This window comes from Paraburkholderia antibiotica (assembly GCF_012927125.1).
In the GTDB taxonomy this organism is placed as follows: domain Bacteria; phylum Pseudomonadota; class Gammaproteobacteria; order Burkholderiales; family Burkholderiaceae; genus Paraburkholderia; species Paraburkholderia antibiotica.
On the sequence record NZ_JABBFZ010000013.1, the window covers coordinates 1 to 57,130 of the forward strand.

The 57,130-nt window shown below is 64.2% G+C and carries 52 protein-coding genes, 1 tRNA gene and 1 pseudogene (1 of these 54 cut by a window edge); 31 read left to right on the forward strand and 23 right to left on the reverse strand.

From position 1 onward, the window contains the following. Positions 1-99: 99 nt before the first annotated feature. The 3 genes from HHL14_RS20235 to HHL14_RS20245 form a co-directional block, all read right to left on the reverse strand. Positions 100-1,230, reverse strand: coding sequence for a tyrosine-type recombinase/integrase (locus tag HHL14_RS20235; protein ID WP_169499401.1), 1,131 nt, complete (start codon positions 1,228-1,230; stop codon positions 100-102). A 133-nt stretch (positions 1,231-1,363) separates the two neighbouring features. Next, entirely contained in the window at positions 1,364-1,897 is a 534-nt protein-coding gene (locus HHL14_RS20240) for a single-stranded DNA-binding protein (RefSeq protein ID WP_169499402.1), read from the reverse strand. A gap of 151 nt (positions 1,898-2,048) precedes the next feature. Next, positions 2,049-3,236, reverse strand: coding sequence for an MFS transporter (locus HHL14_RS20245; RefSeq protein WP_169499403.1), 1,188 nt, complete (start codon positions 3,234-3,236; stop codon positions 2,049-2,051). 471 nt (positions 3,237-3,707) lie between these two features. On the opposite strand from HHL14_RS20245, the gene uvrA reads away from it, so the two are divergent. The 3 genes from uvrA to HHL14_RS20260 all read left to right on the forward strand — a co-directional run bounded on the left by uvrA (position 3,708) and on the right by HHL14_RS20260 (position 9,316). Next, a complete protein-coding gene (gene uvrA / locus HHL14_RS20250) occupies positions 3,708-6,581 on the forward strand; it encodes an excinuclease ABC subunit UvrA (protein WP_169499404.1) in 2,874 nt (957 codons plus the stop codon). A gap of 34 nt (positions 6,582-6,615) precedes the next feature. Next, entirely contained in the window at positions 6,616-7,707 is a 1,092-nt protein-coding gene (locus HHL14_RS20255) for an AI-2E family transporter (protein WP_169499405.1), read from the forward strand. 385 nt (positions 7,708-8,092) lie between these two features. Continuing rightward, positions 8,093-9,316, forward strand: a complete 1,224-nt coding sequence (locus HHL14_RS20260) for a PepSY-associated TM helix domain-containing protein (RefSeq protein WP_169499406.1) — start codon at positions 8,093-8,095, stop codon at positions 9,314-9,316. A 79-nt stretch (positions 9,317-9,395) separates the two neighbouring features. On the opposite strand, the gene purU is transcribed toward HHL14_RS20260, so the two are convergent. The 5 genes from purU to HHL14_RS20285 form a co-directional block, all read right to left on the reverse strand. Next, the gene (gene purU / locus HHL14_RS20265) at positions 9,396-10,265 is read right to left on the reverse strand and encodes a formyltetrahydrofolate deformylase (RefSeq protein WP_169499407.1); all 870 of its coding nucleotides are present in this window, start codon (positions 10,263-10,265) and stop codon (positions 9,396-9,398) included. 214 nt (positions 10,266-10,479) lie between these two features. Beyond that, positions 10,480-11,346: an NUDIX hydrolase gene (locus tag HHL14_RS20270; protein ID WP_169499408.1), complete on the reverse strand. Its 867-nt coding sequence runs from the start codon at positions 11,344-11,346 to the stop codon at positions 10,480-10,482. 108 nt (positions 11,347-11,454) lie between these two features. Continuing rightward, the gene (locus HHL14_RS20275; RefSeq protein WP_169499409.1) at positions 11,455-12,069 is read right to left on the reverse strand and encodes a LysE family translocator; all 615 of its coding nucleotides are present in this window, start codon (positions 12,067-12,069) and stop codon (positions 11,455-11,457) included. Positions 12,070-12,079: 10 nt separating this feature from the next. Next, positions 12,080-12,646: an adenine phosphoribosyltransferase gene (locus HHL14_RS20280; protein ID WP_169499410.1), complete on the reverse strand. Its 567-nt coding sequence runs from the start codon at positions 12,644-12,646 to the stop codon at positions 12,080-12,082. Between the two features lie 127 nt (positions 12,647-12,773). Continuing rightward, a complete protein-coding gene (locus HHL14_RS20285) occupies positions 12,774-14,780 on the reverse strand; it encodes a cation:proton antiporter domain-containing protein (RefSeq protein WP_169499580.1) in 2,007 nt (668 codons plus the stop codon). 217 nt (positions 14,781-14,997) lie between these two features. Between HHL14_RS20285 and kdsD the strand changes: the two genes are divergently transcribed. The 11 genes from kdsD to HHL14_RS20340 all read left to right on the forward strand — a co-directional run bounded on the left by kdsD (position 14,998) and on the right by HHL14_RS20340 (position 24,450). Next, entirely contained in the window at positions 14,998-15,981 is a 984-nt protein-coding gene (kdsD, locus tag HHL14_RS20290) for an arabinose 5-phosphate isomerase KdsD (RefSeq protein WP_169499411.1), read from the forward strand. Continuing rightward, a complete protein-coding gene (locus HHL14_RS20295; protein ID WP_169499412.1) occupies positions 15,981-16,541 on the forward strand; it encodes a KdsC family phosphatase in 561 nt (186 codons plus the stop codon). The genes kdsD and HHL14_RS20295 overlap by 1 nt, the downstream gene beginning before the upstream one ends. Further along, complete coding sequence (lptC, locus tag HHL14_RS20300; protein WP_169499413.1) at positions 16,538-17,125, forward strand: LPS export ABC transporter periplasmic protein LptC; 588 nt, start codon at positions 16,538-16,540, stop codon at positions 17,123-17,125. Before HHL14_RS20295 ends, lptC begins: the two co-directional genes overlap by 4 nt. Positions 17,126-17,164: 39 nt before the next feature. Further along, on the forward strand, positions 17,165-17,836 hold the full coding sequence (gene lptA / locus HHL14_RS20305; RefSeq protein WP_169499414.1) for a lipopolysaccharide transport periplasmic protein LptA: 672 nt from the start codon (positions 17,165-17,167) through the stop codon (positions 17,834-17,836). A 17-nt stretch (positions 17,837-17,853) separates the two neighbouring features. Further along, positions 17,854-18,630, forward strand: coding sequence for an LPS export ABC transporter ATP-binding protein (gene lptB / locus HHL14_RS20310; RefSeq protein WP_169499581.1), 777 nt, complete (start codon positions 17,854-17,856; stop codon positions 18,628-18,630). Between the two features lie 215 nt (positions 18,631-18,845). After that, on the forward strand, positions 18,846-20,363 hold the full coding sequence (locus tag HHL14_RS20315; RefSeq protein ID WP_169499415.1) for an RNA polymerase factor sigma-54: 1,518 nt from the start codon (positions 18,846-18,848) through the stop codon (positions 20,361-20,363). 171 nt (positions 20,364-20,534) lie between these two features. Then, positions 20,535-20,891: a ribosome hibernation-promoting factor, HPF/YfiA family gene (gene hpf, locus HHL14_RS20320; RefSeq protein WP_169499416.1), complete on the forward strand. Its 357-nt coding sequence runs from the start codon at positions 20,535-20,537 to the stop codon at positions 20,889-20,891. A gap of 332 nt (positions 20,892-21,223) precedes the next feature. Continuing rightward, a complete protein-coding gene (locus HHL14_RS20325) occupies positions 21,224-21,739 on the forward strand; it encodes a PTS sugar transporter subunit IIA (RefSeq protein ID WP_169499417.1) in 516 nt (171 codons plus the stop codon). A 76-nt stretch (positions 21,740-21,815) separates the two neighbouring features. Continuing rightward, positions 21,816-22,784, forward strand: a complete 969-nt coding sequence (gene hprK / locus HHL14_RS20330; RefSeq protein ID WP_008921706.1) for an HPr(Ser) kinase/phosphatase — start codon at positions 21,816-21,818, stop codon at positions 22,782-22,784. Positions 22,785-22,881: 97 nt separating this feature from the next. Next, positions 22,882-23,775: an RNase adapter RapZ gene (gene rapZ, locus HHL14_RS20335; protein ID WP_169499418.1), complete on the forward strand. Its 894-nt coding sequence runs from the start codon at positions 22,882-22,884 to the stop codon at positions 23,773-23,775. A 39-nt stretch (positions 23,776-23,814) separates the two neighbouring features. Beyond that, on the forward strand, positions 23,815-24,450 hold the full coding sequence (locus HHL14_RS20340) for an LON peptidase substrate-binding domain-containing protein (protein WP_169499419.1): 636 nt from the start codon (positions 23,815-23,817) through the stop codon (positions 24,448-24,450). Between the two features lie 70 nt (positions 24,451-24,520). Here the strand turns inward: HHL14_RS20340 and mutY are convergent, their stop codons facing one another. Then, entirely contained in the window at positions 24,521-25,666 is a 1,146-nt protein-coding gene (gene mutY / locus HHL14_RS20345) for an A/G-specific adenine glycosylase (protein WP_407945294.1), read from the reverse strand. A gap of 7 nt (positions 25,667-25,673) precedes the next feature. After that, entirely contained in the window at positions 25,674-26,504 is an 831-nt protein-coding gene (gene mutM / locus HHL14_RS20350) for a bifunctional DNA-formamidopyrimidine glycosylase/DNA-(apurinic or apyrimidinic site) lyase (protein WP_169499420.1), read from the reverse strand. 86 nt (positions 26,505-26,590) lie between these two features. Here mutM and HHL14_RS20355 point away from each other — a divergent pair, with 86 nt between their 5' ends. The 8 genes from HHL14_RS20355 to hisC all read left to right on the forward strand — a co-directional run bounded on the left by HHL14_RS20355 (position 26,591) and on the right by hisC (position 33,956). Further along, positions 26,591-28,432: a tetratricopeptide repeat protein gene (locus tag HHL14_RS20355; RefSeq protein ID WP_169499421.1), complete on the forward strand. Its 1,842-nt coding sequence runs from the start codon at positions 26,591-26,593 to the stop codon at positions 28,430-28,432. Then, positions 28,432-29,064, forward strand: coding sequence for a lipoprotein insertase outer membrane protein LolB (gene lolB, locus HHL14_RS20360; protein WP_169499422.1), 633 nt, complete (start codon positions 28,432-28,434; stop codon positions 29,062-29,064). Before HHL14_RS20355 ends, lolB begins: the two co-directional genes overlap by 1 nt. 152 nt (positions 29,065-29,216) lie before the next feature. Beyond that, entirely contained in the window at positions 29,217-30,098 is an 882-nt protein-coding gene (ispE, locus tag HHL14_RS20365) for a 4-(cytidine 5'-diphospho)-2-C-methyl-D-erythritol kinase (RefSeq protein WP_169499423.1), read from the forward strand. A gap of 52 nt (positions 30,099-30,150) precedes the next feature. Then, positions 30,151-30,227 (forward strand) — tRNA-Gln (locus HHL14_RS20370). Between the two features lie 75 nt (positions 30,228-30,302). Beyond that, entirely contained in the window at positions 30,303-31,259 is a 957-nt protein-coding gene (locus HHL14_RS20375) for a ribose-phosphate pyrophosphokinase (RefSeq protein ID WP_169499424.1), read from the forward strand. Between the two features lie 163 nt (positions 31,260-31,422). Beyond that, positions 31,423-32,037, forward strand: a complete 615-nt coding sequence (locus HHL14_RS20380) for a 50S ribosomal protein L25/general stress protein Ctc (RefSeq protein WP_169499425.1) — start codon at positions 31,423-31,425, stop codon at positions 32,035-32,037. Positions 32,038-32,186: 149 nt separating this feature from the next. Beyond that, positions 32,187-32,792 (forward strand): aminoacyl-tRNA hydrolase, encoded by a 606-nt coding sequence (gene pth / locus HHL14_RS20385; protein WP_169499426.1) that lies wholly within the window; start codon positions 32,187-32,189, stop codon positions 32,790-32,792. An 84-nt stretch (positions 32,793-32,876) separates the two neighbouring features. Then, a complete protein-coding gene (gene hisC / locus HHL14_RS20390; RefSeq protein WP_169499427.1) occupies positions 32,877-33,956 on the forward strand; it encodes a histidinol-phosphate transaminase in 1,080 nt (359 codons plus the stop codon). Positions 33,957-34,057: 101 nt separating this feature from the next. Here hisC and HHL14_RS20395 read toward each other — a convergent pair whose 3' ends face one another. From HHL14_RS20395 to rsmD, 3 genes are all read right to left on the reverse strand, one after another. Beyond that, complete coding sequence (locus tag HHL14_RS20395; RefSeq protein WP_169499428.1) at positions 34,058-34,315, reverse strand: YfhL family 4Fe-4S dicluster ferredoxin; 258 nt, start codon at positions 34,313-34,315, stop codon at positions 34,058-34,060. A gap of 70 nt (positions 34,316-34,385) precedes the next feature. Continuing rightward, positions 34,386-34,895, reverse strand: coding sequence for a pantetheine-phosphate adenylyltransferase (coaD, locus tag HHL14_RS20400; RefSeq protein WP_169499429.1), 510 nt, complete (start codon positions 34,893-34,895; stop codon positions 34,386-34,388). Between the two features lie 109 nt (positions 34,896-35,004). Next, a complete protein-coding gene (gene rsmD / locus HHL14_RS20405) occupies positions 35,005-35,619 on the reverse strand; it encodes a 16S rRNA (guanine(966)-N(2))-methyltransferase RsmD (protein ID WP_169499430.1) in 615 nt (204 codons plus the stop codon). Positions 35,620-35,859: 240 nt separating this feature from the next. Here rsmD and ftsY point away from each other — a divergent pair, with 240 nt between their 5' ends. Beyond that, positions 35,860-37,041, forward strand: coding sequence for a signal recognition particle-docking protein FtsY (ftsY, locus tag HHL14_RS20410; RefSeq protein WP_169499431.1), 1,182 nt, complete (start codon positions 35,860-35,862; stop codon positions 37,039-37,041). A 159-nt stretch (positions 37,042-37,200) separates the two neighbouring features. Here the strand turns inward: ftsY and maiA are convergent, their stop codons facing one another. Further along, positions 37,201-37,845 carry a maleylacetoacetate isomerase gene (gene maiA / locus HHL14_RS20415; protein WP_169499432.1) on the reverse strand — a complete coding sequence of 215 codons (645 nt, stop codon included), beginning with the start codon at positions 37,843-37,845 and terminating at the stop codon, positions 37,201-37,203. A 34-nt stretch (positions 37,846-37,879) separates the two neighbouring features. Next, the gene (locus tag HHL14_RS20420) at positions 37,880-38,578 is read right to left on the reverse strand and encodes a fumarylacetoacetate hydrolase family protein (RefSeq protein ID WP_169499433.1); all 699 of its coding nucleotides are present in this window, start codon (positions 38,576-38,578) and stop codon (positions 37,880-37,882) included. 255 nt (positions 38,579-38,833) lie between these two features. Here HHL14_RS20420 and ybiB point away from each other — a divergent pair, with 255 nt between their 5' ends. Further along, a complete protein-coding gene (gene ybiB, locus HHL14_RS20425; RefSeq protein WP_169499434.1) occupies positions 38,834-39,805 on the forward strand; it encodes a DNA-binding protein YbiB in 972 nt (323 codons plus the stop codon). 426 nt (positions 39,806-40,231) lie between these two features. Further along, positions 40,232-41,221: pseudogene (locus HHL14_RS20430) on the forward strand (2-isopropylmalate synthase); the annotation flags it as partial. Between the two features lie 339 nt (positions 41,222-41,560). Here the strand turns inward: HHL14_RS20430 and HHL14_RS20435 are convergent. Both HHL14_RS20435 and HHL14_RS20440 read right to left on the reverse strand, forming a co-directional pair. Beyond that, the gene (locus HHL14_RS20435) at positions 41,561-41,944 is read right to left on the reverse strand and encodes a nuclear transport factor 2 family protein (protein ID WP_169499435.1); all 384 of its coding nucleotides are present in this window, start codon (positions 41,942-41,944) and stop codon (positions 41,561-41,563) included. Positions 41,945-41,985: 41 nt separating this feature from the next. Continuing rightward, complete coding sequence (locus tag HHL14_RS20440; protein WP_169499436.1) at positions 41,986-42,549, reverse strand: acyloxyacyl hydrolase; 564 nt, start codon at positions 42,547-42,549, stop codon at positions 41,986-41,988. Between the two features lie 360 nt (positions 42,550-42,909). On the opposite strand from HHL14_RS20440, the gene rpoH reads away from it, so the two are divergent. The 5 genes from rpoH to cydX all read left to right on the forward strand — a co-directional run bounded on the left by rpoH (position 42,910) and on the right by cydX (position 47,441). Beyond that, a complete protein-coding gene (gene rpoH / locus HHL14_RS20445; RefSeq protein ID WP_169499437.1) occupies positions 42,910-43,845 on the forward strand; it encodes an RNA polymerase sigma factor RpoH in 936 nt (311 codons plus the stop codon). A 419-nt stretch (positions 43,846-44,264) separates the two neighbouring features. Next, complete coding sequence (gene cydP, locus HHL14_RS20450; RefSeq protein ID WP_169499438.1) at positions 44,265-44,525, forward strand: cytochrome oxidase putative small subunit CydP; 261 nt, start codon at positions 44,265-44,267, stop codon at positions 44,523-44,525. Then, positions 44,515-46,107, forward strand: coding sequence for a cytochrome ubiquinol oxidase subunit I (locus HHL14_RS20455; RefSeq protein WP_169499439.1), 1,593 nt, complete (start codon positions 44,515-44,517; stop codon positions 46,105-46,107). The genes cydP and HHL14_RS20455 overlap by 11 nt, the downstream gene beginning before the upstream one ends. 33 nt (positions 46,108-46,140) lie before the next feature. Next, positions 46,141-47,277: a cytochrome d ubiquinol oxidase subunit II gene (gene cydB, locus HHL14_RS20460; RefSeq protein WP_169499440.1), complete on the forward strand. Its 1,137-nt coding sequence runs from the start codon at positions 46,141-46,143 to the stop codon at positions 47,275-47,277. Between the two features lie 38 nt (positions 47,278-47,315). After that, the gene (gene cydX, locus HHL14_RS20465) at positions 47,316-47,441 is read left to right on the forward strand and encodes a cytochrome bd-I oxidase subunit CydX (RefSeq protein WP_169499441.1); all 126 of its coding nucleotides are present in this window, start codon (positions 47,316-47,318) and stop codon (positions 47,439-47,441) included. 193 nt (positions 47,442-47,634) lie between these two features. On the opposite strand, the gene nagE is transcribed toward cydX, so the two are convergent. The 5 genes from nagE to HHL14_RS20490 form a co-directional block, all read right to left on the reverse strand. Then, entirely contained in the window at positions 47,635-49,479 is a 1,845-nt protein-coding gene (nagE, locus tag HHL14_RS20470) for an N-acetylglucosamine-specific PTS transporter subunit IIBC (RefSeq protein ID WP_169499442.1), read from the reverse strand. 158 nt (positions 49,480-49,637) lie between these two features. Then, positions 49,638-52,229 carry a phosphoenolpyruvate--protein phosphotransferase gene (gene ptsP, locus HHL14_RS20475; RefSeq protein ID WP_169499443.1) on the reverse strand — a complete coding sequence of 864 codons (2,592 nt, stop codon included), beginning with the start codon at positions 52,227-52,229 and terminating at the stop codon, positions 49,638-49,640. Positions 52,230-52,240: 11 nt separating this feature from the next. Then, positions 52,241-53,257 (reverse strand): SIS domain-containing protein, encoded by a 1,017-nt coding sequence (locus HHL14_RS20480; protein WP_206002429.1) that lies wholly within the window; start codon positions 53,255-53,257, stop codon positions 52,241-52,243. Further along, positions 53,241-54,344: an N-acetylglucosamine-6-phosphate deacetylase gene (gene nagA / locus HHL14_RS20485; RefSeq protein ID WP_169499444.1), complete on the reverse strand. Its 1,104-nt coding sequence runs from the start codon at positions 54,342-54,344 to the stop codon at positions 53,241-53,243. Before nagA ends, HHL14_RS20480 begins: the two co-directional genes overlap by 17 nt. Positions 54,345-54,378: 34 nt before the next feature. Then, the gene (locus HHL14_RS20490; RefSeq protein WP_169499445.1) at positions 54,379-55,113 is read right to left on the reverse strand and encodes a GntR family transcriptional regulator; all 735 of its coding nucleotides are present in this window, start codon (positions 55,111-55,113) and stop codon (positions 54,379-54,381) included. A gap of 372 nt (positions 55,114-55,485) precedes the next feature. On the opposite strand from HHL14_RS20490, the gene HHL14_RS20495 reads away from it, so the two are divergent. Continuing rightward, positions 55,486-56,412, forward strand: coding sequence for a bifunctional helix-turn-helix transcriptional regulator/GNAT family N-acetyltransferase (locus tag HHL14_RS20495; RefSeq protein ID WP_169499446.1), 927 nt, complete (start codon positions 55,486-55,488; stop codon positions 56,410-56,412). A 92-nt stretch (positions 56,413-56,504) separates the two neighbouring features. On the opposite strand, the gene HHL14_RS20500 is transcribed toward HHL14_RS20495, so the two are convergent. Beyond that, on the reverse strand, positions 56,505-57,130 hold the 3' portion of the coding sequence (locus tag HHL14_RS20500; RefSeq protein WP_169499447.1) for a MetQ/NlpA family ABC transporter substrate-binding protein. It continues 187 nt past the right edge of the window; only the last 626 of its 813 coding nucleotides appear in the window; its start codon lies beyond the right edge, outside the window — the gene reads right to left on this strand; its stop codon occupies positions 56,505-56,507.

Sequence of the window (57,130 nt, forward strand, 5' to 3'; positions counted from 1 at the left end):
GTTTGCGCGTGCGTTTCGTTGACAGATCCAGACCAAGGCCAAGTTGTGCCATCACCCACCCCTTAAATTCTCCTGCTCCCAGGATAGTCCACCCTCACATCAATGCCAGGAATTTTGCAGACTTTCCCTAAGGCCCATCGTTTCAGCTTGCTCCGAAAAGCGCTCGTTCCACGTATGTCGCATCACATGGCTCGTCAGCGCTACCGACAAACCCGGGCACGCCTCACGCAATTGCGCGAAGATCTTGTCAATGCTCGACTGGGATAGTGCCTTCCCTTTGCCAGATACGATGACCTGCGGAACAGCACGCGCTGCCTTGATCTTATAGCGCACCTTGTTGATGTGGTTCCACAACACCCTCATGATGACGGGCGTCAGCTCAATCTCACGGTCATATGTCTTCGTGTTGGCTTGGATAGGGCGGGAATCTTCCACTGCATCGGCCCGCCGGATGATGCGCAGCTTCGGTTGGCTCGGATGCAGGTCTCCGATCTGCAAGCCAAGCAGTTCACCACTTCGCATTCCAGTGGCGAGCAGGAGGACAACAATGATCCAGTTACGCTGGCGACCGAAGCCTCGGGCCCATAAGTTTTCTGGTGAATCAGGATGCACCATGCTGACGAGCCGGTCTTGTTCCTCTTGGCTCAGACCTACGCGGGCGTCAAGTTTCGCTCGTCTAGACACAGGGGGTATGTGTTGCCGGAACGCGGTCAGCGCCGGGTCACTCTCCGCCTTGAGTTCCCGTTTTAATTCTTTTGGAAGGGTGGAACCGACGTAGTCGGATATGAAGGCGAGAAAGTCGGCGATGTATCGGAGGCGCGACGCTTGGGTCCCAGGGTCGACAGGCGTACGATCGGCGACATTGCTCTGCCGACGCAGGCCCATTTTTGCAATGTGAATGACGTTGGACTTGCTTTCATCTTGCCCATCCTCATCGAGGTCTCGGGCTCGATACTGGACCGCTGACGCTAGCCGGTTGAGTTCCGCAGCAGTAAGAAATCGCCCCTCTGCCAACCGGTCGAGCAAACTGACCTTCGCCATGTCCAGTTCCCGGTAAAGCAGAGCAAGACTGCAGCAGACGAAGTGAATCGTGTTTGCAGCTCGGCCTCGCTTTCGGAACGTGTCCAGATAGACGGTCACTTCATGAACCGGAAGTCCATAAGGAACCTGTAGAACTGAGCAATGCTCTCCGTTCCGAAAGCGGATTCGCTTCGCGATGTATTGCGGCATCTACCCACCTTTTTTTTCGAGTAGTGGTTCAGTTGTTCATTCAGTAAAGCACAAAAAAATATGTGGGTAAAGAAAAAGCCCGCGCTCCAAGGGAGGGCGGGCTGCTACCAACAAAAAACTGTGTTAGTCAGATTTAGAACGGAATATCGTCATCCATCTCATCGAAGCCGCCGCCAGCCGGCGCGCTCGGACGGCTCGCACCGCCGCCGCTGCTGCCGCCACGCGAACCGCCGCCCGACGACATCGCGCGGCCACCACCGCCGCCACCGCCGCGCTCCATCGGCTCGCCACGGCTATAGCCGCCTTCGTCGCCGCCACCCATCGACGCGCCGCCGCGGCCGCCGAGCATTTGCATCTGTTCAGCGACGATCTCGGTCGAGTAACGATCGGTGCCGTCCTGCGCTTGCCACTTGCGCGTGCGGATGCGGCCTTCGAGGTACACCGACGAGCCTTTCTTCAGATATTCCGACACGATTTCCGCGAGGCGGCCGAAGAACGCGACGCGATGCCACTCGGTGGCTTCCTTCATCTCGCCCGACGCCTTGTCCTTGTAGCGGTCCGTCGTCGCAAGGCGGATGTTCGCCACTGCGTCGCCGCTCGGAAGATAGCGAACTTCCGGATCGGCGCCGAGGTTGCCGACCAGAATGACCTTGTTCACGGATGCCATGAGTTTCTCCTGTTGATTCCTGTTGCAAGCGGCGCGGCACTACGCGATTCGCGTCTCGTGGCCGACCGGCCCGAGACCAGAAACGCGCCCTTGCCCGCCGCCGGTGAGTTCTGGATGATTCGATTGGGGACCTGCCCCGAAATACGCTGTGTCACGCCTTGCGCGGCGGCTGCTTCATCTTTGCGGCGATTATAAGCCAGCAGAACACCAGCCCAGAACACGCGAAAAAGACCGCGCTTTGGCCGTTCACCTTCAGCAGCCAGCCGCCGATCATCCCGCCCATCGCAAGACCGATCGACTGCGTGGTGTTGTACACGCCGGCCGCGGCGCCCTTGCGGGTGCCCGGCGCCAGCTTCGACACCAGCGAAGGCTGCGACGCCTCGAGAATATTGAAGCCGAGAAAGTAGACGAAGAGGATCGCGGCCACACTCAGAATCGTATGCGGAGCCACGCCCAATAACAATTGGCCAAGCAGGATAAGACCGATCGCGGACAGCAGCACGATTTTCATCTTGCCGCGCTTTTCCGCGGCGATGATCGCCGGCACCATCATCACGAACGATAGCCCCATCACCGGCAGATAAACCTTCCAGTGCGACGCGACCGGCAGGCCGCCGGCTTCGAGAATGCGTGGCACGACGAGGAACAGCGCGGTCTGCGTGGCATGCAGCACCAGCACGCCGAAGTTCAGGCGCAGCAGCTCGACGTTGTGCAGCACTTCGGCGAACGGCGCGCGCACGTGCACCGGCTTCGGCGCATCGGGCACGACCCACACCACCAGGCCGATCGCCAGAATCGCGAAGATGCCGACCAGCGTGAAGAGTCCGCTCATGCCGAGCCACTGGAACACGATCGGCGCGCCGACGATCGCCACCGCGAACGAAATGCCGATGCTGCCGCCGACCATCGCCATCGCCTTGGTGCGATGCTCTTCCGAGGTCAGATCGGCGATGAACGCGATCACCGCCGACGAGACGGCGCCCATCCCCTGAATCACCCGGCCGACGATAATCCACGTCATGTCGTGCGCGCCCGCCGCGACGAAGCTGCCGATCGCGAAGATCAGCAGACCCGTGGCGATGACCGGCTTGCGGCCGATCTTGTCGGAGATCCAGCCGTAGAAGATATAGAGCATCGACTGCGTGACGCCGTACGCGCCGAGCGCGATGCCGACGAGCAGCACGTTCTCGCCGCCGGGGATGGTCTTCGCGTAGACCGAGAACACCGGCATGATCATGAACAGACCGAGCATGCGCAGCGCGAAGATGGCGGCAAGCGACACGGTCGCGCGCAACTCGGGCGCACTCATGCGTGTGGAGACGGCGGATGGATTGGACATCGGAAGCGTTGTTTGAATGAGCCGGGCGGCGCGCCGCCCGATGAGCCCGTGGGGATTGCGGTGGCCGCCGGCACGAACGGTTGGGCTGCGCGGACGGCACACGGGCGACGGCTCGCAGCGACAACGCGAAAAAACCGCGCAACAGCCGCGCTCGATCCGCGTGGCACGCGCCGCGGATCCGGCTGCGCCGCCGCACTCCGCCGGCGCTCGCGCTTCGCGATATCCGCGAGGCATCTTGTAGTCGCGGAAAACGGCCCCAGTTAGACCCCTTTCCCGCTGCGCCTCAATGGTGCCCCCAGCGGTGCCCCTGGCGATGCTCCCAACAGTGCCAAACAGCCGCCTTTACAGCTCGCCCCGAACCTGCCCTCGCGCCTCGTTCCCGTTGTCAGGAAGCCGTAACGGCGGTCTGGAAAAGTCGTTATAGTAGCAGGTTTAGCCTCTTCCCCTTTCCGCAGTTCATGGAATAGATCCGTGGAACAAATCCGTATTCGTGGGGCTCGCACCCACAACCTGAAGAACGTCAATCTCGACCTCCCGCGTCACAAGCTCGTCGTCATTACGGGGCTTTCCGGCTCCGGCAAATCGTCGCTGGCGTTCGATACGCTCTATGCGGAAGGGCAGCGGCGCTACGTCGAAAGTCTGTCAGCCTACGCGCGCCAGTTCCTGCAGTTGATGGAAAAGCCGGATGTCGATCTCATCGAAGGATTGTCGCCGGCCATCTCGATCGAGCAGAAGGCGACCTCGCACAATCCGCGCTCGACGGTCGGCACCGTCACCGAAATCCACGACTATCTGCGTCTGCTGTACGCGCGGGTCGGCACGCCCTACTGCCCCGATCACGAGATTCCGCTCGAAGCGCAAAGCGTGTCGCAAATGGTCGACGCGGCGCTCGCGCTGCCGGAAGAAACCCGCCTGATGATCCTCGCGCCGGTCGTGAGCGACCGCAAGGGCGAGCACACCGACCTGTTCGAAGACATGCAGGCGCAGGGCTTCGTGCGCTTTCGCGTGCGCTCGGGCGGCGGCGCCGCCAACGAAGGCACGGCGAAAATCTACGAAGTCGACTCGCTGCCGAAGCTGAAGAAAACCGACAAGCACACGATCGACGTCGTGATCGACCGTCTGCGGGTGCGCCCGGACATGAAGCAGCGTCTGGCCGAGTCGTTCGAAACTGCGCTGCGTCTGGCCGACGGCCGCGCGATCGCGCTCGAAATGGATACGGACAAGGAGCATCTGTTCAGCTCGAAGTTCGCCTGCCCGATCTGCTCGTATTCGCTGCAGGAGCTCGAGCCGCGCCTGTTCTCGTTCAACAACCCGATGGGCGCGTGCCCCGAGTGCGACGGCCTCGGCCAGATCACCTTCTTCGATCCGAAGCGGGTGGTCGCGCATCCGTCGCTGTCGCTCGCGGCGGGCGCGGTGAAGGGCTGGGACCGGCGCAACCAGTTCTACTTCCAGATGCTGCAGAGCCTCGCGGCGTTCTACGACTTCGACATTGATACGGCCTTCGAGGATCTGCCGGAGAAAGTCCGCAAGATCCTGCTGTACGGTTCGGGCAAGCAGGAGATTCCGTTCTCGTACATCAACGAGCGCGGCCGCACTTCCGTGCGCGAGCACGTGTTCGAAGGGATCATCCCGAATCTGGAGCGGCGTTACCGCGAAACCGATTCGGCCGCGGTACGCGAAGAACTCGCGAAGTATCAGAACAACCAGCCGTGCCCGGCCTGCGCGGGCACGCGGCTGCGTCGCGAGGCGCGCTTCGTGCGCATCGGCACGGATGGCGACGCGCGCGGCATCTTCGAGATCAGCGGCTGGCCGCTGCGCGACGCGCTCGGCTATTTCCAGACGCTGCGCCTCGAAGGCTCGAAGCGTGAGATCGCCGACAAGGTCGTGAAAGAGATCGTCGCGCGTCTGATGTTCCTGAATAACGTCGGGCTCGATTACCTGTCGCTCGAGCGCAGCGCGGAAACGCTGTCGGGCGGCGAGGCGCAGCGCATCCGGCTCGCGTCGCAGATCGGCTCGGGCCTGACCGGCGTGATGTACGTGCTCGACGAACCGTCGATCGGTCTGCATCAGCGCGACAACGACCGGCTGATCTCCACGCTCAAGCATCTGCGCGACCTCGGCAACTCGGTGATCGTCGTCGAACACGACGAGGACATGATCCGCATGGCCGACTACGTGGTCGACATGGGGCCGGGCGCGGGCGAGCACGGCGGCATGGTGATCGCCGAGGGCACGCCGAAAGAAGTGCAGAAGAACGCGGCGTCGCTGACCGGGCAGTACATGTCGGGCGCGCGCACGATCGAATTCCCGGACGAGCGCAAGGAGCCCGACGAGCGGCGCCTGCGCATCGTCGAGGCGCACGGCAACAATCTGCACAACGTGACGCTCGATCTGCCGGTGGGGCTGCTCACCTGCGTGACCGGCGTGTCCGGCTCGGGCAAGTCGACGCTGATCAACGACACGCTCTACCACGCGGTCGCGCATCACCTGTACGGCTCGTCCACGGAGCCGGCGCCGTACGAGTCGATCGAGGGCCTCGAGCACTTCGACAAGGTGATCAACGTCGACCAGTCGCCGATCGGCCGCACGCCGCGTTCGAATCCGGCCACCTATACCGGTCTTTTCACGCCGATCCGCGAACTGTTCGCGGGCGTGCCGGCCGCCAAGGAACGCGGCTACGATCCGGGCCGCTTCTCGTTCAACGTGAAGGGCGGGCGCTGCGAATCCTGCCAGGGCGACGGCGTGCTGAAGGTCGAGATGCACTTCCTGCCCGACGTCTACGTGCCGTGCGACGTCTGCCACGGCAAGCGCTACAACCGCGAAACGCTCGACGTCCAGTACAAGGGCAGCAATATCAGCGAAGTGCTCGACATGACGGTCGAACACGCCTATGAGTTCTTCAAGGCCGTGCCGGTCGTCGCGCGCAAGCTGAAAACTTTGCTGGACGTGGGTCTCGGCTATATCCGCCTGGGGCAATCGGCCACTACACTGTCGGGCGGCGAGGCGCAGCGCGTGAAGCTGTCGCTGGAACTGAGCAAGCGCGACACCGGTCGCACGCTATACATCCTTGACGAACCGACCACCGGCCTGCATTTTCACGATATCGCGCTGCTGCTGGAGGTGATTCACCGGTTACGCGACCAGGGTAATACCGTCGTGATCATCGAACATAATCTCGATGTCATCAAAACCGCCGACTGGGTCATCGATCTCGGTCCGGAAGGCGGCGCGGGCGGCGGGCAGATCGTCGCCCAGGGTACGCCCGAGCAGGTCGCGAAGTCGAAGGCAAGTTTTACCGGCAAGTACCTGGCGCCGCTGCTCAAGCGCACCGCCAGCATAAAGTAACGCTGCACTACCGAGGTTGGAGACGGGATAAGCCATGGCCAAGCGTAATCAGGCGCGCGACGACGAAGGCGACCGGGTGCAGGATCTGCGCCCGCGCCCGGTCAGGCTGACGAGCGACATGAGTCTGCCGAAACTGTCGGCGGTCGAGATCGGCAGCTATGTGGTGATGCTGCTCGGCATGTGGGCGGTGATCGCACTGCATCTGCTCGGCGCGCTGCTCGCCGGGCTGCTGGTGTTCCAGCTCGTGCATACGATCGCGCCGCGCATCGAGCGCCACATGTCGAGCAAGCGGGCGCGCTGGCTCGCGGTGGTATTTCTGTCGACGGTGATCGTCGGTGCGTTGGCGGGGCTCACGCTCGGCATCATTACGCATTTCGAAAACGACATGCCGAGCGCGCAGAAGCTGCTCGATCAGGCGATGCAGCTGATCGACCAGACGCGCGGGCGGATCCCGCAGTTCGTCGCCAGCTATCTGCCCGTCGACACCGAGCAGATGAAGGCCCGCGCCGCCGAGCTGATGCAGACCCACGCGAACATGCTGCAGCAAAGCGGCACGACCGCGGCGCGCGCATTCACGCACGTGCTGCTGGGCATGATCATCGGCGCGATCATCGCGGTCGGCGCGCAGCACCATATCCAGCGGTTGCCGCTGTCCACCGCGTTCGTCACGCGCGTGTCGCGTTTCGCCGACGCGTTTCGCCGCATCGTGTTCGCGCAGGTGAAGATTTCGGCGCTCAACGCCGTCTTCACCGCGATCTTCCTGCTGGTGATCCTGCCGATCTTCCACGACACGTTGCCGCTGTCGAAAACGCTGGTGCTGGTGACGTTCATCGTCGGCTTGCTGCCGGTCATTGGCAATCTGATCTCGAACACGATCATCGTCGCGGTCGCGCTGTCGGTGAGCTTTCCGGCGGCGATCATGTCGCTCGTGTTCCTGATCCTGATCCACAAGCTCGAGTACTTCCTGAACGCGCGGATCGTCGGCGGACAGATCGAGGCGCGCGCGTGGGAGCTGCTGATCGCGATGCTCGTGATGGAAGCGGCGTTCGGCATCGCCGGCGTGATCGCGGCGCCGATTTTCTACGCGTACATCAAGCGCGAGCTGATTTATTTGCGGCTGGTTTGAACGTTCGGACCGGGCGAGCCGTCTGGAGCGGCCGTCGCCCGTGGGTCGTCGGTCGATGGCAAAGCGAAGCGGCACCCGGTGCCGCTTTTTTTTGCGCCTCATGCGCCTCATGCGCCTCATGCGCCTCATGCGCCTCATGCGCCTCATGCGCCTCATGCGCCTCATCCGGCTCGATGCGGCCTCATGCGGCGCCGCAGCCGGGTCGCCGTCGGGGTTTCCGCCGGCTCACAACCCTCGCGCCGCCGACACCCTTCCTGACAGAATACTTGCAGTCAAGCGCACAAGCCCCTAAGATGCGAACAATTCCCATTTACAGAAATGCGCGCATCGTGACGTTCCTCCCGCCCCTCTGCCCCAGTTCCCGCTATTCGTCGCCGGCCCCCGCATGAGACGCCAGTTCGTCCGTCTGCACCGCTGGTTCGGCATCGCGACCGCCCTGTTCCTGTTCGTGGCCGGCCTCACCGGCGCGATCATCGCGTGGGACCATGAGCTCGATTCCGCGCTGAACCCGTCGTTCTATCAGGCCCGCACGGCCGGCCCGACGCTGTCGAGCCTCGAACTGGCGAATCGCGTCGAAGCCGCCGATCCGCGCCTGCAGGTCACCTATCTGCCGCTCGCGGTCGAACCGGGCCATACGCTGCAGATGATGGTGCTGCCGCGCACCGACCCGGCGACCCGGCAGCCCTACCCGCTCGACTTCAACCAGGTCGCCGTCGATCCCGTCACCGGTGAGATCCAGGGACGCCGCGAATGGGGCGCCGTATCGCTCGCGCGCCTCAACCTGATTCCGTTCATCTACAAGCTGCATTACACGCTGCATCTGCCGTTCGCCGGCGGCTTCGACACCGGCACGTGGCTGATGGGGATCGTCGGTATCGTGTGGCTGTTCGACAGCATGATCGCGCTGTGGCTGTCGTTTCCGAGCCTGAAGGCGTGGCGCAAGTCGCTCGCGTTCCGCCTGAAGCGCGGCGGCTACGCGCTGACGTTCGACCTGCACCGCTCCGGCGGCGTGTGGATCTGGGGCCTGCTGATGATCGTCGCGCTGACGTCGATCTCGATGAACCTGCCGTCGCAAGTGGTTCGGCCGATCGTCTCGCGCATCTCGACGCTCACGCCCGATCCGATCAACAACCCGGAAATCCTGCGCAAGCCGCAACCGGGCGATCAAACGCTGAGCCGCGAGCGCATCGTCGAACTCGCCGGACAGGCCGCCAAAGACAAGCAGCTCACCGCGCCGCCGGGCGGCCTCTACTACGCGCAACTGCTGCACACGTACGGCATCGGCTACTTCACAGCCGGCAACGATCACGGCAGCGGTCTCGGCAACGCGTGGCTCTATTGGGACGCCGTGACCGGCAAGCCGCTCGCCGCGCAGATTCCCGGCAGAGGCACGGCCGGCGACATCTTCATGCAGTTGCAATTCCCGCTGCACTCGGGGCGTATTCTTGGGCTGGGCGGGCGGATTCTGATCAGCGCGGTGGGCGTCGCGGTCGCCACGCTGAGCGTGACCGGACTGCTGATCTGGCTGAAGAAACTGAACGGACGTCGGCGCTCCGCGCAAAACGCGAATCTCGCGCGCGATGCGGGTGGCGCGGCGGCGCGCCCGTAGGAAGGAACTACGAAGAGAAACTCGAAGAGAAGCAAAATTGCGCCGGCCTCGACCGGCGCAATTTCATTGGCACACCGTTTTAACGGAACACCACCGTCTTGCTGCCGTTCAGCACGACGCGATGCTCGACGTGCCATTTCACCGCGCGCGCCAGCGTCACGCACTCGACGTCGCGACCGATCGCGGTCAGTTGCTCCGGCGCCATGCTGTGGTCCACGCGCTCGACTTCCTGCTCGATGATCGGGCCTTCGTCGAGGTCTGTCGTCACGTAGTGGGCGGTCGCGCCGATCAGCTTCACGCCGCGATCGAACGCCTGGTAGTACGGCTTCGCACCCTTGAAGCTCGGCAGGAACGAGTGATGGATGTTGATCGCGCGGCCGGCCAGCGCTTCGCACAGGTTCGGCGACAGGATCTGCATGTAACGCGCGAGCACCACCAGATCGGCCTGATGTTCGTTGATCACTTCGAGCACGCGCGCTTCCTGCGCGGCCTTCGCGTCGGGCGTGCCGCCGGGCAGCGGGAAGTGATGGAACGGAATGTCGTAGCTCGCGGCGAGCTGGTAGAACTCCTTGTGGTTCGAGATGATCGCCGGGATGTCGATGTTCAGCTGACCGGTGCGATAGCGGAACAGCAGATCGTTCAGACAGTGACCGATCTTCGACACCATGATGACGACGCGCGGCTTCACGTTCGCGTCGTGCAACTCCCAGCTCATGCCGAACTGCTCGGCCAGCGTCACGAACGACGCGCGCAGCGCCTCGAGACCCGGATCGCCGCCCACCTGCTGAAAATGCACGCGCATAAAGAACTCGCCAGTGCGGCTGTCGCCGAACTGCGCGGAGTCGAGAATATTGCTGCCACGCTCGAACAGAAAGCCCGACACGGCGTGAACGATGCCGGGCCGGTCGGCGCACGACAGTTTGAGGATAAAGCTGTGATCGGTCGACATGACCTCGGTGACTCCCTTCTTCAATGCGTGGTTTGTTTCGGTGTGCTGTCTGGCGATGCCGGGTGCCGCGGGTGCTTCGGCGCTTCACGGGCCTTGGCGGGTTTGCGGCTCAGGTTCAGGCCTAAGCTCATGCTCACGTTCGGGCCCTGCTCCGCCCCGGCCGCTCACGCCGCCAGAACCGAACGCCCGCACGCGCCGCCCGCCACCCGCTACGTCAGCCCAGTGCCGGCGGCACGAACAACGCGTCGATGCCCGCACACGCCTCTTCGTCGATCCAGCGTCGGCGCAACAGGCAATCGAGCGTCGCGAGGCTCGCGTCGACCGTCATCGCGTCTTCCTCGATCCAGCGCGCGACTTCGTCGATGCGCGCGAGCCGGTGCTCGCCGACTTCGCCGTCCTGATTGCGCGGCGCGAAATCGGTGGGCAGCGCGAGATCGTAGATGAAGATCTGCTCGGCCTGCGTGCCCTCCGGCAACGATTGCAGCACATGCGCGGTACGGCCCGCCGTCGCGCGCGCGGCGATCTCCGCCGGAATGCCCGCCTCTTCCCAGCACTCCTTGACGATCGTCTCGGCGACGCCGAAGCCCCAGCCAATCCCGCCCGCGACGACGTTATCCAGCATGCCGGGATCGGTCGCCTTGGTGTCGCTGCGGCGCGCGATCCACAACTGCGGCGCCCCGCCAGAGGACGCCCCGCCATCCGCGTATTCTACGACGCCGTTCAGATGCACCGCGTAGGTCATCGTGCCGAAGAAGCGCGACGCCGCGCGTTCGATGTACGCGAGCGGCGGCGCGTCGAACGCGTTGCGGATCGCGTAGGTTTCATCACGCCAGCCGGGAATGCGGCCGTCGGCGGCGAGCGCGCCGATCACGGAAGCGAGCGCGGCGCTGCGCAGATCGACGCTATCGAAGCCCGGCACGAGCGTCACGTGCGCGGCGTCGATCTCGAATACGTCGGGCCAGCGCGCGAGCAGCGGCACATCGCTTTCGCGAATCCAGCCAACCCGCTCGGCGCCGATCAGAAACGGCCGATGCGCGTTCGCGTCGAAGCGGCGCGCGGCGGTGATGCAAGGCAAGCTCATCGAAAACTCCAGACTGTCCGCCGTCGCGGGCGGATCGGGGCAAAGCGGAAACGGACGCGTAGCGCCAGCGCGTTAGACGGATTAGACGCGTTAGTCGCGTCAGACGCTTCAGTCGCGCAACGCGACGCGAATGCCGATCGCGATAAAAGTCGCGCCGGCCAGGCGATCGAGCCACACGCCGACGCGCGGCCGCCGCCGCAGCCAGCCGCCGATCATCCCCGCGCACACGCCGAACAGCGAAAACACCACGACCGTCTGCAGCATGAACAGCACGCCGAGTTCGAGCATCTGCACCGTCACGCTCTGCACGCCATTCGGCTGCACGAACTGCGGCAGGAACACGACGAAAAACAGCGTGACCTTCGGGTTCATCAGGTTGCCGAGCACGCTCTGGCGGAACACCGAGAGAAGCGGCTGCGGCGCGCGCTGATGGGCGGTCGCGAGCCCCTGGCTGCGCAACGCCTTGATGCCGATCCACACCAGATACGCGGCGCCGGCGAGTTTGATCGCCTCGAACGCGAGCGGCGACGAGCGCAGCAACGCGGCGACGCCGAGCGCGGCGAGCGTCGTGTGAAAGGTGATGCCGGCGGCAAAGCCGAGCGCCGCGACGAGACCGGCCGCGCGGCCCTGCGAGATGCCGCGCGCGAGCACCTGCAGGTTGTCCGGGCCGGGCGCCACCGTGATCGCGATCGAGGTGACGAGAAACAGCAGGAAGTTGGGCATCGGAATGACCTCAATGCCCGTCGAAACTCGTCACCGTGTACAACTCGAGGCCGCCGTCGCGCAGCAGCTTCGAGCCGCCGAGTTCCGGCAGGTCGACGATCGCCGCGCCTTCCACAACGGTCGCGCCGAGTCGTTCGAGCAACATTTTGCCGGCCATCATCGTGCCGCCGGTCGCGATCAGGTCGTCGATGATCACGACGCGGTCGCCGGGTCCACACGCGTCCTCGTGAATCTCGACGGTCGCGGTGCCGTATTCGAGCTCGTACGACTGCGAAATCCGCTTGTACGGCAGCTTGCCCGCCTTGCGGATCGGAATGAAGCCGAGGCTCAGCTCGTGCGCGACGATCGGCCCGATGATGAAGCCGCGCGCATCGAGCCCGGCAATGTAGTCGAGCTTCGCGTCGATATAGCGCTGCACGAACAGATCGATCAGCACGCGCAGCGACTTCGGCTCGCGCAGGAGCGGGGTGATGTCGCGGAACTGCACGCCCGGCTGCGGCCAGTCGGGCACCGTGCGGATGTGACTTCTGATGTAATCGGCCGCATCGAGCGGCGCGCTCTCGAGCGCGTTGGACATGATGACTCCGGATGGACCTCGCAGGGTCCGGTGAAAAGCTTGAATCGGGGTGGCCCGGCAAAACCGGGCTCAGTTCCTGGCGCCCGCTGCCTGAGCTCATTTCACGAACTCAGGTGAGGCGCCCACATCAGGCCGCGGCGGCGCCCGCGCGGCGTTGTTTTTTCGACAGCCGTTCCTCGGCTTGCGCCAGTTGCTCGGGCAAACCGCGCAATACGACGATGTCGCTCGCGCGCAGTTTCGTCGACGGGTCCGGCTCGACACCGCGGATGCCATGGCGGCGGATCGCGGTCACGTCGACGCCGAGCTCGAACAGGCCCAGTTCCGCGAGCGTTCGGCCGACCGCGTCGGCACTCTCGTCGACCGGCACCGATTGTAGCCGCACCTGTTCATGGCCGTCGTCGTCATCGACGTCGTCGGCGCCGTGGAAATAGCCGCGCAGCAGCGAGTAGCGCTCGTCGCGCATCTCCTCGACGCGCCGCACCACGCGCCGCATCGGCACGCCCATCACCACCAGCGTGTGCGACGCGAGCATCAGGCTGCCCTCGACGATCTCCGGAATCACCTCGGTCGCGCCTGCGGCCAGCAGCTTTTCCAGATCGGCGTCGTCGACGGTACGCACGATGACCGGCAGCGTCGGTTCCATCTCGTGGATGTTGTGCAGCACGCGCAATGCCGACGGCGTGTTCGCGTAGGTGATCGCGATCGCGGCCGCGCGATGCAGACCGGCCGCGAGCAGCGACTCGCGCCGCCCGGCGTCGCCGAACACGACCGATTCGCCGGCCGCCGCCGCCGCCGCGACGCGGTCCGGGTCGAGGTCGAGCGCGACATACGAGAGGCCTTCGTGTTCGAGCATGCGCGCGAGGTTCTGGCCCGAGCGGCCGTACCCGCAGATGATCACGTGACCGCTCTGCTTCAGGCTTTGCGTCGCGATGCGGGTCATCTGCAGCGACTGCATCATCCATTCGGTCGACGACAGCCGCAGCACGATGCGGTCGGCGTTCTGGATCATGAACGGCGCGGCGAGCATCGACAGCAGCATCGCCGCGAGAATCGCCTGCAGCAGCGTCGCGTCGACCAGATGGCGGTCGAGGATCAGGTTCAGCAGCACGAAGCCGAACTCGCCCGCCTGCGCGAGGCCGATACCGGTGCGCATCGCAACGCCCGGCGTCGCGCCGAAGAGCCGCGCGAGGCCGGTAATCATGACCGCCTTCAGCAGCACCGGGCCGAGGAAGAAACCAAGCACGATGAGCGGATGCTTCCAGATCACTTCCGGATTGAGCAGCATCCCGGTGGTCACGAAGAACAGGCCGAGCAGCACGTCGCGAAACGGCTTGATGTCCTCCTCGACCTGATGCCGGTACGGCGTCTCGGCGATCAGCATGCCGGCGATGAACGCGCCGAGCGCGAGCGACAGACCGAATTTGTCGGTGATGAACGCGGCCCCGAGCGTGACCAGCAGCAGGTTCAGGATGAACAGCTCCTGCGAGCGGCGCCGCGCGACCACGTTGAACCAGCGCGTCATGAAGCTCTGCCCGACGATCAGCAGCAGCGCCAGCGCGACGACGATCTTGATCGCCGCGATGCCGAGCGCGCTGACCAGATTCTCGGAGCGCCCGCCGAGCGCGGAGATGATGATCAGGAGCGGCACCACCGCCAGATCCTGAAACAGCAGCACGCCGAAGATGTTGCGGCCATGCTCGGTCTCGATCTCGAGCCGCTCCGCGAGCATCTTGCTGACGATCGCCGTCGACGACATCGCCAGCGCGCCGCCCAGCGCGACGCTCGCCTGCCACGTGATGTGCACCCAGCGCTCCAGCACGAAGCCGAGCGACACCGCCACCGCGATGGTGCCGATCACCTGCAGCAGGCCGAGGCCGAACACGAGCCGGCGCATCGAGCGCAGTTTGGACAGCGAGAACTCGAGGCCGATCGAGAACATCAGGAACACGACGCCGAATTCCGCCAGATTCTGCGCGCCGGCCGAATCGGGAATCAGCCCGAACGCGTGCGGACCGACGATGATGCCGACCGTCAGATAGCCGAGCATCGGCGGCAGATTCAGGAAGCGAAAGACCACCACGCCCGCCACCGATGCCAGCAGCAGGAACAGCGTCATCTCGAGCGGCGAGATCATCGGCAAAAACGCATGGGTGAAGCGTCCTCGTTCGTCAGCGGAACCATGCACGAGCGCGCCGTGCGACAAGGTTGATTGGGCCGGTAAAAAAGCTGCCAAAAGCCGGCCGGATAGCGGCAAAACGGCTGAAAAAGAGGTTGTCGACAGGCTGATGGAGACAGCCGCCCGGCACAGCGGGCCCGGCGCGGCGAACAGGCGCCTTTGCTATACTCCGCGCATGATAGCGAAAATCAATGGCGACAGGGCACTTGCGCTTGCTCGCGACGTGCTCGACATCGAAGCGGACGCCGTGCGCGCGCTTCGCGAGCAGCTCGACGGCAGTTTCGTCGGCGCAGTCGATCTCATTCTGGGATGCCGCGGCCGCGTGGTCGTTTCCGGCATCGGCAAATCCGGCCATGTGGCCCGCAAGCTCGCGGCCACGCTGGCCAGCACTGGCACGCCCGCGTTCTTCGTGCATCCCGCGGAAGCGAGCCATGGCGATCTCGGCATGGTCACCACCGACGACGTCTTCCTCGCGCTGTCCAACTCCGGCGAAACCGAAGAACTCGTGGCGATCCTGCCGCTCATCAAGCGGATCGGCGCGAAGCTGATCGCGATGACCGGCCGTCCGGGCTCGAGCCTCGCGCAGCTGGCCAACGTGCATCTGAATTCCGGCGTCGCGAAAGAAGCCTGCCCGATGAATCTCGCGCCGACCGCCAGCACCACCGCCGCGCTCGCGCTCGGCGATGCGCTCGCGGTGGCGGTGCTCGACGCGCGCGGCTTCGGCCGCGACGACTTCGCGCGCTCGCATCCGGGCGGCGCGCTCGGCCGGCGGCTGCTCACTTATGTACGCGACGTGATGCGCACCGGCGACCAGTTGCCGCAGGTTACGCCCGAGGCGACCGTCAGCGATGCGCTCTTCCAGTTGACCGCGAAGCGCATGGGCATGACCTCGGTCGTCGACCACGAAGGCCGTGTGACCGGCATCTTCACCGACGGCGACCTGCGCCGCGTGCTCGAGCGCGACGGCGATTTCCGCCATTTGCCGATCGCTTCGGTGATGACCGCCAGCCCGCGCACGATCGGCCCGGACCAACTCGCGGTCGAAGCCGTGGAACTGATGGAGCGCTATCGCATCAATCAGATGCTGGTCGTCGACGAAACGGGCAAGCTGATCGGCGCGCTCAACATGCACGACCTGTTCTCGAAGAAGGTGATCTGATGGCCGTGGCCCCTCCTACCGCTACCGAACGCGCCAGCCGCGTCAAGCTGATGATTTTCGACGTCGACGGCGTGCTGACCGACGGCGGCCTGCTGTTCACGGCGGAAGGCGACACGATGAAAGGCTTCAACTCGATGGACGGCCACGGCATGAAGCTGCTGCGCGAGGCCGGCATCGATACGGCGATCATCACCGGGCGCAAGTCCGGCATCGTGGCGGCGCGGGTGAAGGACCTGAACGTCTCGCACGTCTACCAGGGCGTGCAGGACAAGCCGGCGGCGTTCGCCGACCTGCTGCAAAAAACCGGCCTCAACGCCGGGGACTGCGGCTACATGGGCGACGACTGGGTCGATCTCGCGGTGATGCTGCGCGTCGGCTTCGCGGCCGCGCCGGCCAATTCGCATCCCGAAGTGATTGCTCGCGCACATTGGGTCAGCGAGGCGCGCGGCGGCTACGGCGCGGCGCGCGAAGTGTGCGACGCGCTGCTGCGCGCGCAGCACAAATATGAAGCGCTGCTTGCGGTGGCATGCAGCGGCGAGCAGCGGGGCCTCGTCGGATGAACCAGTTTCGCCTCACTTCGCTGATCCCGCTCGTCGCGATGGCGGCGCTCGCCGGTATCACCTGGTGGCTGCTGCAAGCCACGCTGCCGCGCAAGACGGACAACGAGGTGCGTCCCAAGGAACACACGCCGGACTACTTCGCCGACAACTTCTCGGTTTCCGAACTCGACCAGTCGGGCGCGACGCAGTACCGGCTGACCGCGCAGTCGTTGATCCACTACGAGGACAACGAAATGAGCGATCTCGTCAAGCCGGCGATGCGCGCATTCCAGCCCGGCAAGCCGATCGTCACCGCGACCGGCGACACCGGCACGGTCAACGCGGATGCATCGATCGTCAATCTGTACGGCAACGCGCGCATCCTGCGTGCGCCGGGCAACGGCGATCCGCAGATGCAGGCCGATTCCGAGCATTTCAGGGTCCTCGTCAACGACGATGTGATCGAGACTGAAAAGCCAGTTAAACTGCAGCGCGGCATGTCGGTGATGACTGCCAGCGGCATGAAATACAACAATGTCACCCGGTTTATGCAGCTGTTCGGCAATGTAAGAGGCGCCATCGCCGCGTCCGACGCCGGCAGCTAATCCAGGGCAAACCGGGCCATCCATTCCAGGCGTGACTGCATGAACGAATCGCTTCCCCGTTTTGATACCGGCCGCTCGCGCGCGCTGTCCGCGTGCCGCGCCGGGCTCGCCGCGCTCGTCGTCGCGTTGCCGCTCGTCGGCTTCGCGCCGCTCGCGCACGCAGACCGCGCCGACAAGGACAAGCCGCTGAACATCGAAGCGGACAACATGACTTACGACGACCTGCGGCAGGTCAGCATCTTCACCGGCCACGTGGTCGCCACCAAAGGCACGATCCTGATCAAGGCCGACCGCGTCGAGGTGTCGCAAGACCCGCAGGGTTATCAGTACGCGACCGGCACGTCGAGCGGCAGCAATCTGTCGTACTTCCGCCAGAAGCGCGAAGGGCTCGACGAGTACATCGAAGGCACGGCCGTGCGAATCGACTACGACGGCAAGCAGGATCTGACCACGCTGACCACCAACGCGACGGTGCGTCGTCTGCAAGGTCTGACGACGCTGCTCGATACGGTGCGCGGCAGCGTGATCACGTATGACGGCCAGAACGACTTCTATACCGCGAAGGCGGGCAAGGACGTCGCCGGGCCGGGCAATCCGACGGGCCGCGTGCGCGCGATGCTGACGCCGCGCAACGCCGGCGCGGCGCCGCTGACCGGCGCGTCGGCCGTGCTCGCCCCGTCCAACTCGATCCAGGGAGCGCCGAACCAGTGAGCACCATCAGCAGCACCATCGCGCCCCTACCCAATCGCAAGCCGGCCGGCACCAGCAGTTCGCTGGTCGTCCGTAATCTGAAGAAGCGCTACGGTTCGCGCACGGTCGTCAAGGACGTCTCGCTCGACGTGAAAAGCGGCGAAGTGGTCGGACTGCTAGGCCCGAACGGCGCCGGCAAGACGACCTCGTTCTATATGATCGTCGGCCTCGTGCCGCTCGACGCCGGCGAGATCGACCTCGACGGCAAGTCGATCAGCCTGCTGCCGATCCATAAACGCGCGTCGCTCGGCCTGTCGTATCTGCCGCAGGAAGCGTCGGTGTTCCGCAAGCTGACCGTCGAGCAGAATATTCGCGCGGTGCTGGAATTGCAGCTCGACGAAAACGGCAAGCGGCTCAGCAAGGACATGATCACCTCGCGCGCGGAAGCGTTGCTCGACGAGTTGCAGATCGCGCATCTGCGGGACAATCCGGCGCTGTCGCTGTCGGGCGGCGAGCGTCGCCGGGTCGAAATCGCGCGCGCGCTGGCGACCAACCCCAGCTTCATTCTGCTCGACGAGCCGTTCGCCGGGGTCGACCCGATCGCGGTGCTGGAAATCCAGAAGATCGTCAAGTTCCTGAAGCAGCGCAATATCGGTGTCCTGATCACCGACCACAACGTGCGCGAAACGCTCGGCATCTGCGATCACGCGTACATCATCAGCGACGGCAGCGTGCTGGCCGCCGGCGCACCCAGCGAAATCATCGAGAACGAAAGCGTGCGGCGCGTCTATCTCGGCGAGCATTTCCGCATGTAAGCACACACAGGATCGCCGGCCACGCGAGCGCGTGCGTCCGGCCCCTGGCGCCGCTTTTTGCGGCACCCGCACATCCCGCAACCTCCCTCAACGTCTATTTCCGCAGCGACGCCGGTCGGCGTTTCGCGGCGTCCGGAACGGGCGTACCCGTAAATTGCGGTTGCCGCAAGGTATCGCGGTCGTGGCAAACTCTCTACAATGAATCTCAACCTGCCATGAAAGCCAGCCTCCAACTCCGCCTATCGCAGCATCTTGCGCTGACCCCGCAACTGCAGCAGTCCATCCGGCTGCTTCAGTTGTCTACGCTCGAACTGCAGCAGGAAGTCGCAATGGCGATCTCGCAGAATCCGCTCCTCGAAAACGAGGACGAATGGATCGCGAGCCCGTTGCGGGTGGCAGCTGACGGTTCCCTGATCGCGCAAACGCCGGCCTCTTCCACGCCGAGCGATCCGATGTCCGGCAATGGCTCGGGGTCGTCGGACGGCGGCGGCGAGCGCTCCGAAAACGGCGAGCCGCAAGGCGTCGACGAATACAACGGCCTCGCCGGCGACGGCGGCAGCGACACGTCGCAATGGAACCTGGACGACTACGGCCGCTCCGGCAACGCATCGGACGACGACGATCTGCCGCCGCTGCAAATCCACGAATCGAGCACGTCGCTACGCGATCACCTGATGGCGCAACTGCGCGTCACCCAGGCGAGCCAACGCGATCGCGCGCTCGTCACGTTCCTGATCGAATCGCTCGACGACGACGGTTACCTCGCCGCGACGCTCGAAGAAGTGCTGGCCGACCTGCCCGATGAACTCGAAGTCGATGGCGACGAACTGAACGCCGCGCTCGCGCTGTTGCACAGCTTCGACCCGGCCGGGGTCGGCGCGCGCTCGGCGTCCGAATGTCTGAAGCTTCAACTGTTGCGGCTCGACACGTCGGCCACCCGCACGCTCGCGCTGGACATCGTCAGCCATTATCTGGAACTGCTCGCCGCGCGCGATTTCACGCGTCTGCGCAAACACCTGAAGGCCAACGACGACGACCTGCGCGATGCGCACGTGCTGATCCGCTCGCTCGAACCGTTTCCGGGCGCAGCTTACGGCAAGGCCGAAGCAGACTACGTGGTGCCGGACATCATGGTGCGCAAAACGGCACAAGGGTGGCAGGCCGAGCTGAATCCGGAAGTGGTGCCGAAACTGCGCATCAACCATCTGTACGCGAATATTCTGCGCAATAACCGCGGCGATCCGGGCAGCGGATCGTTGCGCCAGCAACTTCAGGAAGCACGCTGGCTGATCAAGAATATCCAGCAGCGTTTCGAGACGATCCTGCGAGTTGCGCAGGCGATTGTCGAGCGTCAGAAGAGCTTTTTTGTGCACGGCGAAATTGCCATGCGCCCCTTGGTTTTGCGGGAAATAGCTGATACGCTGGGCCTACACGAGTCGACTGTCTCGCGTGTGACAACCGGTAAATACATGCTGACCCCATTCGGGACGCTGGAATTCAAGTATTTTTTCGGCTCGCACGTTTCGACCGACACCGGCGGCGCGGCCTCATCCACGGCCATTCGCGCGCTGATCAAACAACTGATAGGAGCGGAAAACCCGAAATCGCCTCTTTCAGACAGTCGCATAGCCGAACTGCTGGGGGAACAGGGCTTCGTGGTCGCACGGCGTACCGTAGCGAAATACCGCGAAGCGCTCAAAATCCCGGCAGTCAACCTGCGCAAGTCTCTGTAGCCCGCCGCGTTTTGCAGCGGGCATTTACCGGCCGCTCCGCACCTGGCGGACAGGTCGGCCGCTGCGACCTGCCAGATGTCCGTCACCGGGGGGCGACACAGGCAAGCCGTCAGATCGGACCGGACCTTTGCCATCGTGCGGACCAAGCGGCCATTAGCTTGGAGAAGCACTATGAATCTCAAGATCAGTGGACACCACCTCGAAGTAACGCCTGCGTTGCGCGAATACGTGATCACCAAACTGGATAGGGTGCTAAGACATTTCGATCAGGTCATCGACGGCAGTGTGGTCCTCTCGGTCGACAACCATAAGGAAAAGGACAAGCGTCAGAAGGTTGAAATCAACCTTCATCTGAAGGGCAAGGATATCTTCGTCGAGAGTTGTGACAGTGATTTGTACGCTGCGATCGATCTGATGATCGACAAGCTCGACAGACAGGTGATACGCCATAAGGACCGTCTGCAAGGTCATGCGCACGAAGCGATCAAGTATCAGCCGGCGCCGCAGCTGGACGTGCCGCCGCAATAGGAGAGTTAGAGGAAACTCCTCACTTTTCCAAATCGCCTCGAACCGCCCGAATGGGCGGTTTTTCGTTTCGGCGCGACATTTTTACGCACTGCCCATGTCCCGAGCCGCTGCGGCCTCCCGCACTCCCCGACAGTCTTTGCGCAACGCCACATGCGCGACTACGCAAGCGGTGAAAAACCTGATATGCATGAATGGCGCGCCGCACCATCGGCCGCTACCCTGTTCTATAATGTTCCGGTTACCATCGGGGTCAAGCCTGCTCTCACGAAGTACGGCCGGCCGGAGTTTCGCGCGTCGCGCACTCACCGCACGTCTTCACGAGCATCGAACGAATGGAACGCCACTCAAACGCCCCGGTGGGGAGAACTCAGGCCACGCTTTCGCCTGTCAACATGAATCGTTTAGCCAAATTTCTTCCCCTCGAGAACGTCGTCATCGGACTATCGGTCACCAGCAAGAAACGCGTGTTCGAGCAAGCGGGCCTGATCTTCGAGAACCAGAACGGCATCGCCCGCAGTACCGTCACAGACAATCTTTTTGCGCGAGAACGCCTCGGCTCGACCGGGCTCGGCGAAGGCGTCGCGATTCCGCATGGGCGGATCAAGGGCCTCAAGCAGCCGCTCGCCGCATTCGTCAGACTCGCGGAACCCATCCCCTTCGAAGCGCCGGACGGCCAGCCGGTGTCGCTGCTGATCTTCCTGCTCGTTCCTGAACAGGCCACCCAGCAGCACCTCGAAATCCTCTCCGAGATCGCCCAGTTGCTGTCCGATCGAGAGGCCCGCGAGCGTCTGCACACGGAAGAAGACCGCGAATCGTTGCATCGCCTGCTCACTCAGTGGCAACCTTGATGCATCGGCGGCGGTAAGCCGCGCGCACGCAAGCAGGTAAGGCCCGGCAAGCGGCTCACACTGGAGTCACTGACTCATGGATACGTCCAGCATCAACGCCCAGAGCATTTTCGACGACAACGCCGCCATGCTGAAGCTCAGCTGGCTGACCGGGCACGAAGGCTGGGAACGCGGCTTTTCTTCTGAATCGGTCGCGAATGCCACGTCGAGCGCCGACCTCGTCGGCCACCTGAACCTGATCCACCCGAACCGGATCCAGGTGCTCGGCGACGCCGAGATCGACTACTACAAACGCCAGACCGACGAAGATCGCTCGCGCCACATGGCCGAACTGATCGCGCTGGAGCCGCCGTTTCTGGTGGTCGCGGGCGGGGTGGCCGCGCCGCCGGAGCTGGTGCTGCGCTGCACACGCTCGTCGACGCCGCTGTTCACGACGCCGACCTCGGCGGCCGCGGTCATCGATAGTCTGCGTCTTTACATGTCGCGCATTCTCGCGCCGCGCGCGACGCTGCACGGCGTGTTCCTCGACATCCTCGGCATGGGCGTGCTGCTCACCGGCGACTCGGGCCTCGGCAAAAGCGAACTCGGCCTCGAGCTGATCAGCCGCGGCCACGGTCTCGTTGCCGACGACGCGGTCGACTTCGTGCGGCTCGGCCCGGATTTCGTCGAAGGACGCTGCCCGCCTCTGCTGCAGAATCTGCTCGAAGTGCGCGGCTTGGGTCTGCTCGACATCAAGACGATTTTTGGCGAAACGGCCGTGCGCCGCAAAATGAAGCTGAAGCTGATCGTGCAACTGGTGCGCCGTCCCGACGGCGAATTCCAGCGCCTGCCGCTCGAAAGCCAGACCGTCGACGTGCTCGGCCTGCCGATCAGCAAGGTCACGATCCAGGTGGCCGCGGGCCGCAACCTCGCGGTGCTGGTCGAAGCAGCGGTGCGCAATACGATCCTGCAACTACGCGGCATCGACACGCTGCGCGACTTCATGGACCGGCAACGTCTTGCGATGCAGGACCCCGACAGCCAGTTCCCCGGCAAGCTGATCTGAGCCAGCAGCGCCATGCCGCACCCACGGCGTAAGGCAGGCCGCGGGTACGCGCCCGGAGGGCAGATGCTATGATGAAATCTACGCTTTCGACGACTCCATGCGCATAATTCTGATCACCGGCATCTCCGGCTCCGGCAAGTCTGTTGCCCTGAACGCGCTTGAAGACGCGGGCTATTACTGCGTCGACAATCTGCCTCCGCGTTTTCTGCCGCAGCTCGCCACCTACCTCGCCGAAGACGGCCAGGATCGCCTCGCGGTCGCGATCGACGCACGCTCCGGCTCGTCGCTCGACGAAATGCCCGAGATGATCCGCGACCTGAAACGCTCGCACGACGTGCGTGTGCTGTTCCTGAGCGCGAGCACCCAGTCGCTGATCCAACGCTTTTCCGAAACGCGCCGCCGCCATCCGCTGTCGGGCTCCCCGGCGCACGACGCGGACGTGGGTCTGCTCACGTCGCTCGCCGAAGCGATCGAGCGCGAGCGCGAACTGGTTGCGGGTCTGGCCGAGTTCGGCCATCAGATCGACACCAGCAATCTGCGCGCGAACGTGCTGCGCGCGTGGGTCAAGCGCTTCATCGAACAGGAAGACGCCGGGCTCGTGCTGATGTTCGAATCGTTCGGCTTCAAGCGCGGCGTGCCGCTCGACGCGGATTTCGTCTTCGACGTCCGCACGTTGCCGAACCCGTACTACGATCATGAATTGAGGCCGCTCACCGGCCTCGACCAACCGGTGATGGATTTTCTCGATGCGCAGCCGGTCGTCCACGAGATGATCGACGACATCGAGAAGTACCTGTCCAAGTGGCTGCCGCATTTCCGCGACGACAATCGCAGCTACCTGACCGTCGCAATCGGTTGCACGGGCGGCCAGCACCGCTCGGTGTTCATCGCGGAGACGCTTGCCGCGCGTCTCGCGACATCGGCGAATGTGATTGTGCGGCACCGCGATGCGCCGGTCGACGTCGGCGAATCATCGAAGCTGGTGGCTTAACCGGCCGCATCGCGCGGCCTTAACCCGAAGCGTTGCGCCATGTCCTCTACGCCTACTGTGTACGCCGATTTGCCGCTGTTTCCGCTGCATACGGTGCTATTTCCCGACGGCCTGCTGCCGCTGAAAATCTTCGAAGCGCGCTACCTCGACATGGCGCGCGACTGTTTGCGCGAACAGACGCCGTTCGGCGTGTGCATGCTGAAAAGCGGCGCCGAAGTCGCCCGCGACGAAGAACCTTCGGTGCCCGAAACGATCGGCTGTCTCGCCGAGATCGAGGAGTGCGATGTCGAGGCGTTCGGCATGCTGCTGATTCGCGCGCGCGGCACGAAGCGCTTTCGTCTGCTGTCGCATCGCGTCGAAGCGAGCGGGCTGCTGGTGGGAATGGCCGAACCGCTTGCCGCCGATCAACCCCTCGAAGGCAACGAACTACTCGCCAAATTCGGCGCGTGCGCGGAAGTGCTCGAACGGATCATCGCGACAATCCGCGAGCGTGACCCGGACAGCCTGCCGTTCGCGGAGCCGTTCAAACTCGGCGACCCGTCCTGGGTATCGAACCGGCTCGCCGAGGTATTGCCGATCGCGTTGCGCGCACGGCAGAAGCTGATGGAATTGACCGATGCGGGCGCTCGCATCGACGTCGTGCATCACTACATGCAGCAGCATCAGTTGCTGTGAAGTCGCGCAGGCCGCCGTTCGCGACGCACGTTGCGCACGCCGGCCGCACGCGAAGTCCTCGACCGCTCCGTTAGATCAACGAACCATGCAGGCTCGCGAGCAGCTTGCGCACCGGCGCGGGCACGCCGAACGAATCGAGATCGCCGAGCGAGACCCATGCCGTTTCGGCATCATTCAACGCAGCCAATGCACCGACGCCGCGATCCAGTTCCGCGAGCCGCGGTTCGATATCGAGCTTGAAATGCGTGAACACGTGCGCGAACGGCGCGAGCGCCGACACCGTGCCGTCGCTGCCAAAAGCACGCGCGCGTTCGGCGAGCGAGGCTTCGTCGGCGGCTTCGGGCAAGCTCCACAAGCCGCCCCAGATACCGGTCGGCGGACGCTTTTCGAGCATCACCGCATTGCCGTCGCGTAGCACCAGCATCCACGTGCGGCGCGTCGGCACCGCTTTCTTCGGCCGTGAGGTCGGCAGCTCGCGCTGGCGACCGCTGACATTGGCGACGCAATCGGCGGCGAACGGGCAGCGCAGGCAATCGGGCTTGCCACGCACGCATAGCGTCGCGCCGAGGTCCATCAGGCCCTGCGTGTAGGCGCTGACTTCCGCGTTCGATGCATTCGACGGCAGCAGCGATTCCGCGAGCGTCCACATCGCGTTCTCGACTTTCTTCTCGCCCGGAAAACCTTCGACGCCGAACACGCGCGCGAGCACCCGCTTCACGTTGCCGTCGAGAATCGTCGCGCGCGCGCCGAAGGCAAACGACGCGATCGCCGCGGCCGTCGAGCGACCGATGCCCGGCAGCTCCGCGAGTTCATCGACCGAGGCGGGGAACGCACCGCCATGCTGCTCGACGACGACCTGCGCGCAGCGATGCAGATTGCGCGCGCGCGTGTAGTAGCCGAGGCCGGCCCACAGCGCCATCACGTCGTCGGACGGCGCGGCGGCGAGCGCGGCGACATCCGGAAAACGCGCGAGAAACTTCGCGTAGTACGGAATCACGGTCGACACCTGGGTCTGCTGCAGCATGATTTCCGACAGCCAGATGCGATACGCGTCGCGCGTGTTCTGCCACGGCAGATCGTGGCGACCGTGCTGACGCTGCCACGCGATCAGGCGCGCGGAAAAATCGGGCATCGCGGGAAAAGCGGGCGTGGCGTCGGAGGCGCTTGTGCGCGAAGTCGCGCGCGCGTGGGGAGTGGGAGTCAGGCGGGAAGGCATCGAGAATCTAGCGCTGGCAAGTGGGACAGAAGTACGTGGAGCGCTGCCCCTGCACAATCTGTTTGATTGGCGTTCCACACACGCGGCAAGGCAGGCCCGCGCGATCGTAGACGAAGTAGTCGAGCTGGAAATAGCCGCTTTCGCCGTCGCTACCGACGAAATCGCGCAACGTGCTGCCGCCCTTCTCGATCGCGGCGGCGAGCGTCACGCGCACCGCATCGGCAAGCAGTTCATAGCGCACCAGCGACACGCGACCGGCGGCGGTAGTCGGCCGGATGCCCGCGCGAAAGAGACTCTCCGACGCGTAAATATTGCCCACGCCGACCACGATGTCGCCGGCCAGCAGCGCCTGCTTCACCGCCACCTTGCGCCCGCGCGTCAGGCGATGCATCAGCGCGCCGGAAAACGCCGGCGAAAAAGGCTCGACGCCAAGACTCGCGAGCAGCGGATGTTCGAGAATGTCGCCGGCCTCGCGCGGATGCCACAGCACCGCACCGAAACGCCGGGGATCGCGGTAGCGCAGAATGAAGTCGTCGAAGATCCAGTCGACGTGATCGTGCTTCGCCGCCGCCGGCGGATGCGGCACATGCCGCAGCACACGCAGCGTGCCGGTCATGCCGAGGTGCACGATGAACCAGCCCGCGTCGATTTCGAACAGCAGATACTTGCCGCGCCGTTCGACCTTGCGCACCACATGTCCGCGCAAGGTTTTCGCAAGCTCGGCCGGAATCGGCCAGCGCAGCGCGTTCGTACGCACATCGACGCGCTCGACCTTACGCCCGGACACATACGGCTCGATCCCCCTTCGGGTAACCTCGACTTCTGGCAACTCTGGCATGTCTATGGGTCTGCTACTTGCGTGAGTGGTTGTGCGCGTATTGTAGCGAGCGCGTTACAATCGTCCGAAACATTGAACGGATTTCCATGAACGTGTCCTTCGTGAAGCTGCTTTCAAAGCGCCGCGCGCGCGTGTCCAACGTGCCGCTCGCCGTGTCCGCCCGGCGCATGCTCGGCGCAGCCGCACTCGCCGTGTGGGCGCTGGCCGCTATGCCCGCGCATGCACAGGATCCGTCGCCGGACTCGGACGACACGTCGGTCACGTTGCCGGACGCGCTCGGTCCGTCGACACCGGAAGACGAGAAGGCGCTGCCGGGCGTGCCGCTGTCCAGCCAGATCGTATTCCAGGTGCTGGCCGCCGAAATCGCGCTGCAACGCGACCAGCCCGCGCCCGCCTATCAGACTTATCTTGCGCTCACTCGGGACACGCACGATCCGCGCATGGCGCAACGCGCCACCGAAATCGCGCTGGCCGCGCAAAGCCCGTCGGATGCGCTGACGGCCGCGCAATTGTGGCAACAGTACGCGCCGAATTCGGAACGCGCTGCGCAACTCGACGCGTCGCTGCTCGTGCTGTCGGGCAAGCCCGACGACGCATCGGCGATCCTCTCGCGCGAACTCGCGAAGGTGCCCAACGAGAATCGCGGCAGCGCGATCCTCGCGCTGCAACTGCTGCTCTCGCGCGGGCCGAACCGCGTCGGCGGTCTGCACGTGTTGCAGGATCTCGTGAAGAACGACATGAATCGGCCGGAAGCGCAACTGGCAATCGCGCGCCAGCAACTGCTGGCCGACGACGCACCGGGCGCGCGCAAATCGCTCGAGCAGGCGCTGACTATCAAGCCCGACTATCTGCCGGCCGCGCTGATGCTGTCGCAGATGGGCCCGGAAGAGCGCAAGGAAGGTATCGCGACGCTCGAAAAGTACGTGCAGCAGAATCCGAAATCGCATGACGCACGACTCGCGCTCGCGCAGATGTATCTCGCGAGCGACCGTCTCGACGACGCGCAGAAGCAGTTCGAGACGATGCGCAAAACCAACCCGAACGACCTGACGCCGTTGATGGCGCTCGCGTTGATCAAGATCCAGCAGAAGAATTTCGCCGACGCGCAGACGTACCTGACGCAATACGCGCAGCAGGCGGAAAAGACGCCGGGCGCGGATGCGGGTCAGGCTTATATCTATCTCGCGCAACTGTCGCTCGAACAGAAGAACGAAGCGGCGGCGAGCGACTGGCTGAACAAGATCACGCCAGCGAGCCAGCAATACCTGCCCGCGCAGATCACGCGCGCGCAACTGCTCGCGAAGCAGGGCAAGATCGACGACGCGCGCAAGCTGCTCGCGGCGCTGCCGGCCTCCGATCCGCGCGACATGGCAATGATCGCGCGCACCGACGCGGCGATCCTGTTCGACGCGAAGCGCTACCCGGAGGCGGAAGAGCGCCTGCAGCAAGCCACCGCGAACTTCCCGGACGACCCCGACCTCATCTACGACTACGCGATGGCCGCCGAGAAAACCGGCCATTACGACGTGATGGAAGCGCAGTTGCGCAAGCTGATCCAGGCACAGCCGGACAATCCGCAGGCGTATAACGCGCTCGGCTATTCACTCGCCGATCGCAACCAGCGCCTGCCGGAAGCGGACAAGCTGATCGAGAAAGCGTCGGCGCTCGCGCCGAACGACGCGTTCATCATGGACAGCGTCGGCTGGGTCAAATACCGGATGGGCGACACGACAGAGGCGATCAAGCTGCTGCGCAAGGCTTACAGCATCCAGCCGAACGCCGAAATCGGCGCGCACCTCGGTGAAGTATTGTGGAAAGCCGGCGAGCAGGAGCAGGCACGCGCCGCGTTCCGCGATGCCCGCAAGCTCGAACCGGACAACGAAACCCTCGTCAAAACGTTGCAACGTCTTCAGGTAAACGATCTTTGATGCGTCTTTCCCGTTTGATTTCCTTTTCCCAGGCGCCGCGCGGCATGGCGCTCGGTTTCGCGGCGGCAGCGGTTGTCGCGCTGGCCGGCTGTGCGTCGGTGAAACCGCAGGGGCCGTCCATGTCGAACGCCGCCACTGCGGTGACCGCGCAGACCGCCCGCTCGTATCAGGGCCGCTTCGCGGTCCAGTACAGCGACCAGTACGGCCACCAGCAAAACGCCTACGGCAATTTCTCGTGGCAGGAAACGGGCGACACCGTCACGCTGCAATTGCGCAACCCGCTCGGCCAGACGATGGCCATCGTGACGTCATCGCCGGCTTCGGCCACGCTCGAATTGCCGAACCGCGCGCCGCTCACCGCGGATAACGTATCGACGCTGATGCAGAATGCGCTGGGTTTCGCACTGCCGGTCGAAGGGCTGCGCTACTGGCTGCAGCCCTCGCCCGCACCGACCTCGCGCGCGCATACCGAGAAGGATCCGGAGCAACCGTCGCGTTTGAAGCAGATCACCCAGGACGGCTGGACTATCGACTATCTGGCGTACGCGGATGCGCCCGCCACCGGTATCAAGCGCGTCAACCTGAGCCGCACGGAGCCGCCACTCGACATCAAGCTCGTGCTGGATCAGTAAGATGCGTTGGCCACGGCTCATCATGCCGTGGCAGCGGCTCATCATGCCGTGGCAGCGGCTCATCATGCCGTGGCAGCGGCTCTCGCAAGCTTGTTACCTCTTTTGTATTGCTATTCGTCCCGGCGCCACGTTGGCGCACGTAGTTTTCACTCATGATCGAAACCGCCGAGTCGCTGCGCGATTGTCTCGCGCCCGCGAAACTGAACCTCTTCCTGCACATCACCGGTCGCCGGCCGGATGGCTATCACACGCTGCAAACGGTTTTCCAGTTGCTGGACTGGGGCGATACGCTGCACTTCACACGGCGTAGCGACGGCCTCATCACACGCCGCACCGAAATCGCCGACGTGCCGCCCGAGCATGACCTCACCGTGCGTGCCGCGACGCTGCTGAAAACGTATACGGGCTCGAGCGAAGGCGTGGATATCGAAATCGACAAGCGTCTGCCGATGGGCGCGGGTCTCGGTGGCGGCAGTTCCGACGCGGCGACGACGTTGCTCGCGCTCAATCGCCTGTGGAAGCTCGATCTGCCGCGTCAGGAATTGCAGGATCTTGCGTTGAAGCTCGGGGCAGACGTGCCTTTCTTTGTTTTCGGAAAAAATGCGTTCGCTGAGGGTGTCGGAGAAGCTTTGGACGTTGTACAATTGCCGCCGCGTCACTTCCTGGTAGTGACGCCGAGGGTGCAGGTTCCAACTGCAGCGATTTTTTCCGAAAAAGCGTTGACAAGAGATTCAAAGCCCCTCATAATTACGGACTTTCCTGCAGAACTTAGTTGCAACACTGAATGGCCAGAAAGTTTCGGCCGGAATGACATGCAGCAGGTTGTCGTAGGAAAGTACGCGGAAGTAGCGCAAGTGCTGCGGTGGTTTGAAAACATCGCGCCGGCGCGGATGTCCGGATCGGGTGCAAGTGTTTTTGCAGCGTTCCGTAGTAAAGCCGAAGCAGAGGCGGCGCAAGCTAAACTGCCAGGCGAATGGAACAGTGCAGTAGCCGCCGGTTTGGATCAGCATCCACTCTTTGCTTTCGCGTCATAAGTTTTGCATCGCCGAACGAAACTCCACGTTCGGCGGAGCTCAAAGTTAGTGTAGGGGAGTCGCCAAGCTGGTTAAGGCACCGGATTTTGATTCCGGCATGCAAAGGTTCGAATCCTTTCTCCCCTGCCAAAAACTCTCGCAGTTCGCAGTAGTTCGCCGCAGTAATTCAATTTCTCCCCGCCCCCAGCCTGAAGTAGGTGCACGATGAGCAGCCATGACGGCCTGATGGTTTTTACTGGCAACGCAAATCCCGCGCTTGCACAGGAAGTCGTCAAAAACCTCGGTATTCCCCTCGGCAAAGCAATGGTTAGCCGTTTCTCGGACGGTGAAATCCAGGTCGAGATTCAGGAAAACGTGCGCGGCAAGGATGTCTTCGTCCTGCAATCCACGTGTGCACCGGCGAACGACAATCTGATGGAACTGATGATCATGGTCGATGCGCTCAAGCGCGCATCCGCAGGCCGGATCACCGCAGCCATCCCCTACTTCGGTTATGCCCGTCAGGATCGTCGCCCGCGTTCGGCGCGCGTCGCCATCTCGGCGAAGGTCGTGGCGAACATGCTGGAAATCGCCGGCGTCGAGCGGATCATCACGATGGATCTGCACGCCGACCAGATTCAAGGCTTCTTCGACATCCCGGTCGACAACATCTACGCAACGCCCGTGCTGCTCGGTGATCTGCGCAAGCAGAACTACGAGAACCTGCTGGTCGTTTCGCCGGACGTCGGCGGCGTGGTGCGTGCCCGTGCACTGGCGAAGCAGCTCAATTGCGATCTCGCGATCATCGACAAGCGTCGTCCGAAGGCGAACGTCGCCGAAGTGATGAACATCATCGGTGAAGTCGAAGGCCGCACCTGCGTGATCATGGACGACATGGTCGACACCGCCGGCACACTCTGCAAGGCAGCACAAGTTTTGAAGGAACGCGGCGCGAAGCAGGTTTTCGCTTACGCCACGCACCCGGTTCTGTCGGGCGGCGCGGGCGAGCGTATCGCTGCTTCCGCACTCGACGAACTCGTAGTCACGGACACGATCCCGCTCGGCGAAGAAGCCCGTTCGTGCGCGAAGATCCGTTCGCTGACGAGCGCCGGCCTGCTCGCCGAAACGTTCTCGCGGATCCGCCGCGGCGATTCGGTGATGTCGCTGTTCGCAGAAAGTTAAGAATTTGCGAAAGCGCCGCGTACCGCTTCATGCGTTACGCGGCGTTTTTGCACAATCGGCACGAACGGACGAAGGTTCGTGCCGCTATCCTGGGCCTCAGCCATTACGGCTTCGAGGCCCTGTTTTTACTGCCTGGTCGCGGGCAGTGCATTGGAGATTCAACATGAAAGTAGTCGCTTTCGAGCGTTCCCTGCAAGGTACGGGTGCGAGCCGCCGCCTGCGTAACTCGGGCAAGACCCCGGGTATCGTTTATGGCGCGGACGCTGACACGCAACTGATCGAACTCGATCACAACGCGCTGTGGCACGCCCTGAAGAAAGAAGTTTTCCACTCGTCGATCCTCGATCTGGAAGTGGCAGGCAAGTCGCAACAGGTTCTGCTGCGCGACGTGCAATACCACCCGTTCCGTCAGCTCGTGCTGCACGTGGACTTCCAGCGCGTCGACGCGAAGAAGAAGCTGCACACCAAGGTGCCGCTGCACTTCATGAACCAGGAAACCAACCCGGCAGTGAAGCTGTCGAGCGCGGTGATCTCGCACGTCCTCAACGAAATCGAAATCGAGTGCCTGCCGTCGGCACTGCCGGAATTCATCGAAGTTGACCTCGCGAAGATCGAAGCAGGTCAATCGGTTCACGCCAAGGACATCACGCTGCCGGCAGGCGTTGCGCTCGTCGCGCACGTCGACGCGGAAAACCCGGTTGTTGCTTCCGCAACGATCCCGGCTGGTGCGATCGCAGAAGACGCAGCTGCTGCTGAAGGCGAAACGCCGGCTGCTTAAGAGCCTTCCGGTTCGAAGCAAGCAATCCTCTCGATCCGTTTCCGATGAAACGGTCGATGTGACCCGCCGAGGTTCGCCCTGGCGGGTTTTTTTTCGGCTTTTTTAGTTCGGTCGCATTTCGTGTCCGGACCTCGTGGACTCAGGCAATCATGATCAAGCTGATCGTCGGGCTCGGCAATCCGGGCGCCGAATACACCGCGACGCGCCACAACGCAGGCTTCTGGCTGGTCGATCAACTCGCCCGCGAAGCCGGCACGACGCTGCGCGACGAACGGCGCTTTCACGGTTTCTACGCGAAGGCGCGGCTGCACGGCGAGGAAGTGCATCTGCTGGAGCCGCAAACGTATATGAACCGCTCGGGCCAATCGGTCGTCGCGCTCGCGCAGTTCTTCAAGATTCTTCCCGACGAGATCCTCGTCGCGCACGACGAACTCGACATGCCGCCCGGCAGCGTCAAGCTGAAACTCGGCGGCGGCAGCGGCGGCCATAATGGGCTGAAGGACATCAGCGCGCATCTGTCGTCGCAACAGTATTGGCGGCTGCGCATCGGTATCGGCCATCCGCGCGATCTGATTCCAGAAAGCGCGCGGGCCGGCGCCAAGCCGGATGTCGCGAATTACGTGCTGAAGCCGCCGCGGCGTGAAGAGCAGGACGTGATCGACGCGTCGATCGAGCGCGCGCTCGCGGTAATGCCGCAAGTCATCAAGGGCGAGCTCGAGCGTGCGATGATGCAGTTGCATCGCAATAACGGCTAGGCCGAGCCTGACTGCGCCGCACCGCCGACAGCCCTATCGCGCTATCGTCACCGACAGCGCAACCCATATCGCGAGGAGAATCGCTTGAGCCGTTACTGGAGCGACATCGTTCACCGTCTGACGCCGTATGTGCCGGGCGAACAGCCCGCGCTCGCGCATCCGGTGAAGCTGAACACCAACGAGAATCCGTATCCGCCGTCGCCACGCGTGCTCGAGGCAATCCGCCACGAGCTCGGCGACACGGCCGAAGCCCTGCGCCGCTACCCCGACCCGACCGCGCGCAAGCTGCGCGAAACGGTGGCGGCCCATCACGGCATCCACGCGGAACAGGTGTTCGCGGGCAACGGCTCGGACGAGGTGCTCGCGTTGACGTTTCAGGCGCTGCTCAAGCATGACAAACCGTTGCTGTTCCCGGACATCACGTACAGCTTCTATCCGACCTACGCGAAGCTCTTCGAAGTCGATTACCGGACCATCCCGCTCGACGACAGCTTCGCGATCGCCGTCGACGACTACGCGGTGCCGAACGGCGGCATCCTGCTCCCGAATCCGAACGCGCCGACCGGCCGGCCGTTGCCGCTCGCGGACATCGAGCGGCTGGCGGCGGAGCATCCGGAGTCGGTCGTGGTCATCGACGAAGCGTACGTGGACTTCGGCGCCGAATCCGCGATCAAGCTGATCGACCGCTATCCGAATCTGCTCGTCGTGCAGACCGTGTCGAAGTCGCGCTCGCTGGCCGGCATGCGCGTCGGTTTTGCGTTCGGCGACCCGGCGCTGATCGACGCGCTGAATCGCGTGAAGGACAGCTTCAACTCCTATCCGCTCGACCGCCTCGCACAAGCCGCGGCCACCGCCGCCTACGAAGACGACGCGTGGTTCCGCGACTGCCGCGCGAAGGTGATCGCGAGCCGCGAACGGCTAGCGGCGGAATTGACCGCGCTCGGCTTCGAGGTCGTGCCGTCGGCCGCGAACCTGCTGTTTGCGCGTCATGCGGGATACGACGCGGCGACACTCGCGTTGCGGCTGCGGGAAAAAGAAATTTTCGTGCGCCACTTCAACGCGCCGCGCATCGACCAGCACCTGCGGATTTCGATCGGCACCGATGCCGAATGCGACATTCTGCTCGACGCACTGCGCGGCATTTTCAGCGCTTACGTCGGCTAAACGCGCGGACCCTACCAAACCGCTGCGCCCAAAAGAAAACGGCGAAGGCCCGCAAGCCTTCGCCGTTCTGCTTTTACGCTTTTACGTTCGACCCGCGAACCTCACTCGCCCTTCGCCACCTGCAGCGAGTGATACTTCGCCATCAAGCCCTCGGGCGTCTCCAGATGATTCGGGTCGCGCGGAATGCATTCCACCGGACATACCTGGATGCACTGCGGCTCGTCGAAATGCCCCACACACTCGGTGCATTTCTTCGGGTCGATCACATAGATTTCCGGGCCCATCGAAATCGCGTCGTTCGGGCACTCAGGCTCGCAGACGTCGCAATTGATGCACTCGTCGGTAATCATCAAGGCCATGCTTTTCTCACTTCATGCCGGCTACGGCCGGCTTTGATCCGTCAAAACCGACAGTTTACGCCGGTTAGGCTTAGGTCGCCTGAGCGCCGCCTTGCGGATCCAGCGAAGCGACCTTCTCCTGCAGCCATTTTTCGACCGACGGGAACACGAACTTGCTGACATCGCCGCCCAGTTGCGCGATTTCGCGCACGATCGTGCCCGAAATGAACTGGTACTGGTCGGACGGCGTCATGAACATCGTCTCGACGTCCGGCAACAGATAACGGTTCATGCCCGCCATCTGGAACTCATATTCGAAGTCCGACACCGCGCGCAAGCCGCGCACGATCACCCGCGCGTTGTTGCTCCGCACAAAGTCCTTGAGTAGCCCCTGGAAGCTCATCACCTGGACGTTCGGGTAGTGCCCCAGCACCTCATGCGCGATCGCGAGGCGCTCTTTCAGCGTGAAAAACGGCTTCTTGTTGCGGCTGTCCGCGACACCCACCACCAGCGTGTCGAAAATGCTCGACGCGCGCCGAACGAGGTCTTCGTGACCGCGCGTCAGCGGGTCAAACGTGCCCGGGTACACGGCGACTACCATGAGACTTCTCCTCTCTTCTGACAAAAGGGCCCGTCAACGCGTCCACGCGACGCATTTGGCACCGGCCGCTCGCGACGATAAACCGCCCGGCCCTTTTTTGGAACGCGCATTATTCCTTATTTTCGCGCTGCAGCAAATGAAAGTGGACAGCGCCCGCTTTCCCGTCCCGCACGATTTCCCAGCCCTCGAGCGGCGCTTGGCTGGCAAGCTCGAGCGCCTCGCCGGCCTCCACGTACAAAAAACCGTCGGCGCGCACGAGCGGCACGCTCACCGCGAGCGCCTTGCCGAGCAGGTCGGCGTCGAACGGCGGATCGAGGAACACGACGTCGAACGAGCCGGGCGCGAGGCTCGCGGCAAGGCGCAAACCATCCGCCTCGGCAATTTCGATCATGCGCGCGTCAAGCCGTTGCTGGTTCGCGCGCAACTGGCCGGCGGCGCGCGCATTACGCTCCACCATCAGCACGCGCGCCGCGCCGCGCGACGCGGCCTCGAAGCCGAGTGCGCCGCTGCCGGCAAACAGATCGAGACAGTGCTGACCGTCCAGACGCTGGCCGAGCCAGTTGAACAGCGTTTCGCGGACGCGATCGGGCGTCGGGCGCAAACCGTCCAGATCGAGCACGGGCAGCGGCGTACGCTTCCAGTCGCCGCCGATAATGCGAATGGCATGCGGCTTGCCGCTTTTGGACGAAGCGCCGGCGGCGCGTGAGGGGGCTAAACGAGGCATGCAGTTTCGATTACGTGATGAAAACGCCCGCCACGCCGATGCGCGCGGGTCGGAGCGCCCACGTTACCACAGGGGCGGCGCGCGTCCAGCCTGGCCGATCAGCCGATACGACGCGCCGCGGCACGCCTGATAAAATGTGCGGCTGCCAGCGCCCTGCCATCCGCAGCGCGGCGCTGCCCTCCGCTTCGCCGGTCCCGTGCCGGCTGCGCGCCATCGGCGCGCTCTCCCATACGCCAGATCATGTTCAGCTTTTTCAAACGATTCAAGGGTTCGAAAGAGTCCGATACCGCGGCAGACGAATCGCCCGTGGAGCAACACGACGCGATGCCCGAGGCCGAGGCCGCAACAGCCCCGCCCGTCACGCCTGCAGCGCCTGCCGCGCCCGTGGAGTCTATCGCCCCTGCGGCGGACGTCGTTCCGCCGGCCGCCACCACCCTCATCGAGCCGCAGCCCGAGCCGGAAGAAACGCTGCCCGGCGGCGCCGTCGAAATCGTCCCGCCGCCCATGCAGGACGCGAGCGCGAAGCGCTCGTGGCTCACGCGCCTGAAAAGCGGCCTGTCGAAAACGAGTTCGAGCCTGACCGGCATTTTCGTCGGTACGAAGATCGATGAAGATCTGTACGAGGAGCTCGAAACCGCGTTGCTGATGTCGGACGCCGGCGTCGAGGCGACCGAATTCCTGCTCGAATCGCTGCGCGAAAAAGTGCGTAGCGAGCGTCTGACCGACCCGCAGCAGGTCAAGACGGCGTTGCGCACGCTGCTCGTCGAGTTGCTGAAGCCGCTCGAAAAATCGCTGATGCTCGGCCGCGCGCAGCCGCTCGTCATGATGATCGCCGGCGTCAACGGCGCGGGCAAAACCACCAGCATCGGCAAGCTCGCCAAGCATCTGCAAAGCTTCGACCAGTCGGTGCTGCTCGCCGCCGGCGACACGTTCCGCGCGGCCGCGCGCGAGCAGCTGGCCGTCTGGGGTCAGCGCAACAACGTGACCGTGGTCGCGCAGGAAAGCGGCGATCCGGCCGCGGTGATCTTCGACGCGGTCGGCGCCGCGCGTGCCCGCAAGATCGACGTGATGATGGCCGACACGGCCGGCCGTCTGCCCACGCAACTGCACCTGATGGAAGAGCTGCGCAAGGTAAAGCGTGTGATCGGCAAGGCCCAGGACGGCGCGCCGCACGAAGTGCTGCTCGTGATCGACGCGAACACCGGCCAGAACGCGCTCACCCAGGTCAAGGCGTTCGACGACGCGCTCGGCCTCACCGGCCTGATCGTCACCAAGCTCGACGGCACGGCGAAGGGCGGCATTCTGGCCGCGATCGCCCGGCAGCGGCCGATTCCGGTGTACTTCATCGGTGTTGGCGAAAAGGTCGAGGATTTGCAGCCTTTCAGCGCCGAAGAGTTTTCGGACGCGCTGCTGGGCGGCTGATCGGGCCATCGTACCGGCGGCAAGCGGTCACGCTTAAAGGGCCGTCCCAAGGAAAAAGGGCACTCCACGGAGTGCCCTTTTTTCGTTTGGAAGTTTGGAAGACGGCATCAACGTGCGATGCCGGCCACTTCACGCAACCGCAACTGCGCTACCGCCCAGTCATTCCGCATCCGGCTGCACGCCCGGCGCCGCGCGCGCGAACGCATCGATCTGCATCGCGTGATCGTAGATGCGCTGGATCGTCGGATACTTCGTCGTGTCGATCTTGAAACGCTGCGCGTTGAATACCTGCGGGATCAGGCATGCGTCGGCAAGCGTCGGCGTGTCGCCGAAACAGAGCTTGCCGGTGCGCGCGTCGCCGGCGAGATGCGTTTCCAGCGTCGAGAAGCCCGCGTCGATCCAATGCCGATACCACGCGTCCTTCGCTTCCTCTTCGACGCGCAGCGTGTGCTTCAGGTACTTGAGCACGCGCAGATTGTTCAGCGGATGAATCTCGCACGCGACCTGCAACGCCACCGCGCGCACGTACGCGCGATCGAGCGGCGCCTTCGGCAGCAGCGGCGGCTCGGGATGCGTCTCCTCCAGGTACTCGATGATCGCGAGCGATTGCGGCACCAGATCGTTGCCGTCGACGAGCGTCGGCACGATGCCGTCCGCGTTGACCTTGCGGTAGTCCGGTTTCAACTGCTCGCCGCCTTCGCGCACGAGATGCACGGGCACGTAGTCGTACGACAGATTCTTCACGTTCAGCGCGATGCGCACGCGGTACGACGCCGAGCTACGGAAATAGCTGTAAAGCTTCATGTTGTCTGTCTCCTCCACCTGCCGGCGAGCCGCCTTAGACGACGCGCACGCTGAATTCGCCGAGTCCGTCGACGCCGCCCTTCATCAGATCGCCCTGCACGACCGCGCCAACGCCTTCCGGCGTGCCGGTGAAAATCAGGTCGCCCGGCTGCAGCTCGAACAAGGTCGACAGATAGGCAATCGTCTCGGCCACCGACCAGATCAGCTGCGACACGTCCGCGCGTTGCTTGTCGTCGCCGTTCACCGACAGCCAGATCGCTCCCTTGCCGATATGACCGACCGTCGCGGCCGGATGGATCGGGCCGAGCGGCGCCGAGTGATCGAAGCCCTTGCCGGTGTCCCACGGCCGGCCCATCTTCTTCGCCTCGCCCTGCAGATCGCGGCGCGTCATGTCGAGACCGAGCGCGTAGCCGTAGACGTGGTCGAGCGCGCTGTCGGCAGAAATGTTCTTGCCGCCCTTGCCGATCGCCGCGACCATTTCCATTTCGAAGTGCACGTTTTTGGTCTGCGACGGATACGGGAATTCGCCGGTCGTGCCCGGCGCGACGTAGACGATCGCATCGGCCGGCTTCGCGAAGAAGAACGGCGGCTCGCGGTCCGGATCGTGGCCCATTTCGCGCGCGTGCGCCTCGTAGTTGCGCCCCACGCAGTAAATGCGCCGCACCGCGAACTGCTCGCTCGACCCGACGACCGGCACCGCGACCTGCGGTGCGGGTGCAAATACGTAACCCATTGCGTTCTCCGTTTTCCGTTTCCGATTAGCACCGCCGACGCGGCGAGAAAGCATCGAGTTTAACGCGCGGCCGTGGTGGGGTGCGTGAATGGCGGCAGGCTGCGGGCCTTGGGCCCACGTGTCCCTCTCGCGCCCGCGCCATAGATGCGATACTCACACCCATCCGTATTTGTTAAATGACATAGCCCCGTGACATAGCCCCGTGACGCCGCCCCCGCTCACGCGGCACGCGACGCCACCGTTCCCCCGCGCCCGATGACCGATTCCACCGACACCGCTACCCCCTTTCCCTGCGCCCGCTTCATCAAGGAGATCGGCCGCGGCCCGAACGGCGCCCGCGCGCTGACCGCCGACGACACCCGCGCGCTCTATACCGCGATGCTCGACGGCCGCGTCGACGATCTCGAACTCGGCGCGGTGCTGCTCGCGTATCGCGTGAAGGGCGAAACCGCCGACGAACTCGCCGTGATGCTGGCCGCCGCGCACGCGTCGTTCGAGCCGGTGCAGTTGCCCCACGGCGCGTATCGGCCCGTGTCGATTCCGTCGTACAACGGCGCGCGCAAGCAGCCGAACCTCGTGCCGCTGCTCGCGCTGCTGCTCGCGCGCGAAGGCGTACCGGTGCTCGTGCATGGCGTGACCGAGGATCCGGGTCGCGTGACGAGCGCGGAAATCTTCACGCATCTGCGCATCGCGCACGCGCAATCGCGTGCGCAGATCGAAGACAGTCTCGCCGCGCGCCGCGTCGCGTTCGCATCGATCGATGTGCTCGCGCCGAAGCTTGCGCGCCTGCTTACGCTGCGTCGGCGCATGGGCGTGCGCAATTCGACGCACACGCTCGTCAAGCTGCTGCAGCCGTTCGCGCCCGCCGGACTGCGTCTTGTGAACTACACGCATCCGCCGTATCGCGACAGTCTCACGCAGCTGTTCAACTCGCATCCGGACGCGGCCGTCGGCGGTGCGCTGCTCGCACGCGGCACCGAAGGCGAGGCGGTCGCCGACACCCGGCGCCAGGTGCAGGTGGACTGGCTGCATGACGGCGTGTGCGAAACGCGTCTGCCGCACGAACGCTCGTCGGCCGATGCACCCGAGGTCGAGCTGCCCGAAGCACGCGACGCCGCGACTACCGCCGCCTGGATCGACGCCGTGTTGCGCGGCGAAGCGCCGGTGCCGGGCGCGATCGAACGACAGGTCGAGCTGATCGTCGACATCGCGAAAACGGTGGGCTGACGCGGTTTGCTCACACCAGAAGCCACACTCGTGAGCCCGTCGGCGCTCACGAGCGCGCACCGCACTTAACCGCCGCGGGTTGACAGCCCCCCGCATGCCGTCATACATTTGGCCCCATGCGTTCCCTTCCGAACACCCTCCGAATTACCTCCGGCCGCCTGGCGCGGCCCCTATCGCTACGTCTAGCGTAAGCCCGGCGTAGCGCCGCGCGCTGGCAGCTCCGGTTGCCGTCGGCGGTCCTCCTCGCAGTTCCTGTCGTTCCCGCAGTTTCGTTTCACCCCCAATCGTCGTTTTTTACAACCCGTCGCCGTTTGCCTTCGTCCGTTTACCGCGCGGACGAAGCGAGAGGATCAAACGCGTGGCAGTCGGCCAACCGCTCGACGCCCGACCCTTTCGCCGACGACACCACGAATGAGGCATCTCATCATGTTGCGCAACCCCGCCGACAAATACCGTCCCTTTCCCACCGTGCGGCTGACCGGCCGCAAATGGCCGAGCCGCACGCTCGACGCGGCGCCCGTCTGGATGAGCACCGACCTGCGCGACGGCAACCAGGCGCTGATCAAGCCGATGAGCGCCGCGCAGAAGCTCGAGTACTTCGAGATGCTGGTCGCGATCGGCTTCAAGGAAATCGAAGTCGGTTTCCCGTCGGCATCGCAGACCGATTTCGATTTCGTGCGCAAGCTGATCGTCGAGCAGCGTATTCCGGACGACGTCACGATCGAGGTCTTCGTGCCGTCACGCGCCGAACTGATTGCCCGCACCTTCGACGCGCTCGACGGCGCGCCGCGCGCGATCGTCCATCTGTACAACGCGATCTGCCCGTCGTTCCGGCGCATCGTGTTCAACCAGTCGAAGGATGAGATCAAAGCGCTGGCCGTCGAGGGCACGCGGCTCATCAAGGAACACGCGCAGGCGCGCCCAGATACGCACTGGACCTTCCAGTACTCGCCGGAAACGTTCAACACGACCGAGTTGCCGTTCGCGCGCGAGGTGTGCGACGCCGTCGCACAGACGTGGCGGCCGACCAGCGCGCACAAGATGATCGTCAACCTGCCCGCGAGCGTCGAGGCGGCCACGCCGAACGTGTTCGCCGACCAGATCGAGTGGATGCATCGCAATCTCGGCTATCGCGACAGCATCGTGCTGTCGGTGCATCCGCACAACGATCGCGGCACCGCGGTGGCCGCGGCGGAACTCGCGCTGCTGGCGGGCGCGGATCGCGTCGAGGGCTGCCTGTTCGGCAATGGCGAGCGCACCGGCAATGTCGATCTCGTCACGCTCGCGATGAACCTCGACGCGATGGGTATCGACAGCGGCCTGGATTTTTCGAATCTCCCCGCGATCAGGCACGCGGCGGAGCGCTGCACGCAGCTTCCGGTGGCCGCGCGGCATCCGTACGCGGGCGATGTCGTGACACGCGGCGCGCAGGCCGACAGCAACCCGGAAGAGATCGACGCTATGGGAAACCGCGAGGTCGAACAGGCCAAAGCAGACGAATGTGTGGCCGCGTGAACACCAACCGGGTTTGAAAATTTGAGCTGATTTTTTTGCGCCGGCATGCGTACCCAGCATGCCGCCGCCGACGGATGCGCCCACAAAGCGCGCCCGGACCGGCACAGGGCTTCGACACGAAGCCGACGGAAATCTCGCGGAAATTCGGCGCGGGCTCGCACGATCTGTGAGCCCGCCGAGCCGCCACTATGCAAAACTGCGAAACGCGCGGCGCTCCGCGCCCCCAACGTCAGGAACGGCTCACTCGAGCGCGCAACGTGTCGCCTGCCATGCGATCAGCCGCCAGTGCCCGTCTTCCTGCGTATGAATCGCGGTGTAGGCGATCGGAAACAACAGCGCGCCGTTATTCGCTTCCATCTCGATCAGCGCGCGACCGGTGACGACGTAGGTTTCGCGCCCGGCCGGCAGCACGTCCTGCGACTGCACCTCGATCTGCCGATAACGGCGACGCCCGGCGGTGATCCCGTCGATGAACTGCCGCTTCGTCTCGCGCTTGCCGTTCGTATGAACGTAGCTCACGTTGTCCGCGAGCAGCGTGTCGAGCGACTGCCCGTCGCCGTCGACCATCGCGCGAAACCGCTCACGCTCGAGCCCGCGAATCGCTTCGATCATCTTTGCCGCCATTGCAGAGCCCCTCGCACACCGTGAGCCGCTGGCGGCCACGGTCAGAAGTTATATTGCAAATATAGCTGGCTGAAATTTATACCAGGATTCGGCTCTTTGATACCGCCATTGGAGACATGCTGAAAGCGGTAGCCCGCGACGTACTGCTGGCGGTTGCCGAACTGCAGCCCAACACCGGCCATGTCGGCGAACTGGAACGAGGTGCTGAGCGTGCGGTCAGAGGATATGCGCGGGCTCGTCAGCAAGCGCACGCCAGCGCCCACTTCGACGAACGGCCGCACCAGACCCGACGACTTGATGAAACGGATCACCGGCGTCACACCGAACTCGCCGATGTTGCTGTGAACGTTGCCTTCGTCGGTATGCCACCATGCGACGTGCGCTTCGCCGATCAGCGCGAAATGCCAGTCGCCGATCTGCCACCAGGTCAGGTTCGGGTCCCACACCAGACCCAGATCGAGCTTCTTGATGTGATGGTCGCCCGCGCCACCGGCCACCTGCACACCGAACTGATCCGCCGATGCCGTGCCCGCGCCGCCCAGCAGCAGGGCGACCAGCACGCCTTTTAGAGTAAGCCCACGCAAAACAGTCTTTTTGTTCTTCATCTGGCACCGGTATCCACGAGCATTCAAATGACGTGTAACTGTTCGTCATTTTAAGCAGAAACTTCATAGTGCGGATCGTCTGGATAAGGCACCAGTTCAGCAATTAATCACTTCAAAATCGGAAAATATAAGTTATTTATAAGATTAGAAGAACTTCGTCAGGTAACTTCTACTCTTTCTGCGTGTCGAATAAATAGCCGGTTAAATGGCTATCAGAAGCGCAATTTCAATAGATTTAGGGGAACTCAGATGCCCCTATGGCTTCTAAGTATTTAGCACTCGGCAGATCAGAGTGCTAACATCCATCGCTGGAGTCGTTTACTGAGTACGCTATTGTCTGATTCCAAAGGAGCTTCACACGTGAGCCATGCAATGACCCTTCCGAGTACTTTGAGCCCGTCGTCGGCTAAGGCCGCTCCGGCAGGTGCACTGGCGCTCTCGCATTCCTCGCTGCTGCCCGGCCAACTGGGCAACATCGACGCCTACATCCAGGCCGTCAACCGGATCCCGATGCTGACGCCGGCGGAAGAACGCCAGTTCGCCACCGAATTTCGCGAGCAGGACAACCTGGAGGGCGCACGCCGTCTGGTGCTGTCGCACCTGCGCCTCGTGGTGTCGATCGCGCGTAACTACCTCGGTTACGGGTTGCCGCACGCCGACCTGATCCAGGAAGGCAACATCGGCCTGATGAAGGCGGTCAAGCGCTTCGACCCCGAGCAAAACGTGCGCCTCGTGTCGTACGCAATGCACTGGATCAAGGCCGAGATCCACGAATACATTCTGCGCAACTGGCGGATGGTCAAGGTCGCCACCACCAAGGCGCAGCGCAAGCTGTTCTTCAACCTGCGCAGCCATAAGCAGGGCCTGGGCGCGTTCACGCCGGACGAGATCGATGGTCTCGCGAAGGAACTGAACGTGAAGCGCGAAGAGGTCGCGGAGATGGAAACGCGTCTGTCGGGCGGCGACATCGCGCTCGAAGGCCAGATCGAAGACGGCGAAGAGTCGTATGCGCCGATCGCCTATCTGGCCGACTCGCACAGCGAGCCGACCGCGGTGCTGGCGTCGCGTCAACGCGACCGGCTGCACAGCGACGGCATCGCGAGTGCGCTCGACGCGCTCGATCCGCGCAGCCGCCGCATCATCGAGGCGCGCTGGCTGGCGGTGGCCGACGACGGTTCGGGCGGCTCGACGCTGCATGAACTGGCCGACGAGTTCGGCGTGTCGGCTGAACGTATCCGCCAGATCGAAGCAAGCGCCATGAAGAAGATGCGCGGCGCTTTGGCCGAGTACGCGTAAAACGTCATGAGACTGTCCACGCCGGGCTTCATGTCCGGCGTGTGACATCCTGGCGTTGGCAACGCCCCGCTGGACCCTGCAGTACCAACACGGGATTAATACGAACGCGTTACCCGTGCAAACATTTCAAAAGCCCCGCCCTCGCAAGACGGCGGGGCTTTTTTCATCCTTGCCAACGTGCATTGGCATTGTCCCCGGCAGCATCCCAAGTGCCTGCCCGCCACACCTTTCTTGACGTATCGCAAATCAGACAGCAATACTGCATAAACGCGGTGACTTTCGCGACCTGATGCCGCATGGTTAACCCAATCGAGCGAAGTTTTCAACTCATACAATCGGCATGCATTCGCCAGATCGCCCGTAGTCAGGCGGTCTGGATCCAGCCGGATTATCCGGCGTGAAGTCGTCTTCGACCGATCATGACCATAGCCATCAATCGCAGCAGCACTGCCCGGTCGCGCTGGCGCAACCGGTTCACCCGGTGGGTGCGCGGTCCAACGCTGGCACGCGACATCGCCCTCATCCTCACCATCAAGTTCGCACTACTGATGGTGCTCAAGTACACGCTCTTCAATCATCCGCAGGCGCAGCACATGACGCTGCCGCCTGAGCAAGTCGCGCAGGCATTGCTTTCCACGCCTGCCCCGCATCCGTCTGAAGGTGATCAACATGCCCGTTAGCGAAGTCGTAGAACTGTCGCGCCTCCAGTTCGCCATCACGGCGCTCTATCACTTCCTGTTCGTGCCGCTCACGCTCGGCCTCACATGGCTGCTCGTCATCATGGAGTCGGTCTATGTGATGACCGGCAAGCAGATCTACAAGGACATGACCCAATTCTGGGGCAAGCTCTTCGGGATCAACTTCGCGATGGGGGTCGCGACCGGCCTGACGCTGGAGTTCCAGTTCGGCACCAACTGGGCGTACTACTCGCATTACGTCGGCGATATCTTCGGCGTGCCGCTCGCCGTCGAAGGGCTGATGGCGTTCTTCCTCGAATCGACCTTCGTCGGTCTGTTCTTCTTCGGCTGGAACCGGTTGTCGAAGGTGCAGCATCTGATTGTCACATTCTGCGTGGCGGTCGGCTCGAACCTGTCGGCGCTGTGGATTCTCGTCGCCAACGGCTGGATGAACAATCCGGTCGGCGCGAAATTCAACTACCAGACGATGCGCATGGAACTCGACAGCATTTTCTCGGTGATCTTCAATCCGGTCGCGCAGGTCAAGTTCGTGCACACGGTATCGGCCGGCTACGTGACCGCGGCGATGTTCGTGCTCGGCGTGTCGTCGTGGTATCTGCTCAAGCGCCGCGACACCGAGTTCGCGCTGCGCTCGTTCGCGATCGCAGCAGGCTTCGGCCTCGCATCGACGCTGTGCGTGATCGTGCTCGGCGACGAATCCGGTTACCGCACCGGCGAAGTCCAGCAGGTCAAGCTCGCCGCGATCGAATCCGAATGGGAGACCGCGCCGGCACCGGCACCGTTCACAGTGTTTGGCATTCCGAACCAGGAGGAGCAGCGCACCGATTACGCGATCCGCGTGCCGTACGCGCTCGGTATCATCGCCACCCGCTCGCTCGACGAACCCGTGGTCGGCCTGCGCGAGCTGATCACGCAGAACGAAGCGCGCATCAAGAACGGCATGCTCGCCTATTCCGCGCTGCAAAGGCTGAAGGGCGGCGACGCGTCCGACGATGCACACGCCGCGTTCGAAGCGCACAAGGACGATCTCGGCTACGGCCTGCTGCTCAAACGCTTCACGCCGAACGTCACCGACGCCACGCCGGAGCAGATCGCCGCAGCCGCCGAAGGCACGATCCCGCCGGTATTGCCGCTGTTCTTCTCGTTCCGGATGATGGTCGGCCTCGGCCTGCTGTTCCTCGCGACCTTCGTGCTCGCGTTCTGGTTCTGCGCGCAGCGCACGCTGCTGCTCGAGAAGCGTCGCTGGTTCCTGCGCTGGGCCGTGTGGGCAATTCCGCTGCCGTGGCTCGCCGCCGAACTCGGCTGGATCGTCGCTGAGATGGGCCGCCAGCCGTGGAGCATCGCCGGCATCCTGCCGACCAATCTCGCCGCGTCGAATCTGACGCCACGCGATCTGTATCTGAGTATCGGCGGCTTCGTGCTGTTCTACACGGTGCTGTTCATCATCGAAATCATGCTGATGTTCAAGTACGCGCGGCTTGGCCCGTCGTCGTTGCATACGGGTCGTTACCACCACGAAGTCGAACAGCCGGTGACCCGGCCGCTGTCGAACACGGCCGCGTGACGCGCCCCCACACGCTTCTGAGGAACAATCAATATGGACTACGCAACCCTCAAACTGATCTGGTGGGCATTGATAGGCGTACTGCTGATCGGCTTCGCGCTCACCGACGGCTTCGACATGGGCGCGGCGATCCTGCTGCCGTTCATCGCGAAGACCGACTCCGAGCGCCGCATCGTCGTGAACACGGTCGGCGCGACGTGGGAAGGCAATCAGGTCTGGTTCGTGACGGCCGGCGGCGCGATGTTCGCCGCGTGGCCGCTCGCTTACGCGGCGTCGTTCTCGGGCTTCTACTTCGCGATGCTGCTGGTGCTGTTCGCGCTGTTCTTCCGCCCGGTCGGCTTCGACTATCGCGGCAAGCGTGAAGATCCGCGCTGGCGCACCGCATGGGACTGGGGCCTGTTTATCGGCGGTCTGGTGCCGGCACTCGTGATCGGCGTCGCGTTCGGCAATCTGCTGCAAGGCGTGCCGTTCTCGTTCGACACCGATCTGCGCGTCACCTATCACGGCGGCTTCTTCGGCCTGCTCAATCCGTTCGCGCTGCTGGCAGGGCTCATCAGCGTGGCGATGCTGGCCGCGCACGGTGCCGCGTTCGTGAAGTGGAAGACGGATGGCATCGTGCACGAACGCGCGTCGAAGGCGCTGCGGCTCGCGGCGCTGGCCGCGGTGGTGCTGTTCCTCGTGGCGGGCGCGCTCGTCGCGACGGTGATCGGCGGCTATCAGATCGTCGACGCGCCGCCGCTCGACGCGGTCGCCAACCCGCTGCTGAAGACCGTGATCGGCGCGCCTGGACTGTGGCTCAACAATTACGCGCTCTATCCGTGGATGGTGATCGCGCCGCTCGCGGGTCTCGTCGGCGGTGTGCTGGCGGTGCTGCTCGCACGTTCGCGCTTCGAGGCATCGGCGTTTCTGTCGACGTCGCTGATGGTCGTCGGCGTGATCCTGACCGCCGGCTTCTCGATGTTCCCGTTCATCATGCCGTCGTCGCTCGATGGTCGCAGCAGCCTGACCATGTGGGATTCGACGTCGAGCCAGATGACGCTCCAGATCATGCTGTTCGCCGTGATCATCTTCATGCCGATCATCCTGCTCTACACGAGCTGGGTGTATCGCGTGATGCGGGGCAAGGTGACCGCCGCCGCAATCAAGGAAAACAACCATTCGATGTACTGAACAGCTATTACGCTTAACAGGATCAACAGGAGTTTGTGATGTGGTATTTCAGTTGGGTGCTCGGCATCGGCGTCGCATTGGCGTTCGGGATCATCAATGTGATGTGGCTCGAATCGCGCGAAACCCTCCGGGCAGCGAAAGCAGCAAAGCAGGTAGCGCGCTAGACCTCTGGCGCGAGCGGTAAACGTGAAAGCGGCACCTTGAATCAAGGTGCCGCTTTTTTTATTGCCGCGTCGATCGCCTGGCGATCTTCGCGCTGCTACGCGTGATTACCTGAGCCGGCGCGGCAAGCACGGCGAGCGCGATGCCCGCCCTTCCTGCCCGATCACGATCACCGCGAGCCAGGCCAACCGGCGATCACGCCGGCACCGCCGCCGCACCCGCCGCGCCGCCTTGCGACGGCAGACGCTCGGCAAGCCTCTGCGCATAGCGTTGCGCGGCCTCGCCGACGACGATATGGAACGTGTTCGTCGACACCCACGCCGTATCGAGCGAAGCCAGACGCTGACGATCGACCGCCGACGCATCGCTCACGACCACACGCAGACGCGTCGCCGCGACCGCATCGAGCGACACGATGTTGCCCGCGCCGCCGAACACGGCGAGCCAACGCAGCGGATCCGGATCGAGCGGACCGCCCTGGGTTTGATTCGCGGCTTGTGCCGGTTGAACCGATCGAGCGTTCTGCGCAGCCGCTCCAGCCGCTGCGCCAACCACGGCGGCAGCCGGTGCAGCCGACGCAGCCACATTCGCCACGCCCACCACCTTCCCCGCATCGCCTTCACCACGTGCAATCGCCGTACGCATCTCATCGGCGATGATGTCCGCCTCCGGCCCGATGATCACCTGCACGTTGTTCGTGCCGCGCTTGAGCACGCCACGCGCGCCGATCGACTTCAGTTCGCTCTCGGACACCTTGTCCGGATCGACGACCGACAGACGCAGACGCGTCGTGCACGCATCCACCACCGACAGATTCGCCGCACCGCCCAGCGCCGCAATATAGCGCTGCGCGCGCGGTACTGCCGCGCCGGCGGCCGGCGCCACGAAGCCGCCCGTCGCGAACGATTCGGCCTGCTCTTCGGCGGCGGCCGGCTCACGGCCCGGCGTCGCCATGTTGAACTTGCGGATGAAGAAGCGGAACAGCCCGTAGTACGCGAGCGCGTACACGATGCCGAGCGGAATCGCCCACCAGCCCTTGGTCGACAGACCGAAGTTCAGCACGTAATCGATGAAGCCCGCCGAGAACGTGAAGCCGAGGTGGATACCGAGCGCCGAGCAGATCGCAAGCGACAGCCCCGTCAGCAACGCGTGGATCGCGTACAGCACCGGCGCGAGGAACATGAAGCTGAATTCGATCGGCTCGGTCACGCCGGTCAGGAACGACGTGAGCGCCATCGACGCGAGCAGGCCAAACACCATCGCACGACGTTCCTTCGGCGCCTCGTGATACATCGCCAGACACGCGGCCGGCAGGCCGAACATCATCACCGGGAAGAAGCCGGTCATGAAGGTGCCCGCGGTCGGATCGCCCGCGAAGAAGCGATGCAGGTCGCCCGTGACCGGCGCGCCGCCGGCCGGTGTGAACGTGCCGAACACGAACCACGTCAGCGAGTTGAGGATGTGGTGCAGACCCGTGACGAGCAACAGCCGGTTCAGCACGCCGAACACGAACGCGCCCAGTGCACCGGCGGTGGTCAGCCAGTGGCCGGCCACGTCGATGGCGCTCTGCACCGGCTGCCACACGTGCCCAAAGATGATCCCCAGCACCACGCAGACTATCCCCGTGACAATCGGCACGAAGCGTTTGCCGCCGAAGAACGCGAGGTAGTCGGGCAGCTTGATGTCCTTGTAGCGGTTGTACAGCAGCCCCGCGACAACCCCCGCGATGATCCCCGACAGCACGCCCATGTTGAGCTTGTCGTTGATGTCCTTCATCACCGCGATCTGCACCAGATAGCCGATCGCGCCCGCGAGACCCGCGACGCCGTTGTTGTCCTTCGCGAAGCCGACCGCCACGCCGATCGCGAACAGCAGCGGCAGGTTGTCGAAGATCGCGCCGCCCGCGTCGGCGATCATCTTGATGTTGAACACATCGGGCTGGCCGAGGCGCAGCAGCAGGCCGGCGACCGGCAGCACCGCGATCGGCAGCATCAGCGCCCGTCCCAGGCTCTGAATTTTCAGAAACGGATTTCCATCCATCGGTATCTCCAATATTTGTCTCGTGGGGTACGTCTTGATTGAGTGGTCAAGCTAGTAGGAAACGCGCCGCTCGCGGGCCGGCAGACAGGCTGCCGGGCGCGCGGCGGACGCGTTCTTCAATGGGTCAACGCTTCGAATCGGTACTTCAGGTCAACGCTTCAATCGAGCGGCCAGGTGGCGCGGCTCGCAGCCCGAACCGCCTGCGCGGAATCGAGCGCGAGCGCGTCCTGCGCGCGCTGGCGGCACAGCGGGTAGTCGAGCGTGCGCACGCGTGCCTTGATGCCCGGCACCGACACCGGATCGACCGACAACTCGGTCACGCCAAGGCCGACCAGCAGAGGCATCGCCAGCGGATCGCCGGCCAGCGCGCCGCATACGCCGACCCACTTGCCGTGCTTCGCCGCGCCGTCGACGGTCGCCGCGATCAGGCGCAGCACCGCCGGATGCAAGCCGTCCGCCTGCGCCGCCAGCTCGGGCTGGCAGCGGTCCATCGCGAGCGTGTATTGCGTCAGATCGTTGGTGCCGATCGACAGAAAATCCGCGTGCCGCGCGAGCTGATCGGCGAGCAATGCCGCCGACGGCACTTCGATCATCACGCCGACTTCGATCGGCGCGGTGCTGCCCGCTTCGCGCGCCAGCTCGTCGATCCGCTTGCGAATGCGGACGAGTTCGCCCGCGTCGGTGACCATCGGCAGCAGAATGCGCACGGCGCCGAGTGGGCGCACCGCGAGCAGGCCACGCAACTGATCGTCGAGCAGATCCGGGCGCACCTGCGCGAGGCGCACGCCGCGCAGGCCGAGCGCCGGATTCGGCTCCGGCGGCAGCGTCAGATAATCGACTTCCTTGTCCGCGCCGACGTCGAGCGTGCGGATGATCGCGGTGCGACCGCTCAACGCGTCGACGATGGCCTGGTAGCTCTGCCGATGTTCGTCCGCGCTCGGCGCGGCCGGGCGATGGATGAACAGCAGTTCGGTACGCAGCAGGCCGACCGAGTCGGCGCCGTTGTCGACGGCGGCCTTCGCGTCGTCGAGCGTCGCGATGTTGGCGGCTACTTCGATCGCGCGACCGTCGGAGGTAGCAGCTGCCTGTTGCGAGGTGCGGCGATTCGCTTCGCGCACGTCGGCGAGGCGGCTGCGTTCGCGGCGCGCCTGTTCGACGTCGAGTTCGGTCGGCGCGAATTCGAGGCGTCCGGTGCTGGCGTTCACTACCACCTGGGTGCCGTCGGGAATCGCATGCAACGCGTCGCCGATCGCCACCAGCGCGGGAATGCCCGCCTGACGCGCGAGAATCGCCGCGTGCGAGGTCGCGCCGCCGCGCGCCATCACGAGCGCGGTCACGCGCGTACGATCGAGCGACGACAGATCCGACGGCGTGAATTCTTCGGCCGCGAGCACGGCTTCGTCGGGCAGCGTGCGCGCCGCGCTGTTCGTATAACCGAGCGCGCGCAACACCCGTTTTTCGATGTCGCGCAGATCGGCGGCACGCTCGGCGAGCAGCGCGTCTTCGACATTGCTCAGGATTCCGATCTGTGCGCGGATCGCTTCGCGCCACGCAAAGCCCGCGCTCTTGCCGAGGCTGATCAGATCGCGCGCCGCGTCGAGCAGCGTCGGATCTTCGAGCAGCACACGATGCACCGCGAAGATCCCCGCTTCGCCGACCGCGCCGCGTTGCGACGCATCGCGCACGACCGTGTCGAGATCGGCATCGACGGTGGCGATCGCCTTGTCGAGCAGACGGCTTTCCGCCGCCGACGTACCGCTCGCCTGTTCCGGCGGATCGAGGTCCGCGTCGTCCCAGCGCACCAGCTTGCCGACCGCGACGCCCGGCGCCGCGCACACGCCCGCGAGCGTATTCGGCGCGAGCGGCTCGCCCGTCACAACCGCAGCAGCAGGCGCGACAGCCGCCGCCTGGCGTGCCGGCTTCTGTTCGACTTCGCCATGCGCCTCGCGCGTCAGTTCGTGCGCGATCGCATCGATCGCACCCTGCGCCTGCGGACCGACGCCGAACAGCTCGACGCTCGCGCCTTCGCCCGCGCCCAAACCTAGCAGACCCACCACACTTTCGATCGCGGCCTTGCGCCCTTCGTAACGTACCTCGACGCGCGCGTCGAAACCGCGCGCCGCTTCGCGTGCCCGCGCCGCCGGCCGTGCATGCAGACCACCCGGCTGCGTCAGCGTGATCTGCCGACGCGCTTCCTGCATGACCTGCGCGGCGTTCGCCTCGCGCACCGCGTCATAGCTCACGCCGTCGCGCGCGCGCAGCACCAGCAGCGGCGTCTCGCCGGCCGTCACCAGACCCGCCGGCGCGCGTTCGACCACCTCGAATGCATCCGAGTTGGCGATCGCGATCACCGACACGAGGCTCGGCGCATTCAGCGCGATCTGATCCTGATCGAACTCGATCAGCACATCGCCGGCACGCACCTGTGCGCCCTGCTCGACCATCGGCGCGAAACCCTTGCCGTTCAGCTCGACCGTGTCGATACCGATATGCAGCAGAATCTCCGCGCCCTCGGCGCTCGCCAGCGTGACCGCGTGGCCGGTGCGCGCAAGATGCGTGACGACCGCGTCGCACGGCGCGACGAGACGGCCCTCGAGCGGATCGATGCCGATGCCGTCGCCGAACATGCCGCCCGAAAACACCGGGTCCGGCACGTTCGCGAGCGGCACGACCGGACCGGTCAGCGGGGCGAGTAAAACAATGTGATCTTCGGAATGGCTCATCAGGCTGGACTTCTCGACACGTCGCATCTGCATTCTCGTCAGTGAGTTTCGGTGACTTTGTTGAGATGGCGCGGCGCATCGGGATTGCGCCCGCGCGCGGCGGCGAGATCCGCAGCCATCACATAAAAGGACAGGATCGCGGCGATCGGATCGAGCGCCGCATGAGCGGTGGACACGAGCGGCAGCGAAGCTTCCTCGATGTCGTCCGGTGCGGCGAGCAATACGCGCGCGCCGCGGGCGCGCATGTCGTGCGCGAGTTGCAGCAGGCCCGCCTGCTCCGGCCCACGCGGTGCGAACACGAGCAACGGATAGTCGCGATCGATCAGCTCCATCGGACCATGACGCACTTCCGCGCTCGAAAACGCCTCGGCCTGGATGCCCGACGTTTCCTTCAGCTTCAGTGCGGCTTCCTGCGCGATCGCGAGACCGAGACCACGGCCGATCACGATCATCCGCTCGACGCCGCGCAATTCGTTCACCGCCATCGACCAGTCGAGACGGCCCGCGCGTTCGAGCGCATCGGGCAGCGTCTTCAGTCCGGCGAGCAGCTCGGCGTCGTTCTGCCAATGCGCGACCAGTTGCGCGGAAATCGACAGCATCGCGATATAGCTCTTGGTGGCCGCGACGCTCAGCTCAGGACCCGCGACGAGCGGCAGATGCCACTCGCACGCATCGGCGAGCGGCGAGGCCGGCGCGTTCACCGCGGCGACCGTCAACGCGCCCGCCGCGCGCAGCGCGTTCATCGTGCCGACCAGATCGGGGCTCTTGCCCGACTGCGAGAACGCCAGCGCGAGCTGATCGCGTACCTGCAACGGCGCCTGCTGCAGCGTCGCGACCGACATCGGCAGCGACGCGACCGGCACGCCGAGACGGCTCATCGTCAGGGATGCGAAGTAACTGGCGGCGTGGTCCGAGCTGCCGCGCGCGACGGTCAGCGCGACATGGCGCGGCTTTGCCGCGAGCTGCGCGGCCAGCGCCTCGACGCGCGAGGTGTCCGAGAGTTGCGCGGCGACCGTTGCGGCGGACGCGAGCGCTTCTTTAAGCATATTCGACAATGGCTTCTCCTTCGACGTAGGTCGCGCTCAGCGCCAGCTCGCGATCGAACACGACCACGTCGGCCCACGCACCGCGCGCGATACGGCCGCGGTCCTCGATGCCGAGATAGTCGGCGGCGTAGCGCGACAAACGGTGTGATACATCGGCGATCGGCAGGCCGATCGAGACAAGATTGCGCAGCGCCTGATCCATGGTCAGCGTGCTGCCCGCGAGCGTGCCGTCCGCAAGACGCACGCCGCCGAGGCATTTCGTGACGTGCTGGCTGCCGAGGCGGTATTCGCCGTCGGGCATGCCGGTCGCCGACGTGCTGTCGGTCACCACGTACAGACGCGGAATCGCGCGCAACGCGGCGCGGATCGCGCCCGGATGCACGTGCAGCAGATCGGGAATGATTTCCGCGTATTCGGCGTGCGCGAGCGCCGCGCCGACGAGACCCGGATTGCGGTGATGCAGCGGCGACATCGCGTTGAACAGATGCGTGAAGCCGCACGCGCCGTGCTTGAGCGCGGCGACCGCGTCGTCGTAGGTGCCGAGCGAATGGCCGAGCTGCACGCGCACGCCGCGCGCCGCCATCTCGGAGATGATCTCCATATGGCCGGCGATTTCGGGCGCGAGCGTGACGACGCGAATCGGCGCGATCGACAGATACTTGAGCACCTCGTCCATCACCGCCGACACCGCCGCGTCCGGTTGCGCGCCGAGCTTGCCGGGGTTGATGTAGGGCCCTTCCAGATGCACGCCGAGCACGCGCGCGCCGCCCGGCGTGCGGGTCTTCGCGTGACGGCCGAGCCCGGCGACCACGCTCATCAGTTCGTCGCGCGGCGCGGTCATCGTGGTGGCGAGCAGGCTCGTGGTGCCATAGCGCGCATGCGTGCGGGTGATCGTTTCGATCGCGTCGCCGGCCTCCATCACGTCGGCGCCGCCGCCGCCATGCACGTGCAGATCGATGAAGCCGGGCAGGATGTACGGCGCGTCGTTCGTCGACGGATCGGCGGGCGTGCCGTTCAGTGCCGTAATGCGGCCGTGTTCGAATTCGAGCGTGCCGTGGAGCCACCCGTCGGTGGTGAGTATGTTTCCGGTCAGCATGAGTCTCTCTGGTGCGTGATACGTGTGCGGCAATTCAGGTGCGCAATTCCGCGACGAAATCGTAGTAGTCGTCGCGGCAATAGGTGTCGGTCAGTTCGATCGCGCGCTGGTCCGCGCTATAACCGATACGGGTAATGACCAGCAGTGCGGTGCGCAATTCGATGTCCATCAGCGCGGCAATTTCGCTCGATGCGTTGACCGCACGGAAGTGCTGCAACGCGCGCACGACCGCGGCGCCGCGTTGTTCGAGATAGCTGTACAGCGAGTCGCCGATCGCATGCGGATCGGACACGATCGCGACCGGCAGCGCCGAATGCTCGACCGCCATCACGATGCCGTCCGCGCGTCGCAGCCGCCGCAGACTCGCGACCGCCGCGCCCGGCGACAGGCCGAGGTGCAGCAGCTCGTCGCGATTGGCGGCGCGCACATCGCGCTCGAGCCATACCGAGTCCGGGCGAAAGCCGCGTTGCTGCATCTTCTTCGTGAAGCCGGTGAGGCGTGACAACGGATCTTCGACGCGCGGCGTGATGAAGCTGCCCGCGCCGCGCGCGCGCCGGATCAGCCCCTGTTCGACCAATAGTTCGATCGCCTTGCGCGCGGTGATGCGCGACACGCCGATCGCATCGGATAACGTGCGCTCGGACGGCAGCGCCTCGCCCGCCGACCAGACGCCGCAATGGATCGCCGTCGCCAGGTTGCGCGCAAGCTGCAGGTAGAGCGGCGTGACGTTGCGCACGTCAGGCATCAAGGCTGACCAGCGAGTTTCCATGGGACTCCAACGAACGCCGCGAACAGCGCGACCCGGAAAAATTGAGAGCCCATTATATAACCAACATAATACCAATCAATCGAGTGGTTCCATGCTGGTACGAGAGGCCTGTGAGCCTTGCTGGACAAGGCTCACAGGCGGTTTCGAAGGCGCGCGGCAGTGGTATTTTTAGCCCAGGATTTACCCGTATCCGGGTTCGGCGAACGATACCAGCGGGCGTTTTTTCGGCTTTTATCTTCAAGAAAAACCTGTGCCGATCGATACCTGTTTAATACCAATCCAGGTCCACTGTGCCTGACTGGCTTGGTAAATCGGGGACGAGCCAATATAGTGCGGTGTACCAAGCCATAAAAAGTCCCCGGGGAGCCGTCCTTGACCGATTCCGAGGCGCTGCGGCGCGCTCAGGCCGTCCGCCATTTCAACCGCTTCTACACGCAATGCATTGGCGCGCTCCATGAGCATCTGTCCAAAAGTGGGTTCTCGCTGACCGAAGTACGCGTGCTGCACGAGCTATCGAGCGGACGCGCGCAAACCGCATCGGTGCTGGGCCGCGCGCTCGGGCTCGACAGCGGCTACCTGAGCCGCCTCCTGACCAGTTTCGAACGACGCGACCTGATCACACGCCGCCCGTCCGACACCGACGCGCGGCAATCGCTGATCGCGCTCACGGAGCAAGGTCACGCGACCTACGCACCGCTCGACGCCGCCGCGGTGCAGGAAGCGCTCGTGCTTCTCGACAGGCTCAGCGCGCTATCGCAGGAGCATCTGATCGCCGCGATGAAGCTGATCGAGCGTCTGCTCGGCGACCAACCGAAGCATCAGCTCGTGCTGCTGCGCCCGCCGCGCAGCGGCGAATGCGGCTGGCTCGTGCATCGCCAGGCGCAGTGGTTCGCCGCGCAATATGGCTGGGATCAGACTTTCGAGGGGCTGCTCGCGCGCATCGTCGCCGACTATGCGCAGCGCAACGATCCGCTGCGCGAGAAGTGCTGGATCGCCGAACAGGAAGGGACGGTGGTCGGCTCGGTCTGTCTCGTCGGCGTTTCGACGACGGTGGCGGGCGTGCGCCTGCTGTGGGTCGAACCGGACGTGCGGCAGCTCGGCATCGGCACGCAGTTGCTCAGCGAATGCGTGCGCTTCTCGCGGCGCGCGGGCTACACGAAACTCACGCTGACCACCGCGAGCATGTTGTCGGAGCCGCGTCGGCTGTGCGAGCGCGCCGGCTTCAGGCTGGCCGGTACCGCGACCGAGCACCGCTTCGGCCACGATCTGACGATCGAGAGATGGGAACTGGAGCTATGACATGAAAAAAGGCACGCGCCCGTACAGGTGCGTGCCTTTTCGAGGCGAAGCGATGCCCGGCATTAACCGGGCGATCGCGATGAAAACGTCGCTTAGAACGACGGCACCATCGAACCCTTGAACTGCGTCTTGATGAATTCGCGCACGTCTTCCGACTGATACGCGGCGACCAGCTTCTTGACCCACGGCTGATCCTTGTCCTTCGCGCGCACGGCGATCAGGTTCGCATACGGGCTGTGGATGTCTTCGAGCGCGATCGCGTCTTTGGTCGGCTGCAGGCCGGCGGCCAGCGCGAAGTTCGTGTTGATGACGGCGGCGTCGACGTCCGCGAGCGAACGCGGCAGTTGCGCGGCGTCGAGTTCGATGAACTTGATCTTCTTCGGGTTCTCGGCGATGTCGAGCGGCGTCGCATTGTTGCCGCCCGTGCCCGCGCCGGCCTTCAGCTTGATCACGCCTTGCGATTGCAGCAACAGCAGCGCGCGGTTTTCGTTCGACGGATCGTTCGGCACCGCGATCTTGCCGCCCTGCGGCAGATCCTTCAGCGACTTCAGCTTCTTCGAATACGCGCCGAGCGGCGAGATGTAGGTCAGACCCGCATTCGCGAGCTTGTAGCCGCGCTGCTTGATCTGGCTGTCGAGGTACGGCTGGTGCTGGAAGCTGTTCGCGTCGAGGTCGCCGGCGTCGAGCGCGGCGTTCGGCTGGATGTAGTCGTTGAATT

Bases quoted from the DNA above. Each gene is read 5' to 3' on its own strand.
- HHL14_RS20355 (WP_169499421.1), top strand. From the start codon at position 26,591: ATGAACGTGTCCTTCGTGAAGCTGCTTTCAAAGCGCCGCGCGCGCGTG.
- ispE (WP_169499423.1), top strand. From the start codon at position 29,217: ATGATCGAAACCGCCGAGTCGCTGCGCGATTGTCTCGCGCCCGCGAAA.
- HHL14_RS20245 (WP_169499403.1), bottom strand. From the start codon at position 3,236: ATGTCCAATCCATCCGCCGTCTCCACACGCATGAGTGCGCCCGAGTTG.
- hpf (WP_169499416.1), top strand. From the start codon at position 20,535: ATGAATCTCAAGATCAGTGGACACCACCTCGAAGTAACGCCTGCGTTG.
- rapZ (WP_169499418.1), top strand. From the start codon at position 22,882: ATGCGCATAATTCTGATCACCGGCATCTCCGGCTCCGGCAAGTCTGTT.
- nagE (WP_169499442.1), bottom strand. From the start codon at position 49,479: ATGGATGGAAATCCGTTTCTGAAAATTCAGAGCCTGGGACGGGCGCTG.
- HHL14_RS20340 (WP_169499419.1), top strand. From the start codon at position 23,815: ATGTCCTCTACGCCTACTGTGTACGCCGATTTGCCGCTGTTTCCGCTG.
- HHL14_RS20295 (WP_169499412.1), top strand. From the start codon at position 15,981: ATGGCCGTGGCCCCTCCTACCGCTACCGAACGCGCCAGCCGCGTCAAG.
- HHL14_RS20490 (WP_169499445.1), bottom strand. From the start codon at position 55,113: ATGGAAACTCGCTGGTCAGCCTTGATGCCTGACGTGCGCAACGTCACG.
- HHL14_RS20440 (WP_169499436.1), bottom strand. From the start codon at position 42,549: ATGAAGAACAAAAAGACTGTTTTGCGTGGGCTTACTCTAAAAGGCGTG.
- HHL14_RS20270 (WP_169499408.1), bottom strand. From the start codon at position 11,346: ATGAGCTTGCCTTGCATCACCGCCGCGCGCCGCTTCGACGCGAACGCG.
- coaD (WP_169499429.1), bottom strand. From the start codon at position 34,895: ATGGTAGTCGCCGTGTACCCGGGCACGTTTGACCCGCTGACGCGCGGT.
- lptC (WP_169499413.1), top strand. From the start codon at position 16,538: ATGAACCAGTTTCGCCTCACTTCGCTGATCCCGCTCGTCGCGATGGCG.
- cydB (WP_169499440.1), top strand. From the start codon at position 46,141: ATGGACTACGCAACCCTCAAACTGATCTGGTGGGCATTGATAGGCGTA.
- ftsY (WP_169499431.1), top strand. From the start codon at position 35,860: ATGTTCAGCTTTTTCAAACGATTCAAGGGTTCGAAAGAGTCCGATACC.
- HHL14_RS20325 (WP_169499417.1), top strand. From the start codon at position 21,224: ATGGAACGCCACTCAAACGCCCCGGTGGGGAGAACTCAGGCCACGCTT.
- maiA (WP_169499432.1), bottom strand. From the start codon at position 37,845: ATGAAGCTTTACAGCTATTTCCGTAGCTCGGCGTCGTACCGCGTGCGC.
- HHL14_RS20395 (WP_169499428.1), bottom strand. From the start codon at position 34,315: ATGGCCTTGATGATTACCGACGAGTGCATCAATTGCGACGTCTGCGAG.
- rsmD (WP_169499430.1), bottom strand. From the start codon at position 35,619: ATGCCTCGTTTAGCCCCCTCACGCGCCGCCGGCGCTTCGTCCAAAAGC.
- HHL14_RS20240 (WP_169499402.1), bottom strand. From the start codon at position 1,897: ATGGCATCCGTGAACAAGGTCATTCTGGTCGGCAACCTCGGCGCCGAT.
- pth (WP_169499426.1), top strand. From the start codon at position 32,187: ATGATCAAGCTGATCGTCGGGCTCGGCAATCCGGGCGCCGAATACACC.
- HHL14_RS20435 (WP_169499435.1), bottom strand. From the start codon at position 41,944: ATGGCGGCAAAGATGATCGAAGCGATTCGCGGGCTCGAGCGTGAGCGG.
- HHL14_RS20235 (WP_169499401.1), bottom strand. From the start codon at position 1,230: ATGCCGCAATACATCGCGAAGCGAATCCGCTTTCGGAACGGAGAGCAT.
- HHL14_RS20260 (WP_169499406.1), top strand. From the start codon at position 8,093: ATGAGACGCCAGTTCGTCCGTCTGCACCGCTGGTTCGGCATCGCGACC.
- nagA (WP_169499444.1), bottom strand. From the start codon at position 54,344: ATGCTGACCGGAAACATACTCACCACCGACGGGTGGCTCCACGGCACG.
- HHL14_RS20280 (WP_169499410.1), bottom strand. From the start codon at position 12,646: ATGTCCAACGCGCTCGAGAGCGCGCCGCTCGATGCGGCCGATTACATC.
- ybiB (WP_169499434.1), top strand. From the start codon at position 38,834: ATGACCGATTCCACCGACACCGCTACCCCCTTTCCCTGCGCCCGCTTC.
- cydP (WP_169499438.1), top strand. From the start codon at position 44,265: ATGACCATAGCCATCAATCGCAGCAGCACTGCCCGGTCGCGCTGGCGC.
- HHL14_RS20285 (WP_169499580.1), bottom strand. From the start codon at position 14,780: ATGATCTCGCCGCTCGAGATGACGCTGTTCCTGCTGCTGGCATCGGTG.
- mutY (WP_407945294.1), bottom strand. From the start codon at position 25,666: ATGCCTTCCCGCCTGACTCCCACTCCCCACGCGCGCGCGACTTCGCGC.
- mutM (WP_169499420.1), bottom strand. From the start codon at position 26,504: ATGCCAGAGTTGCCAGAAGTCGAGGTTACCCGAAGGGGGATCGAGCCG.
- lolB (WP_169499422.1), top strand. From the start codon at position 28,432: ATGCGTCTTTCCCGTTTGATTTCCTTTTCCCAGGCGCCGCGCGGCATG.
- kdsD (WP_169499411.1), top strand. From the start codon at position 14,998: ATGATAGCGAAAATCAATGGCGACAGGGCACTTGCGCTTGCTCGCGAC.
- ptsP (WP_169499443.1), bottom strand. From the start codon at position 52,229: ATGCGACGTGTCGAGAAGTCCAGCCTGATGAGCCATTCCGAAGATCAC.
- lptA (WP_169499414.1), top strand. From the start codon at position 17,165: ATGAACGAATCGCTTCCCCGTTTTGATACCGGCCGCTCGCGCGCGCTG.
- purU (WP_169499407.1), bottom strand. From the start codon at position 10,265: ATGTCGACCGATCACAGCTTTATCCTCAAACTGTCGTGCGCCGACCGG.
- HHL14_RS20380 (WP_169499425.1), top strand. From the start codon at position 31,423: ATGAAAGTAGTCGCTTTCGAGCGTTCCCTGCAAGGTACGGGTGCGAGC.
- HHL14_RS20455 (WP_169499439.1), top strand. From the start codon at position 44,515: ATGCCCGTTAGCGAAGTCGTAGAACTGTCGCGCCTCCAGTTCGCCATC.
- HHL14_RS20255 (WP_169499405.1), top strand. From the start codon at position 6,616: ATGGCCAAGCGTAATCAGGCGCGCGACGACGAAGGCGACCGGGTGCAG.
- HHL14_RS20420 (WP_169499433.1), bottom strand. From the start codon at position 38,578: ATGGGTTACGTATTTGCACCCGCACCGCAGGTCGCGGTGCCGGTCGTC.
- hprK (WP_008921706.1), top strand. From the start codon at position 21,816: ATGGATACGTCCAGCATCAACGCCCAGAGCATTTTCGACGACAACGCC.
- cydX (WP_169499441.1), top strand. From the start codon at position 47,316: ATGTGGTATTTCAGTTGGGTGCTCGGCATCGGCGTCGCATTGGCGTTC.
- HHL14_RS20315 (WP_169499415.1), top strand. From the start codon at position 18,846: ATGAAAGCCAGCCTCCAACTCCGCCTATCGCAGCATCTTGCGCTGACC.
- HHL14_RS20375 (WP_169499424.1), top strand. From the start codon at position 30,303: ATGAGCAGCCATGACGGCCTGATGGTTTTTACTGGCAACGCAAATCCC.
- HHL14_RS20275 (WP_169499409.1), bottom strand. From the start codon at position 12,069: ATGCCCAACTTCCTGCTGTTTCTCGTCACCTCGATCGCGATCACGGTG.